The following is a 55,771-nucleotide window of genomic DNA, read 5'->3' on the forward strand; positions in this document are numbered from 1 at the left end:
ACACCGCCACCCTCCGCGACAACCGCGGCAACGTCATCGACACCGAATCCTGGGGCCGCCGCGGACACCAGCACCGCGGCTGACACCGGGCAGGCCCTGTCCACGGTGACGGCGGGGGGGCAGCCCCCGGCCGTCACCGTCGGGGTTCCGACGGGTCCGGCCGGTCGCCTCGCCCGGCATGCCCGCCTGCGGCGCTCGCCGTAGCGTTGTCCCGTGCGCCACACCACCGCGGCAGCGGCCGTGACGACCGCCTTGTGCGCGGCCGCGCTGGCCTGCTCCACGCAGGCGGCCCCGCCGCGGCTGCCCGCCGGGCCGCCCGACCCGCCGGCCCGGTTCAGCGCGCGCGTCACGACCGTGCCGCAGGAGAAGCTGGGCTCCTCCCACCGGGCGGGCTGCCCGGTCCCGCCGGAGCGGCTCCGGCTGATCCGGATGAACCACTGGGGTTTCGACGGCCGCGCCCACGCGGGCGAGATGGTCGTCCACGAGAACGCCGTCGGCCCCGTCCTCCACGTCTTCGAGCGCGCCTTCGAGGCCCGCTTCCCGATCCGCCGGATGCGCGTGATGGCCGAGTACCGCGACGACGCGCAGGCCATGGCCGACGACAACACGTCCGCCTTCAACTGCCGCCCGGTCACCGGCGACCCCCGGCGCCTGTCGCAGCACGCCTGGGGCGACGCGGTCGACATCAACCCCGTGGAGAATCCGTACGTCGACGTCAACGGGGTCGTCCACCCCCCGGACGCCCGCGTCCACCTGCGGCGGTCCCCGTCCCGGCCCGGTCAGATCCACCCGGACGACGCCGTCACCGCGGCCTTCCGCGCGGTGGGCTGGCAGTGGGGCGGCCGCTGGAGCAACCCGGACTACCAGCACTTCTCCGCGAACGGCGAGTAGACCCGCCGGCCCGCCGACCCGCCGGGCGGGTGAATGCGGCGTGTACACGGCGATTCCTCCCCCAGTGAGCCTTAAAGTCGCATTTTACGATCATTCATCCTGTTGGGGAGATCTGCGTTGCGACGACTCACCGTTGCCCTCGCCTGCGTGACCGTCCTGTCCTGCGGCGCCCTCGCGGACCCGCAGACCGTAGCGGCCCAGACCGCGGCCACGGCCGGCGGCGGCCGCGGCACGAACATCCTGGTCGTGGGCATCGACAGCCGCGCAGGGCTCTCCCGGGCCGAGAAGAACCGGCTCCACGTGGGCGGCAAGGGGTGCAACTGCACCGACGTGATGATGCTCGTACACCTGTCGGAGGACCGGCGCCGCGCCAGCGTCGTCTCCATCCCGCGCGACTCCTACGTCGAATACGCCGGCACCGCCGGGCCCGCGCGCAGCGGCAAGATCAACGGTGCGTTCGCCCTCGGCGGCGGCCCGCTCACGGTCGCCACCGTCGAGAAGGCGACCAGCCTGCACGTCGACCACTACCTGGAGACCGGCTTCGCGGGCTTCGAGCGGACCATCGACAACCTGGGCGGCGGGACCGTGTGCACGGACAGGCCGCTCAAGGACGAGAACTCCGGCCTGGACATCGGCGCCGGCCGCCACCACACCGACGGCAACACCACCCTGCGCTACGCCCGGGCCCGGCACGTCAATCTCCGGCCCGGCGACCTGGGCCGCGTCCGCCGCCAGCAGCGGGTGGTCAACGACCTGCTGACCCGCCTCACCTTCGAGGGCGCGCTGGCCAGCCCCGTACGAACGGCGCGGACCGTGCACACCCTGCTGAGGACCGTACGCACCGACTCCCGCACGGGGCCGGGCGACCTGATCCGCATCGGCTGGGCGCTCGGCCGCCTGCGTGCGGACCGGACCGAATTCGCCACGGTCCCGATCCGGCTCTTCGACCACCGCGTGCCGGGGGTCGGGTCCACCCTCGTGTGGGACGAGGCCCGGTCCGCCGCACTGTGGGAAGCCCTCGGAGCGGACCGCCCGATCACCGGCGACACCCGGATCCAGCCGGTCGCCGAGACGCCGGCGCCGACCAGTCCCGCGGCCGTCGCGGTCCGGGTGGACGACGCCTCCGTGGCCGCGGCCCTGCGCCGGGGCGGTTTCGTCGTCACCGACACCTCCCCGTCGGCACCGCCCGTACGCCCGGCCGGCCCGCCGGTCATCCGGTACGCCCCGGGCCAGGAGGAGCACGCGGCGACCCTCGCGGCGGCGCTGCCCGGCTCCCGGCTGGAAGCCGTTCCCGGCCACGACGCGCTCTTCGACGTCGCCGTCGGGACGGAACCCGTACAGGTCAAGACCGTCACCTACGACCGCAACATCGCCGACGGCGCCCCGGTGACCGGCGACCGCCTGCGCTGCGCCGAGGCGCCGGCACCGGCGCGGGTACCGGCGGCCCGGTCGTGAGGCCGGTCGCAAAGATGGGTGCCGGGCCCGATGCGCCGGGCGGGCCACGCAGGTGATGGTGGAGGCGGAGGAACACTCCTGTTGCGGGAGGGGTGCGGCGGCGGAGCGGGTGCGCCCGCGCCGCGGCCTCGCCCCCGGCGGGTCGCGCAGGTAACGGCGTTGCCCGTACGCGATGCCCTCCGAGGCGAAGAGGGCGCGCCCGGGCACGAGAGGAGCGGCGATGCCCCACCGCGAAGACGACATCCGCGCCCCGCGGGACGTGCTCGGGCGCGGCCCGGGCCGGGCCCGGCCGAACCGGCCGGGCCGGCCGGGGGCCGTTCTGCCCCTCGCCCTGACCGCCGCCCTCGCCGCGGCCGTCGCCGGCGCCGTCCTGCCCCACGGCCTGCTCCTCGCTGCCGGTCTGATCGCCGCCGCGGTGGCGGTGATCCGCTCCGGCACGGCCGGCCGGGACCGCGAACGGCTGCCGTGAGGCGGGACGTCGCGCCCTTCCTCAGCGCTCCCGGGAGGCCGGTTCCGGCAGGGCCGCGGAGGTTTCCGGCACCGGGTCGGCGGACCGTTCACCCGTGCGACGGCGCTCGGCGAACCAGGCGGCGAGGGGCTGGGTGTAGCGGGCGGTCAGCGGCCCGATGACGACGAGGATGAGGACGTAGGCGGTGGCGAGCGGCCCGAGTGCCGGTTCGATGCCGGCGGTGACGGCGAGTCCGGCGATGACGATGGAGAACTCGCCGCGGGCCACGAGCGTGCCGCCGGCCCGCCAGCGGCCCTTGACGCCGATACCGGCCCGCTTGGCCGCCCAGTAGCCGGTGGCGATCTTCGTTCCCGCGGTGACGACCGCCAGCGCGAGCGCGGGCAGCAGCACGGGCGGGATGCTCGCCGGGTCGGTGTGCAGGCCGAAGAACACGAAGAACACGGCGGCGAACAGGTCCCGCAGCGGGCTGAGCAGCGTGTGGGTGCCCTCGGCCACCTCGCCGGACAGGGCGATGCCGACCAGGAACGCGCCGACGGCCGCGGAGACCTGGAGCTGCTGGGCGATGCCCGCCACCAGCAGCGTCAGGCCGAGGACCACGAGCAGCAGCTTCTCCGGGTCGTCGCTGGAGACGAAGCGGGAGATGAGCCGGCCGTAGCGGACGGCGACGAACAGGACCGCGCCCGCGACGCCGAGGGCGATGGCGAGGGTGAGGCTGCCCGCCGCGAGGCTCACTCCGGCCAGCAGGGCGGTGATGATCGGGAGGTAGACGGCCATGGCCAGGTCTTCGAGGACCAGGATGCTGAGGATGACCGGGGTCTCGCGGTTTCCGAGCCGTCCGAGGTCTCCCATGACCTTGGCGATGACGCCGGAGGAGGAGATCCAGGTGACGCCGGCGAGGACGACGGCGGCGACCGGCCCCCACCCCAGCAGCAGGGCCGCGGCGGCGCCGGGCAGGGCGTTGAGGGTGAAGTCGACGATCCCCGCGGGGTACTGGGTCTTGAGGTTGGAGACGAGGTCGCTGGCGGTGTACTCCAGACCCAGCATCAGCAGCAGGAGGATGACGCCGATCTCGGCGCCGATGGCCACGAACTCCTCGCTCGCGCCGAGCGGCAGGAGGCCGCCGGTGCCGAAGGCCAGCCCGGCGAGCAGGTACAGGGGTATGGGCGAGAACTTCAGGCGGCCCGCGACCCGGCCCAGCAGGCCCAGTCCGAGGATGATCGCTCCGAATTCGATGAGGAAGACGGCAGAGTGCACGCGATCACTCCCTGCCGAGTATCGCCGCGGCGGCGTCCACGCCCTCGCGGGTGCCGATCAGGATGAGGGTGTCGCCGCCGGCCAGGCGGAAGTCGGGGGCCGGGGAGGGACGGGCCTCGGCCCGCCGCAGCACCGCCACGACCGAGACGCCGGTCTCGGTGCGCATCCGGGTCTCGCCCAGGACGCGGCCGTTCCAGTGCGAGTGCGCGGAGAGTTCGACGCGCTCGGCGACCAGGCCCAGGTCGGTGGTGTGCAGGAGGTTCGGGCTGTGGTGCGCCGGCATCAGCGCGTCGATCAGCGAGGCCGTCTCCGGCCCCGTCAGGTGCAGCGACTCGGCGCAGGCGTCCGGATCGTCCGCCCGGTACAGGCTGACCGTGCGGGTGCCGTCCCGGTGCGCGATGACCGACAGGTTGCGGTGTTCGCGGGTGGTGAGGTCGTACTGGACGCCGATGCCGGGCAGCGGCGTCGTACGCATCCGTGGAGCAGGCACAGCCCATCCCCCTCGTGTTGTGAGCCTTGTGACGGTGGTGCGGCACGCGGCGGATCCAGGCAGGCGGAACCGGCGCGGCGGGGTTCATGCTGCCATGTTTGCCATGTCCGGAATATGGGTGTCGGCACGGATGGACAGGGCCCGGAGCCGCTGGCGAGGATGGGGCGGGGAAGTGGGTTCCGCCGCAGGTCGGAGCGTGCCGGGACGGCCGGGGTCGGGGACCATGGACGTGCGGGACGTGTGGGCGTGATGCACGTGATCGACCTGATGCACGTGCTGCACAGGGACGGGGGGCACCGGGCCGGAAAGGAGCGTGGCGATGTCGTTGTACTGGCGGATCTTCCTGCTGAACGCCGCCGTGTTCGTCGTCGCGGTGCTGCTGCTGTTCGGTCCGGTCACCGTGTCGACGCCGGTGCTGTTCGGCGAGGCGATCGTGCTGGTCGCCGGGCTGGTCGCGATGCTCGTCCTGAACGCCGTGCTGCTGCGGATCGGGCTGGCCCCGCTGGGGCGGCTGAGCCGGGCGATGGCGACCGTCGACCTCCTCAAGCCGGGTGTCCGGCCGCAGGTCACGGGCCAGGGTGAGATCGCCGAGCTGACCGGGACCTTCAACACGATGCTGGACCGGCTCGAAGCGGAGCGGGCCACGAGCAGCGGACGGGTCCTGTCCGCGCTGGAGGACGAGCGCCAGCGCATCGCGCAGGAACTGCACGACGAGGTCGGGCAGACCCTGACGGCGGTCCTCCTGCAGATCAAGCACGCCGCCGACCGGATCCCCGAGCCGGTGCGCGCCGATCTCCACCAGGCGCAGGAGACCACCCGGGCGAGCCTCGACGAGATCCGGCGCATCGCGCGGCGGCTGCGCCCGGGGGTGCTGGAGGAACTGGGCCTGCACAGCGCGCTGCGTTCGCTGGCCGCGGAGTTCACCACGTCCCGGCTGAGCGCCGGTGCCCACATCACACCGGGGCTGCCGGCCCTGGACGCGGCCACGGAACTCGTGCTGTACCGGGTCGCGCAGGAGGGGCTGACCAACGCCGCACGCCACTCGGGGGCGACCCGCGTGGAGGTGCACCTGCGTCCCGTGCCGGGCGGCGGTACGTCGCTGCTGGTGCGCGACAACGGCCGGGGGCTCGGCGGCGCCCCGGAGGGGGCCGGGATCCGCGGGATGCGCGAACGGGTCCTGCTGATCGACGCCGAACTGCTCGTCGGGCCCGGGCCGGGCGGCGGCACCGATGTGTGCCTGAACGTCACTGCAGACCAACACGGGGGAACCAGCTCATGACCGCACCGGCCCGCATCCTGCTCGCCGACGACCACGCCCTCGTCCGCAGCGGTGTACGGCTCATCCTCGACGCCGAAGCGGACCTGACCGTCGTCGCCGAGGCCGACGACGGCGCGGACGCCGTCCTCCTCGCCCGTGAGGACCCCGGCCTGGACCTGGCCATCCTCGACATCGCGATGCCCCGCCAGACGGGCCTGCAGGCTGCCCGCGAGCTCTCCCGGCTGCGGCCGGGGCTGCGGATCCTGATGCTGACCATGTACGACAACGAGCAGTACTTCTTCGAGGCCCTCAGAGCCGGGGCCAGCGGCTACGTCCCGAAGTCGGTCGCCGACCGCGACCTCGTCGAGGCCTGCCGTGCGGCCCTGCGCGACGAGCCGTTCATCTATCCGGGCGCCGAGACCACGCTGATCCGCACCTACCTCGACCGGGCCCGCACCGGCGAGGACCTGCCGGCGCGGCCCATCACGGAGCGCGAGGAGGAGATCCTCAAGCTCGTCGCCGAGGGCCACACCTCGAAGGAGATCGGCGACCTCCTCGTGATCAGCGCCAAGACGGTCGAACGCCACCGCGCGAACCTCCTGCAGAAGCTCGGCCTGCGCGACCGCCTGGAGCTCACCCGCTACGCCATCCGCGTCGGCCTCATCGAACCCTGACTCCTCGAAACCCTGGCTCCTCGAAACCCTGACCGGCCGGCCGGGTCCACGCCTCATACGGCGCAGTCCCGGTACGGGTCCGTGGGAACGATCCCCGCCTCGTCGAGGAGCCGCTCCAGCGCCTCGTGCCCGTGGCGCCGCCGGAACGCGATCTCGGCGCTCGTCACGGGCAGGGCCCACAGCACCCGGGCATGCCCTCCGGGGAGCGGGCAGTGTTCGAGCTCGGGCCCGTACGCGTACGGCAGGCTGACGAGCAGGTGGTCGCAGGCCGAACCGGCTACCCACGGCTCGCCGATGGGCAGGCTGTGCTCCAGATCCAGGCGGTGGCCCCCGCAGTGGTAGTGGGCGACCATCCCCATGAGTTCGACGAACCGCCGGTCGCGGACGCCCGCGGTCATGACGAACTCCAGCCCCTGACCGTCCTCCTGTGCCGCGGACCAGCAGCCGGCGGTCACGTACGCCCAGCCGCCGCTGCGCGGGCCGGGTCCCACGACGAGGACCCTGAGGTCCGGCACGAGGTCGCGGTGCTCCGGTCCGAGTACCCCGTCGACGGCCTCGACCGAATGGCCCTCGAAGTAGGCCCGTACATGGGATTCCACGGCCTCGGCGGCCGACTGTGTCGCTGCGCTCACCTCATGGTCCTTCCAGACCTCGGGGAATTCCCCGAGAGGGGGTCGGGGTGGGTTCGGGGGCGGGTCGGGGGGAACCCTGTGGAGGCGGGTGGGGCGGGTGGGCAGACTCGGAGGAGTTGATCACCGACGTCCGAGTGGAGTGTTCCCTTGCGCCGATCCGCCGCCCTGTTACTGACCGCCGCCGTGACCGTCGGAGGCGTCGCCTCCGCGCACGCCGCTGTTGGCGGAGGGCTGGACCGTGCCGCCCTGCGCGATGCGATCGCCGTACGACCGGAGGACCGTACCTCCGGTGTAGTCGCCGAGGTGCACAAGGACGGGCAGGCGTGGCGCGGCACCTCCGGCGACATCGTCACCGGCAGACGGATCAGCCCCGACGCCCACTTCCGGATCGGCAGCATCACCAAGCCCATGGAGGCGGTGATCCTCCTCCAACTGTCCGCCGAGGGACGCGTCGACCTCGACCGGAGCGTCCAGCACTACCTGCCCGGGCTGCTGCCGCAGGACCGGTTCGCCGAGCCGGTCACCGTACGGCAGTTGCTCAACCACAGCAGCGGCCTGCCCCACGACTTCGAGGGGGCGCCCGGGGTCTCCCCGGACGAGGAGATCGAGCGCCGCCACGACTACCTCACCTTCGACGAGGTGATCCGGCAGACGCTCCGCCCCGAGGGCAGGCCCGCTCCCGGTCCGCACTTCAGCCCCGGCACCCGGCAGGAGTACAACTCTTTCGGATACCGCGTCGCCGGCATGCTCATCGAGGAGATCACCGGGAACTCCTACCAGGACGAGGTGACCTCCCGCGTCCTGAAGCCGCTGGGGATGCGGGAGACGAAGCCCGTCATGCCCGGCCGCAGCAGGCCCGTTCCTGGGCCCCGCCTGCCCGGCTACCTCCAGAACGGCGACGGCTCTCTCGTGGACGTCAACGTGCAGGGCGGGCTGCCTTCCAGCATGACGTCCACCACGGGCGACCTGGACCGCTTCGTCTCGGGCCTGTTCGACGGCCGGCTGCTGCGCCCGGCACAGGCCGAGGAGCTGTTCACCGTTCCGAAGGGCCCCGACGGCAAGCCCCTGCCGTACGCCGACGACTCCAACTGCAACACCGGCCCGGGCAGGGGCACCGCCTGCTACAGCGTCGGCCTCATGTCCGTGCCCCTGCCCGACGGCTCGGTCCTGTGGGGCAAGACGGGCTCCGATCCGGGCTACCGCAGCGGTGTGTTCGCCTCCCGCGACCTCACCCGCCGCGCCGTCTACGCGACGGGAACATCGGCTGCTCCCTCCGCCGGTGCCCCGGCGGTCTCCCTGCGCCTGGCCCTCGCCGCCTTCGGCAGCTGACGGCTTCGGAGCCGCCGGCAGAATGCCCGTACGTCCGCCACCAGCAGGTCGGGCGCCTCCCTCGTGGCGAAGTGCCGTCGGGCCGCTGGTCCGCATCACCCGCACTCCTGCACTCCCGCGCGACTCTCGGCCATTCAACTGGCTTGATTTCGCTGAGCGTTAACACCTCCCGACGCAACCGCCCGTCACGCAACTGCAGTACAAAGAGCACCACAACAGCACGAACGCCTCCGCCTTCTCATAAAAAAGTACCTGCCGACTGGTTTTCTTTCAGGTCACCCGATTACATTGACGGCACACCACAGCGGACACCCCACCGACAGCGACCCGACCCGGGAGGACCACCACGTGGCGAGGGCCAGACAGGAACGGGCCGAGATCACCCGTCAGGCCATCCTCGACGGCGCGGCCGTCGCGTTCGACGACTGCGGGTTCGAGGGCACCAGCCTCAGCGACGTCGTCAAGCACGCCGGAGTCACCAAGGGAGCCCTCTACTTCCACTTCCCGTCCAAGCAGGCACTCGCCCGCACGCTGATGGACGAACAGTTCCAGGTATCCGAGCACCTTGCAGCGACCGAGAACCCGGGACTGCAGACCGTCATCGACCTGACCCACCACATGGCCCACGGACTGCGCACCAACGTCCGCATCCGCGCCGGCATCCGCCTGGTCATCGAGTTCGGCTCCTTCACCCACCCCGACCCGACCCCCTACGACGCCTGGATCGACACCTGCCGCAGCTGCCTGACGCCGGCGCAGCAAGGCGGTGACATCCACCCCGCGCTGGACGTGGGGTCCCTGTCGACGCTCCTCGTCGGAGCGTTCACGGGCATCCAGGTCACCTCGCACGTCCGCACCCGCCGCCAGGACCTCCACAGCCGTGTCGCGGACCTGTGGAACTTCCTGCTCCCCACCATCGTCCCGGCGAACCGGATGGCCCGCTTCCATCCCACGGGCACACCGCAGTCGTTCGGCTCACCCACCGACTGACCGCACCGCACCGCACCGCACCGCACCAGGGCGGCCTCGCACACGCCGTGGCGAACCACGGGGGTGCTCGCCACGGCGTGGGCGAGACCGCCCTGCCCCCACGCACCCGTACCCGCGCCTCCCTACGCAGGCGTCCGAATCGCGTCTTTTCATCCCTGTCCGGCACGGGCGAGGATGTCTCCCCTGCGAGTCGACTCTCAGACATGCGATCCGGGGGGATTCATGAGAACGACGAAGACGCACGCCTGCCTCGCGACGGTGGGAAGCCTCCTCGCCGCGCTGGTCGTGGCCGCTCCCGCACAGGCCGCTCCGGCCGGTGCCGCCGCCTGCAAGCCGTCCATCCAGGTCCTGGAGACCCTGCCCCACACGGACGATCCTCATCCGAGCCCGTGGGTGCGCCGCACCCAGGTCAACGCCATCGCGCCCGGGTCCTCCCGGCTGGCCGTCGGCATGTCCGGCCGGCGGGCCGTCTACTGGATCGGCACCCGGCTGCATCAGGTGCCGGTACCCGAGGGGTCCGGCACCGGTGTGGTCACCGACGTGAACCGCTCCGGCCTGATGGTCGGGTCGGTGTCGACGCCCGACGGCAACAAGGCGTTCAGCTACCGGCACGGGGAGCCGGCCATCACCGTGCTGCCCGGCGGAAGCACGGCGACCGGCGTCAACGACCGGGGCGTCATCGTCGGCAGCGTCTGGGACCGGGAGCAGAACCGCACCATCGGCCTGGAGTGGGTCGGGCAGCGGCTGCGCCGCGAACTGCCCCCGCCCGCCGGATACCTCATCATCGGCCTGTCGGGGATCAACAACGCCGGGCAGGTCTCCGGCAGTGGTGGAGCACTGGAACCCCGTCCCGGCACGTCGGCATGGGTCACCCCGGGGCTGTACTGGCCCGCCGATCCACGCGTCGCACCCACCGTGCTGGCACCCGTGGACGACACCGGCGACAGGTACGCCACCCATGGGATCGACGACTCCGGCCGGATGGCCGGATACCAGTGGCCGCAGCCGAGCGACCGGCGCGAGGTGCCCGTCGTGTGGAACCGGCCGGACGGCCCGCCCGTGTACGCACCCCTGGCGCACGGCAGCGTGGGGGGAACCTTCGAGGCGATCAGCCCGAACACGAACGTCTCCGTCGGGCTCGCCGAATTCTCGTACGCGTCGCCGAAGCCGGAGGACAGCCCGGCGGCACGGGCGGAGTACTGGACCGGCAGCGGTCCGATGCGGGTCCTTCCCGGGCTCGCCCCGGCCCGCTTCACCGCCGCCTTCGCCGTGACGGACGACGACCGGGTCGGCGGTGCCGCGCAGGACGCGCAGGGCCTGGTCCGGCCGGTGATCTGGACGTGCGCGGCCCGACAGGCCTTCGTCCCCGCGTAGCCTCTGGGCCCCGGGGATCGCACCGGCCGCGGCGTGGTCACTCCGCCGTGGCCGGTGCGCCCTCGCCCTCGCCCTGCCGATCGGTACCGGTGCAGGTTTCGGTGCCGGTGGCGGTGGCGAACGCGAGGATGTCCTCGGCCGCTTCGCGCAGGCTCCCGAAGTGGCGGTGCACGCCGTCCACCGCCACGGGGGTGTTGACCCCCCAGACCGTCATCCCCGCGCGCAGCCCGGAACGCACCCCGGAGGGTGCGTCCTCGACGACCAGGCAGTCCTGCGGCTCGGCCCCCAGCCGGGCGGCGGCCAGCAGGTACGGCACCGGCGAGGGCTTGCCCTCCGCGACGGAGGCGGCGTCGACGACGACCTCCGGGACGGGCAGACCGGTCCGGGCGAACCGCCCGCGCACCCGGTGCTCGTAGTTCGACGTGACGAGCGCCCACGACCCGGACGGCAGCGCCTCCAGCAGCGCGGCCGCACCGTCGAACGCCGCGTACGTGCCCGAGCGCACGTCCTCGTCCTCCAGCTCGTGCAGCACGGCGAGACACTGCTCGGGATCGTGCTCCGGCGCGACCTCGGCGAAGGTCTCCACCGGCCGGGTGCGCAGTGCCACCCGGTGGACCTCTTCGGGATCCAGCCCGTGGCGCCGCGCCCATTCACCCCACATGCGGCGCTGGTTGTCCACGGCATCGACCAACGTGCCGTCGACGTCGAACAGGACGTACTTCTTCGCTCCGGGACGGGAGGGTTCGGCGATCACGTCCCGATCATGCCATCACGCGCTCGAACACCGGTTCACGGGACAACCCCGTCAGGCTCTCCGGGCGTTTCGACGTGCGCCACCCGGCCGCCATCGGCAACCGTGGACCCACTGCGGGCGCACCGCACCACAGGCTCACCGCACCGCACCCACCGACGTCCCCGAGGAGACCCCCGTGAACTGGACCATCGAAGTCGTTCCCGTCCCCGTCACCGACATGGACCGCGCGAAGGCGTTCTACGCCGAGAAGATCGGCTTCGACGTCGACCTCGACGACGAGGTCGCCCCCGGAGTGCGCGTCATCCAGCTGACCCCGCCCGGCTCCCGCTGCTCCATCGCCCTGCTCCAGGGGATGCCCACGCCGCCCGGGATGAAGGTCATGGCCCCGGGCACCCTGCACGGGCTGCAGATGTGCGTCACCGACATCGACGCCGCCCGCGCGACCCTGGCGGACCGCGGGGTGGAGGTCTCCCCCGTCCGCCACGTCGGCGAGGCGGGCTGGGAGGACGGCAAGGGCAGCACCTGGAACTCCTTCCTCTCCTTCAGCGACCCGGACGGCAACGGCTGGGTCGTCCAGGAGGCCCCCTCGGACCTCAGCCAGCGCTGACCGCCCGGGGCCTACGCGTTGCGGGAGTCGACGTCCTCCATGAAGGCCAGCATCCGGGCGTTGACCAGGTCGGGGTGGTCGATCTGCGGTCCGTGGCCGGTGGCGGCGACGATCTCGGCGCGGGCGCCCGGGATGACGCGCGGCACGCGCTCCAGCTGCCGCTTCGGGTGCACGAGCAGGCTGCGCTTGCCCATGATCAGGTAGAACGGCGTCCGGATGGAGCCCAGTTCGGCGTCCGACAGCGGCAGCGGAGCGGGGCGGCGGATCCGGAAGGCGCGCACGCCGGCCTGGATCATCGCGCGGAGTTCGGGAACGATGATCACCGGCTGCTCCAGCCACTTGGCGAGGCGGGGGCGCCACGCCTTGGGGGCGTAGGTGGCGAAGAGGCTGGCGAAGATCCAGACGAAGAAGCGCAGGCCGACCTTCTCCAGGCCGCCCGGGTCGAGGGCGGTGACCGAGGCGAGCCGTCCGGGCCGGAGGTGGGCCTGGTTGATGACCAGCCAGCCGCCGTACGAGGAGCCGACCAGGTGCACCTTGTCCAGGCCGAGCGCGTCGAGGGCCTCGTCCATCCACCGGGCCGCCCGCTCGGGCTGCCACATGGGCTCGCGCTGGACGCTGCGGCCGGGGTCCCCGGGTGTGTCGAGGGCGTAGACGGGACGGTCTGCGGCCAGGGCGCGGGTGTTGGGGTACCACTGGGCGGAGCAGCCGCCCGAACCGTGGATCAGGACCACGGGCGTACGGGACTCGGCCGCCGGGTCCGTGGGGCCGTAGCGGTAGACGTGCGTGGTGCCGAAGCTCGTCTCCACGTCCGTCTCGGAGCGGGCGGGCGCGCCCAACGCGTAGAGGACGTCGCAGGCGGCGAAGTACTTGTCCCGCAGGGTGTCGTTCACGTAGCGGCCGATGTCGCGGCTCACGCGGGGTCGGGTCGCGTTCTGGGTCACGGGGCACCTCCGGGAAGATCCGTTCTTCGTAATACGAACGTACCATAAAAATGGTACGGCGGTATCATCAAAAAGAGCCGGGGCGACCGCCCCCGACCCACCACCGACGGGCGGAGACAGGACACATGCCGAAGCGCGTGGACCACGAGGAGCGGCGGACGCAGATCGCCGAGGCGCTCGTCCGGGTCGCCGGACGGCGCGGGCTGCACGCCGTCGGCATGCGGGACGTGGCGGCGGAGGCCGGCGTGTCACTCCGGCTCGTGCAGTACTACTTCCAGACCAAGGAGAAGCTGCTCTTCTACGGTCTGCAGCACCTCACCGACCGCTTCACGGCCCGCGTGGGGGCCCGCCTGAGCGCCGTCGGCCCGGATCCCGGCCCGCGGGCGACGATCGAGGCGATCCTCCTGGCCTCCCTGCCCACCGACGAGGAGAGCCGCACCTTCCACCTGCTCTACAGCTCCTACTCGATCCTGTCCGTGACGGACGACGCCCTCGCCGCCCAGCCGTTCATCGACAATCCCGATGCCGCCGAGAACGCGCTGACCGGGTTGATCCGGAAGGCCCAGGAGTCCGGGCTGGCCGATCCGGACGCCGACGCGCGGACGGAGGCCATCAGCCTGCTCGCGATGACGGCGACCATGGGCACCAGCATCCTCGTGGGCCAGCGGCAGCCCGAGTCGGCCGTCGCGGTGCTCGACCACCACCTGGACCGGATCTTCAGCACTGCGCGCGCACGGCCCTGAACGCCGCACTGGCCCCCTTGCCGATCGGCAAGGGGGCCAGTGCGGCGCGGGGCAGCCGCCGCCGGTCAGTCGGTCAGTCGGTCAGTCGGTCAGTCGGTGCCGAACTCCATCGCGGCGCGGTCGAGCATCTGCTCGTCGTCGCCCTCGGACCGGCCGCGGGAGGCGATGGCCTCGGCGCCGCCCTCCGGCATCGCACCGATCAGGCCCGTCGAGGCGGCCTGGGCGGCCCCGATGAGCGTCTCGTGCGTGTTGCCGACGATGCCGAGCGCGGCGTACTGCTCCAGCTTGGCGCGCGAGTCGGCGATGTCGAGGTTGCGCATGGTGAGCTGGCCGATCCGGTCCACCGGGCCGAAGGCCGAGTCCTCGGTGCGCTCCATGGAGAGCTTGTCCGGGTGGTAGCTGAACGCCGGGCCGGTGGTGTCCATGACCGAGTAGTCCTCGCCGCGCCGCAGCCGCAGCGTGACCTCGCCGGTGACGGCGGCGCCGACCCAGCGCTGGAGGGACTCGCGGATCATCAGCGCCTGCGGGTCCAGCCAGCGGCCCTCGTACATGAGGCGGCCCAGACGCCGGCCCTCGTTGTGGTACTGCGCGAGGGTGTCCTCGTTGTGGATCGCGTTGACGAGGCGCTCGTACGCCGCGTGCAGCAGCGCCATGCCGGGGGCCTCGTAGATGCCGCGGCTCTTGGCCTCGATGATCCGGTTCTCGATCTGGTCGGACATGCCCAGGCCGTGCCGGCCGCCGATGGCGTTGGCCTCCATCACCAGATCCACGGCGGAGGCGAACTCCTTGCCGTTGATCGTCACCGGGCGGCCCTGGTCGAAGCCGATGGTGACGTCCTCGGCGGCGATCTCCACCGAGGGGTCCCAGAAGCGCACGCCCATGATCGGCTCGACGGTCTCGACACCGGTGTCGAGGTGTTCCAGGGTCTTGGCCTCGTGGGTGGCGCCCCAGATGTTGGCGTCGGTGGAGTAGGCCTTCTCGGTGCTGTCGCGGTAGGGGAGGCCGTGGGCGAGCAGCCACTCCGACATCTCCTTGCGGCCGCCGAGCTCGGTGACGAAGTCCGCGTCGAGCCAGGGCTTGTAGATGCGCAGGTGCGGGTTGGCCAGCAGGCCGTAGCGGTAGAACCGCTCGATGTCGTTGCCCTTGAAGGTCGAGCCGTCGCCCCAGATCTGGACGTCGTCCTCGAGCATCGCGCGGACCAGCAGGGTGCCGGTGACCGCGCGGCCGAGCGGCGTGGTGTTGAAGTACGCCCGGCCGCCGGAGCGGATGTGGAAGGCGCCGCAGGTGAGCGCGGCCAGGCCCTCCTCGACCAGCGCGGCACGGCAGTCGACCAGGCGGGCGATCTCGGCGCCGTACGCCGAGGCGCGCGCGGGCACCGACGCGATGTCGGGCTCGTCGTACTGGCCGATGTCGGCGGTGTAGGTGCACGGGACGGCACCCTTGTCGCGCATCCACGCGACCGCGACGGAGGTGTCGAGTCCGCCGGAGAAGGCGATGCCGACGCGCTCGCCGGTGGGAAGGGAGGTGAGGACCTTAGACATAGGAAGAGTATGCAGCCTCACGCATGTTCATGCAATCCGGTGGGCGTGTCGGCTTGTCCTTCCAGGCGCAGGACGACCAGGACCGTGTCGTCGGTGACGCCGACGGGCGGCACGAGCTCGGCCAGGAGGGCGTCGGCGATCGCCGCGGGATCGGCGGCCCGATGGCGGGCCAGGGCGTCGGCGAGCCGGCCCAGGCCCGTGTCGATGTCCTCGTGCCGGCGCTCGACGAGCCCGTCGGTGTACAGGACCAGGACCGAGCCCTCGGTGTAGTCCGTACGGGCCTGGGGGCGCGGCGCGTGTTCGGGGCGGGCGCCGAGCGGCGGATCGGTGGCCCGGTCGAGGAAGACGACGGTGCCGTCGGGGTCGCAGAGCGCGGGCGGGAGGTGGCCGGCACTGCTGTACGTGAGGGTGCGGCTGCTGCGGTCGATGAAGACCGAGACGGCGGTGGTGGACTCGGCGCCCGCAACGGAGCGGGCATAGAGGCCGAGGACCTCCAGGGCCTGCGCGGGGCCCTCGGCGACGAGCGAGGCGGCGGACAGGGCACTGCGCAGCTGTCCCATGACCCCGGCCGCGCCCAGTCCGTGGCCGACGACGTCACCGACTGCGACGGCGGTCCGGCCGGGGGCCTCGACGAGGTCGTACCAGTCCCCGCACACGTTCAGGGCGGCGGCGGCCGGACGGTAGCGCACGGCCGCCCGGTGGCGGGCGAGCTGGCTCGGCTCGGGGAGCATCGACTCCTGGAGGTGCAGGGCCACCTCACGTTCCCGGGCATGGGCCTGGCGCAGCCGCTCGTTGAGTTCCTGGAGCTCCCGCGCGCGGCTGTAGAGCTCGGACTCCAGCACCTGGGTGGCGTCCTCGCCGCTGCGGGCCCCTCTGGCCATGATCAGCTCGGTGACCTCCTCCACCCGGTGCAGCAGCAGGGCCACGCTGCCGTCGGGCGCGAGGACGGGGACGTTGACCGGGCTCCAGTACCGCTCCTGCCACACCCCGGGGTGTTCGGGGTCTTCCACGTCGTAGCGCTGCAGGGCCATCGCATCGCGCTCACCGGTGGCCACGACCCGCTCCAGCGAGGCGCGCATGTTGCGCGTGCCGCTCGCGGCCGGGTCGTTGGGGTTGTCGGGGAAGGCTTCGAAGATGTAGCGGCCGATGATCTGCTCGCGCGTGCGGCCGGCCACGGACAGGTACGCCGCGTTGACGTCCAGGTAGACGAGACCAGGGGTCAGCAGCGCGGCTGCGCCGGGCAGTGCGTGGAACACCGCCCGGTAGTCGATCCCGGATCCGTTCACGATCCACCTGTCCGTGTGCTTCCGCCCCGGTCGTGAGGTTCCTCCCACGATAGGCGCGGTCGGGCACGGCGGCCCCGGCACGAGGGCCAGCCTTGGGCCGTTCGGGCCGGGGCCCGGGCCCCGGCGGGGCCGCACCGGTGCGGGCCGGGCCCTGCCGGGCGGGGACAGCGGCCGTTCGAATGATTTGTCGTACAGGTCGCGCGCTGCGAAAAGGCACTGATCGGCCGGTCCGTCAGGATGCGGAACGTCCTCACTCCCGTGGGGCACGTCATCGGACTGAATGAGGTGACCGGTCGACATGAAATGGACTGCGCGGAGCACACTCCGAGCCCGTCTGACCAAGGCCTGGGGGCTCTTCGGTGCTGCTCTGATCGGTTCCCTGGTCGCGGGGAACACACTGGCCGCCGCGTCGGAGACGTCTGCCGGGCCCGGCTCCGCGGCAACGGACCGGACCTCGTGGACCCAGGACGCCAAGCCCTGCCACAAGAAGCCCTGCCCCGACAGACCGGGACATCCGGGGGCCACGGGACCGGCCGGTCCGGAGGGCCCGGAAGGCCCGGTCGGCGCTACGGGACCCACGGGACCGACGGGTGCGGACGGCGCCACGGGCGCGACGGGCGCGACCGGCACCCCCGGACAGGACGGCGCGACGGGCGCGACCGGAACCCCTGGGCAGGACGGCGCCACCGGCGCGACGGGCGCCACGGGCACCCCCGGACAGGACGGCGCCACCGGCGCGACCGGCACCCCCGGACAGGACGGCGCGACCGGCGCCACCGGCACCCCGGGCCAGGACGGTGCCCCCGGTGCGACCGGTGCGACGGGCCCGGACGGTGCGATGGGGCCGACCGGTGCCACCGGAGCCACGGGCTCCGACGGCGCCCCCGGAGCGACGGGCCCGCGCGGCCCGATCGACACGTTCATCGTGCAGGGCCCCACCGTCACCACGCCCGGGTGAGGGCCGCCGCCGGCGGCACGGGCGCACCCTCCCCGGTGCGCCCCGTTCTCCGGCACCACAAGCAGATCAGTTCCGCAGTTCCAGTCAGCGCCGCACGGGGCTGACTCACTCAAGGAGTAGGTCATGGGAACCCTCGGCGGTATCAGGTCCCGCACCGGGCACGGAGCAGGGCGGATCGGAAGAATGCTGCTGACCGGGGCGGGTGCTGCCGCTCTCGCGCTCGTTCCGGCCACCGCGCACGCGGACCCGATCAGCTCATCGGGTCCGCTCAGTGAGATCAACATCAGCAGACAGCTCAACTGCTCCGTACGGCATGCGCTGGACACGGAGTCGGAGTGGTACGGGGGAACCGCCTGCGGCACGTTCGTCGCGCTCAACGGCACCCTCTTCGGACCGGCCTCGGTGCCGGCCGGCGGCTCCGCCGGCCCCCGGACCGCGTACAGCGAGGTCAGCCAGACGGGCCCCACCGGCACCGGCACCCCGGCCGATCCGTTCAAGGTGGTGACGGTCGTGAACGCGGGCGCCGGCGTGACGCTGACACAGACCGACACCTACGTCGTCGGACAGGAGCGCTACGACACCGAGGTGACCGTCCAGAACGCCTCCGGAACCGCGCAGGCGGGCAACATCTACACCGGCGGGGACTGCTACCTGCAGAACTCGGACGAGGGGTACGGCCGGGTCGTCGGCCAGTCGGTGCTGTGCAGTTCGACCGCCGAGCCGGGTGGGCGTGTGGAGGGGCTGCTCCCCCGTTCCGCGGGCAGCAGCTACTTCGAGGGCGTCTACAACGACGTGTGGGCGAGGATCGGGTCCCAGCAGCCCCTGCCGAACACGTGTGACTGCAGCACGTTCATCGACAACGGCATCGCGCTGAGCTGGCCGGTCAGCGTCGCCGACGGCGCCAGTACCACCTACCGGTGGACCACGGTGTTCTCGCCCAGCGGCACGATTCCCCTCGTCATCACCGACCCCGCCACCGGATCCACCCTCACCGACAACACACCCACCTTCTCGGGCACCGCGGCGCCCGGCAGCACGGTGACCCTGACCGACGGCGGAACCGTGATCTGCACGGCCGTGGCCGACGACAACGGCGCGTGGGAGTGCACGCCGGTCGCACCGCTGAAGAACGGCGAGCACGTGGTGACCCCCACGGCGACCGACGGGCAGGGCAACACCACCACGGGCGACCCCGTCACCATCACCATCGACCACACCGCCACGGCCGTGGCGGCCTGTCCCCCGGACAGCGTCCTCACCGGCGGCGGGCTCGAGCTGACCGGTCCCGCTCCCGACGACCTCAGCAGCAAGCCCGTCGGCGACACCTGGGTGGTGAGCCTGAAGAACAACTCCGGAAAGCCCGTGTCCGCGACCCCGTTCGCGGTCTGCGCGCTGACGTCACCGTGAGGGGGGCGCGGCCGTGCCGCGCCCTGCGAGCGACAGACCGGGCCGTCCCCCGAGTACGGGGGACGGCCCTCACGGGCTGCGGTGCCCGGCCCGGCCGGCTGGTCCGTCAGTGCGTGACCGGAGCGGCCGCCGGCACCGCACGGAGCAGTGCGACCAGGTCGACGAGTTTCGAGGGGATCGAGACGGCCAGGGCGAGCACCTCGTCGGTGACCGTCGGCACGGCCGCGAGCAGCTCGCCGATGCTCTCCTGCGCCCGGGCGATCTCGTCGACCTTGGCGGTGATCTCCGCGGTGATCCCGGTGCAGGACGCCTCGGCCTCGACGACCTGTTGGCCCAGCAGGACGTTGGACGCGCTGGTTGCCGCGGCATCGCGGGCCCGGGCATCGGCGCGTACGGCCTTGGCCAGGTCCTGCATGTCCCGGGTGTCGGCCATGCACTCCGCGGGGCCTGCCGCGAAGGACGCCGGCCCCTGGGACGGAGCCGCCGCTGCCGAAGCGGCCGAGGTACCGCCGGCGAGCAGGGCGGCGGCGGAGAGGCACAGGGCGATCGAGGTTCGGGCAGAACTCACGTGTTCCTCCGGTGGGGGTGGGGTCCAGAACAACCGGAGCTATAACCACACCGGGCTCCTCCTCAATCGTCCGTGGTTTCGATTGCCTTGAAGGGAGTAACTCGGCGCGGGCATCGGCACGGGCACCGGAATCCGCTTCGGTGGACGTCAGTTGGCACGGCCTACCATCTGGGGTCATGGCGAGAAGCGGGGAGAGCGGCGGGGCGGACGGCCCGGCGAACGACGCGTCGGGCGGCGGGTGGCGCGTCTCCGTCGTGAAGTACCGGCGCAAGGCCGGGCCGCCCGGGTACGACGAAGGGCGCACGGCCGGACAGCCCCTGGCCCGGCGGAACGGGCTGCGCGTACGGGGCGGGCCCGGGGAGGTCCGCTGCGTCGACGCCGACGGCCGCGCGCTGTGGACCGCCGCCTGCTCCGGCGTCCCGAACGCCGCCCACATCGGAGCGGGCCGGGTCCTGGTCACCACGGACTCCTTCGACTACACCCCCTGGGGGCACCTCGGCCCGGCCCTGCTGCTGGACCTGGCGGACGGCACGCCGATCGCCGAACTGCGCGGTGCGAGCGGCGCGGTGCTGCGGGGCGGCCGGTTCTTCCTCGGCCTGGAGGGCTATGACGTCTTCGACACCTGGGAGCACGACCGGGACGGCGTCCTCGTGGACTCCTGGCGCAGCTACGGCCACTACGTCACCGGCAGCGGCATCCGCGTCGTCGAGACCGACCGCAGCCGGCCCACCCGCAGCAGGGTGGTGCGGCTGCTGCCCGGGGGCACGGTCGAACGCGGCCCGGCACTCACCGACCCGCTGTGTCCCGAGCCCCTGGTGCTCGCGGACGGCACGATCCTGGTCCTCGACGCCGGGGTGCTCCGCGCCGTCGACCGCCGGCTGGGGGACGCCGTCCTCGCCGAGCTGCTTGCCGTGGACCCGGACCGGAGCTGGTGCTACCGCGGCAGGTTGCACCGTACCGGCGACCGGCTCACCGTGACCGTCGCGGAGGAGCCCGAGGAGCGGCCCGGCAAGCAGGTCGTGCACACCTGGACCCTCGCCCTCCGGCCCGGGCCGGCCGTCGTGTGATCATGTGCGTCGGCACAACCAGCACCTCATGGGGGGACCATGCGCACCCGCACCACCACCGCCACGACCGGCCTCGTCACCGCCCTCGCGCTGGTGTTCGCCCTCGCGGGCTGCAGCACCGCCCCGGACAAGGGCCGGACCGCGACGGCGGGTCCCACCGCGTCCGCCCCGGCCGCGCCGGGCGGCGGCTCCGGATTCGAGGGGCCGCGGCCGCAGGACCAGAACCTGCTGGCCTGGACCGGCGACCCGAACGACGCGGGCCACGTCACCGCCCAGTCGTCGGCGGGGGTCGGCGGCCGCATCACGCTGGTGCGGATCGTCCTGCGCGAGCAGATCACCTGGTCGAACATCTGGCTGGGGCTGGCCGGGCTGGACACGAACGCCCAGCTGGCCAACTGCTACCTGGGCGTGTACGACGCCAAGGGCACGCTGGTCGGGTCCACCGCCGACATCTCGCCCCAGCTGATGACCGACGCCATCGCCAAGCCGCTGCCGCTCGCCAAGCCCTTCACGGCCGCCCCCGGCACGTACTTCATCGCCCTGCTGCTCAACGGCAACTGGGCCACCAACGCCCTCACCCTGAAGTCCACGGGCGCCGGCATCTCCGTCAACGCCGGGCTGACGCCGCCGAACCTGCGGTACAGCAGCATCCTGACCGGTCAGACCTCTCTGCCCGCCACCGTGAACCTCGGTGAGCAGTCCACGGCCACCATCAACACCGGCTGGGCCAGCCAGTGGTACGCCGTCTCCTGAGCCCCCGCGCCCCCGCGAGAAGGCTCCCTCGGGCGACATATGCCGGTGGGTGACTTACCATGCGGGCATGAGTGATCGCGCCATGCAGGAACCGACCCTCCTCCTCCTGACCGCGCTCGCGGACGAGCCACGCCACGGGTACGCGATCGCCCGGGAGGTCGAGCTGATCTCGGGCGGGCGCGTCAAGATGCGCACGGGCACCCTCTACGGGGCGCTGGAGCGGCTGCTGGGGCAGGGGCTGATCGAGGTCCACGAGGAGCAGGTCGTCGACAGCCGGCTGCGCCGCACCTACGGTCTGACCGCCGCGGGCCGGGAGGTCCTGGCCGCCGAGGCGGCGCGGATGGCCGCGACCGCCCGCGAGGCGTCCCGCCGGCTGGGCGTCTCCGGCGAGACGGCCACGGCGTGATCCTCCGCCTGCTGCGCCTGTACCCGGAGCGGTTCCGCCGGGACTTCGGCGACGAGATAGCCGAGGCCTACCGGGAGGCGACCGAGGGCGCCGGCCGGCTCGCCCGCCTGCGGGAGGGCTGCGACATCGCGGCGCACGCGCTGCGCCTGCGTCTGCGCGTCGGCTCCGCGCACCGCGGTGGGCGCCTGCTCGCGGCCGCGGCGCCGTTCGTGCTGGCCGCGATGGGTGCGCGTGCCGCGTTCCTGCTCGCCTCGACGCTCAACCGCGCCCACGTCACCGGCCGCTCCGACATCGGGGGGCCGGCCGGCCACTTCCTCATCGCCTGCGACCTGTTGACCCTCGTCGGCGTCGTGGTGGCGCTCAGCGGCCGATACGCCCTCGGCGCGCGGTCCGCGTTCGCCGGCGTTGCGGGTACCTCGGCCTGCCTGCTCGCCGTCTCCCTGCCGGGGGCCCTGGAGATGCCGCTGGAGCACGCGGCCTACCTGGCGCCGCCGCTGCTGATCGCGACGCTGCCACTGCTGTGCCCCGCGGACCTGCGGCCCTCGCACCGGATCGGCAGCACCGCGGGGCTCGTGGCGCTGCTGATCTGGGCCCCCCTCTGCGTGGCGGCCCTCGCCCTGCTCGACGCGGACGGCATCGCCATGTTCCCGCTCTGGCGGTTCGCCGTGCCCGTCGCCGCCCTGCTGGTCCTGGCGGGCCGGCCGGCGCTGTCCGGTGTCCGCACGGCCGGCCGGTTCGCCCTGGCCGTGGCGCCCTTCCTCGTCCTCGGCCACTTCTGCGGGGTGGTGGGCGAGGCGAACGCCGTACCCTGCCTGGTACTGCTCGCGGCGACGGGCCTGGCCGTGCGCCTGTGGCACCGCGGGAACTCCGGTACGGCCGGCCGCGCCTGAGGGGTCAGGCGTCGGGCATCAGCGCGCCCGCACCGGCGGCGGTCACCCGGATCTTGGACTGGCCGTGGCCGAGTTCCTCCCAGTCCTCCATGAAGCGGGCGGCCAGCCCGTGCCGGGCGGCGAGGTCGACGAGGGTCTGCGTGCGGTAGTAGAAGTCCTCGCGCAGCACCTGGTGTTCGGCGCCCGTGGTGCGGTCGAAGGTGAAGTCGAAGTGGCCGCCCGGGGCCAGGACGCGGCCCACGTGGGCGAGGCATTCGTCGATCACCTCGATCGGCGAATGCGAGAACACGCTGTGGGCGTGGACCACGTCGAAGTAGCCGTCGGGCAGGAAGTCCAGCGTCAGGTTCTTCGTGATCGTCAGGTGCGGGACCTTGGCCTGCAGGCCGCGGTCGGTCAGCGTCCGCTTGGCGGCGATGAGGATGTCCGGCGAGATGTCGATGCCGTAGTAGTGGCCGGCGTCGAGGTAGTCGATGAAGCGCCAGCCGGCGCGCAGGTTGCCGCAGCCGATGTCCAGCATCCGCGCCCCGGGCCGCAGTCCGTGGCCGAGCAGGTAGTCGAACTGCATCTTGCCGAGGGCGAGCCAGCGCTCGTGGGTCTGGCTGCCGACGGCGGCCTCGGGGTTGCGGCGCGTGTCCGAGGCCATCACCGCCCGGTAGTAGCTCACGTGGTCGGGGTGCTTGAAGGCCAGCCACCGGTCGCGCGCCGCCCGCTTGAGGTACGGGGCGATGCGGTTCGGGCGGCTCGCCGCGTAGCGGACCTTGTGGACGAGGGATTCCCGGTTGGCGGTGAGGTTCTTCCTGGTGGCCATGAGCACTCCGTCTCCGTCGCAAGGCGAAATCCCGGGTGCGGCAGGCGGGATCCGCTGCGCCCCGGAAGGATCTTCAGGACCCACCATACGTCGGTCACCGACATATACAAACCACTGGAGTGTGATGAGCGGACGAGGCCGCTCCGGGCACGCGACGGGACGAGCGACGCACTGGATCTCAGATTTATGGCGTTATGCCCCAGATTGCCACGGGACCGCCCCGGACCCGCGCAACGCGCCCCAAGAACCGGCCGCGCGGGCGAGCGCCCGTCGGTCGCCTTCAGCGGGATCCACACCTCCCTGCCTTCGTGGGGCGGCGCCCGCCCCGGCGACGACGTGTACGCGCTGCAGGTCAACCAGTGCGCCGTGTACGTGGTGAGCCGGATGCGGGTCGTCGACAAGGAGCGGCGCGACTGCTGCGACGGCGGCTCGCCGGGCCGGCGGGAGCAGGGCTTCCCCGGGCATTCCGCTTGGTCGATGCTGGGCGCCGGGGGCTGCGGGGCCTCGGCCGTCCACGTGGACTCCACGCCCGTGCGCTTCGACGTACCGGTCCCCGGCGACCTCCTGGCCCGGCTCACCTGGCGCAACGCCCGGGGCCGGACGCGGAATCTGAAGTACGTGGTGGACGGCCGGCTCGAACGGGCGGTCGGCCTCCAGGGGTTCTACCGGCTGGCCCCGGAATCCGCCGACGCCCTGGCGGAACTGGCGGAACTCACGCAGGAGGCCGCGTAGCCGGCGGGCCGCGGCGTCAGGTCGCGGTGGCGGGGCGGTCCTCGGGCAGGAGCCGGGCGCGGAAGAGATCGAGGACCGCATCGAGGGCCTCGCGGGTGGGCTGCCCCGGCTCGTCGACGAGGTGCTCCGTGAGGACGGAGTGCGGCGGCAGGGCGCTCTCGGGGTTCGCGTCGGCGGCGTCCAGTTCGACGGCCACGAAGGCGTCGCCGAGTTCGCGCCGCAGGAACGCGAACCGGTCGGCCGGGACCAGCCGGTCGCCCCGGAAGCGCAGTCCGAGCACCTGCAGCCCCTCGCGCTCGCAGCGTCCGCGGACCACGGCGAGGTCCTCCGGGCTGATGTCGAGGGTGGCGGCGCGGCCCGGTGTGCAGGCCAGCGGCAGCGACGGCTGGGAGAGGACCGGGGCGATCAGGCGTTCGTCGGTGGCCATGGCCAGGGCGAACCCTCCGGTCAGGCACATGCCGACGGCTCCCACGCCGGGACCGCCGCACCGCTCGTGCTCGGCGGCGGCCAGGGCGCGCAGCCACCGTACGACGCGGGAGCTGCGGCCGGTGGCCAGCAGGGTGAACTCCCGGCTGACGCACACCCGCCACATGGTCGACGCCATGTAGCGGCCGCTGTTCACCCGGCCGACGGCTCGCGGGTCCGGGTCGCGCCCGGGCTCGCCGAAGAGCACCGGGAGCACGGCGGTGCAGCCCGCGGCGGCCACCCGTCCGGCGAACTCCAGGACCTTCGGGGTGATGCCCGGGATCTCCGCGATGACGATCACGGCGGGGCCCGTGCCCGCGCGCAGGACGCGGCGGGTCGCGCCGTCGTGCGTGAAGGAACCCTCGGTGAAACCGGTCAGGTCGTGGTGCGGCACGTGCCCGCTCCTTCCGTCGGCGCTTCTGGACCGCGCTCAAGTTACCGGCAGGTAGAGCCGCGTGGTCAACCCTGCGCGGGCAAAGAGCCGCCGGGTCCGGCGGACCGTCCTCAGCCCACCTGGATGCCGATCACGCAGGTGTCGTCGTCCGTGTCCGACCTGCTGCCGGCGAGGAGGCGGTCCAGCCGCGCGTCCAGGTCCCCGGATCCGGCCGCGGCCGCGTTCACGAGGTGGCCCAGCGAGTCCTGCACGGAGGAGTCCCGCCGTTCCACCAGCCCGTCGGTGAACATCAGCAGCGTGTCGTCCGGTTCCAGCTGGACCTCCCGCTCGCGGTAGGTGACATCGGGCAGGGCGCCGAGGAGCAGTCCCTCGATGAGCGGGAAGGCCTCGGCCCGGCCGCCGCGGACGAGTACGGGCGGCAGGTGGCCCGCGCGCGCCCAGCGCAGCACCCGCGTGCTCGGGTCGAACAGGCCGCACACGGCGGTGGCGGTCACGTGCTTGGCCAGGTGGTGGGTGACCGTGTTGAGCCAGGACAGCAGCTGGCCCGGGCCCGCGCCCGTGACGGCCAGCCCGCGCAGGGCGTTGCGCAGCACGACCATGCCGGTGGCGGCCTCGATGCCGTGGCCGGCGACGTCACCCACCGACAGCATGATCAGACCGGAGGGCAGGACCACCGTGTCGTACCAGTCGCCGCCGACCAGCGACTCGGTCTCGGCCGGCCGGTAGCGGACGGCGACCCGCATGCCCGGGGCTTCGACGGCCGGTGGGGTGGGAGGCATGATGGCGTGCTGGAGCTGGAGCGCCAGCCGGTTGCGTTCCGCGGACTCGGCCTCGGTGTGGGCGAGCTGGTCCCTGGTCGCGGCCAGTGCCACCTCGGTCCAGTGCTGGGCCGAGATGTCCTGGTAGGCGCCGCGCACGGCGTGCAGTCGCTGGTTCGCGTCGAGGACCGGCTCGGCGACCACCCGGATGTGGCGGGTGATCCCGTCGGGCCGCTGGAGGCGGAAGTTGACGGAGGACGGGCGGCGGTGGCGCAGCAGGGCCCGCAGGAACCGGCCGAGGGCGGCGGAGTCGTCCGGATGGGCGTGGCCCGGCAGTTCCCGCAGCCGTACGGGATGCGCGGTGGCCGGGAGTCCGTGAAGAGCGTAGAGCTGGGCGTTCCAGGTGGTCTCCCCCGTGGCGAGGTTCTCCTCGAAACCGCCGATGCGGCCCAGGCGCTGGGCGTGCTGGAGGAGGTTGGCCAGGCGGGCCGTCTCGTCCTCGATCCGCCAGATGAGCAGGACGGCGGCGCCGTGGCGGCTGACGCTGATGTCGGCGACCGAGGTGAGCGGGATCTGGTCGACCAGCGCGGTCAGGCTCATGCGTTCGGCGCGGAACGGCTCGCCCGTCGCGTGGACGCGCTCGATGATGTCGAACAGGCCGTTCTCGGCGGCGGCCATCGGGTAGGCCTCCAGCAGCAGCGCGCCGTTGACGTCGCCGCGCGGCCGTCCCACCGGGTCGACGAACCGGCTGCCGGCGTGCCGGATCCTGAAGTCGGTGAGGCGGCCCGCGGGGTCGAGGACCGGGGTGAGCACCACGGCGGGGTCCTGGAGTCCCTCGGCGAGGTCGATGAGTTCCGCGACGTCCGGGAGCACGGCGTCGCCGGTCGCCGGGTCGCCGGGCGCCGAGGCGTCCATGGTGCGGGCGCACAGCTCGGCGAGGGCCTCGACCTGGCGCTCGATCTGTGGCGGCTGCGGGGCCAGGGGCTGCGGCCAGCAGATTTCGAGGACGCCGTGGATCCGTCCGCCGGTCCCGGTCGGTACGGCCATCCGTCCGCCCTCGGGCCACTGGAGGTGGCCGATCGAGGGCAGTCCGGCGCGTTCGACGCGGGACAGGGTCACCAGTCGGCGTTCGCGCAGTGCGAGGCCGGCGACGGTGGAGACGCCCGGGGGTACGTGGCGCCAGCGGACGGCCTCCCGGGGCGGGAACCCGGCGTGGCCGGCGAGGGCCAGCGAGCCGTCGGGCACGGCCGTCCAGATGGCGACGGCGACGGCCCCCAGCGGACCCAGGGCGTTGGTCAGGAGGGACTCGGCGACGGCCTGGGTGTCGGAGGCCGCGGCCAGCATGCCGCTCTCGGCGGTGCGCAGCCGGACCGAGACCGTGGAGTGTTCGGCGGGTTCGTCGCCGCTGCCGGCGCGCTCGACGAACGCGGCGGCGATCTCGCTCACGTGGTCGCGGGACGCCTGGTTGACGATGTCGGCGGCGAGTTCGAGGCGGGAGGTGCCGCTCTCCCGGCACAGCAGGTCGAGCTGGCGTGCCGCCGCGGCCGGGGTGCAGTTCAGCTGGCCGATGAGGATGCCCTTGGCCAGTTCGACGAGCGCCCGGCCGTCGGCGGCGGCCTGGGCCTCCAGGACCTCCCGGCGCAGCCGTTCGACGGTGGCGACGAGCCGCCCGAGCGGGGTCGGGGACTGGTGCGGGACGGTGCGGGCGCTCTGGCCCGCGACCGGTGCCGGCGCCGGGTGGACGGCTCCGCCGCGCGTGGTGTCCCCCGTCATCGGGTGAGCCAGTGCCGGACACGGGCGATGAGGTCGTCGGCGTCGACCGGCTTGGTCACGTAGTCGCTGGCGCCGGCGGCGAGGCTCTTCTCCCGGTCCCCGGGCATCGCCTTGGCGGTGACGGCGATGATGGGCAGGGCCGCGTAGGCCGGCATCCGCCGGATCTCGGCGGTGGCGGCGTAGCCGTCCAGTTCCGGCATCATCACGTCCATCAGGATCAGGTCGACGTCGGCGTTGCCGGTGAGGGCGTCGATGCCCTTGCGGCCGTCCTCGGCGTGGAGCACGCGCATGCCGTGCAGTTCCAGGACCCCGCTGAGGGCGAAGAGGTTGCGCGCGTCGTCGTCGACGACGAGGACGGTGCGCCCGGCCAGGTCGCCGTCGGGCACGTGGGTGTCCTGCTGCCGGGTGTCCGCGTGCACGAGGGGCAGTACGTCCCCGGGCTGTTCGGCGGACAGGTGGAGCGCGATGCGTTCGCGCAGCTCGTCCAGGCTGGAGAGCAGTTCCACCCGGCGTGAGGCGGCCCGCTCCCGCAGGGCCTCCTCCCGTCCGGTCCGCACCCGGGGGTTGTTGTGGGCGAGGACGGGCAGCGAGGAGAGGGCCGGGTCGCCGTCGAGCGCGTCGAGGAAGCGCAGCGCTTCGCCGTCGGGCATGTCCAGTTCGAGGACGACGCAGTGGAAGGCGTCGGAGGCCAGTGCCGCGGCCGCCTCGCGCGAGCTGGTGGCTCCCACGACCTGGATGGCGCCGCGCTCCCCGGCCGCGTGCGGGTGCGGGGCGAAGTCGCGGTCGGCGCTCTCGGCGACGAGCGAGAGCAGGCCGTTCGGCCGCTCCTCGATCACCAGCAGGCGGCGGGTGCGCCGCTGCGCCGGGAGCGCGGGGGCGTCACGGCGGCCCGGGTCGCCCGCCGCCCCGGGCACGCCCTCGGGCGCGGGCGTCACGGCGGAGTCGGCGAAGGGAGCGTCCTCGAAGTCGGCGCGGCTGACGGGCAGGAAGAGGGTGAAGGTGCTGCCCTGGCCGGGCGTGCTCTCCGCGGTGACGGCCCCGCCGAGGAGCTGGGCGATCTCGCGGCTGATGGAGAGGCCGAGGCCGGTGCCGCCGTACTTGCGGCTGGTGGTGCCGTCGGCCTGCTGGAAGGCTCCGAAGACGGACTCCAGCTGCGGTTCGGGGATGCCGATGCCGGTGTCCCGCACCCGGAAGGCGAGCATGGGGCCGCGGCGCGAGATCCCGGCGGGGATCTCGGGGGCCGCCGCCGGCTCGATGCGCAGCTCGACGCCGCCGCGCTCGGTGAACTTCACGGCGTTGGAGAGCAGGTTGCGCAGGATCTGGCGCAGGCGCGAGTCGTCGGTGAGCAGGTCGTCGGGCGCGTCGGGGGCGGTGGTGACGGTGAAGTCGAGGCTCTTCTGCGTGGTCATCGGCCGGAAGGTGGCGTCGACGTACTCCAGCAGCTGGGGCAGGTCCACCCGCTCGGGGTTGATGTCCATCTTGCCCGCCTCGACCTTGGACAGGTCGAGGATGTCGTTGATCAGCTGGAGCAGGTCCGAACCGGCCGAGTGGATGATGCCCGCGTACTCGACCTGCTTGGGGGTGAGGTTGCGGGTGGGGTTCTGCGCGAGCAGCTGGGCCAGGATGAGCAGGCTGTTGAGCGGGGTGCGCAGTTCGTGGCTCATGTTGGCGAGGAACTCGGACTTGTAGGTGGAGGCCAGCGACAGCTGCTGGGCGCGCGCCTCCAGCTCCTGCCGGGCCTGTTCGATCTCCAGGTTCTTGGCCTCGATGTCGCTGTTCTGGCTGGCGAGGAGCGCGGCCTTCTCCTCCAGTTCGGCGTTGGAGCGCTGGAGTTCCTCCTGCTGGACCTGGAGTTCCTCCGAGCGGGCCTGGAGTTCGCCGGTGAGCCGCTGGGACTCGTCGAGGAGCTCGTCCGTGCGGGCGTTGGCGACGATCGTGTTGACGTTGGTGCCGATGGTCTCCATCAGTTGGGCGAGGAAGTCCCGGTGCACGGGGGTGAACGCGCTGAAGGAGGCGAGTTCGATCACGCCGAGGACCTGGTCGTCGACGACGATCGGCAGGATGATCAGGCTGCCCGGGGTGGTGTGGCCGAGGCCGGAGGAGATGATGTAGTCGCCGGGGACCCGGTCGGTGGCGATGATGCGATGGCTGCGGGCCGCCTGGCCGACGAGCGACTCCCCGAGGGCGAACCGCGTGCCCTCCACGGCGTCCGCGGGGCGGCCGTAGGAGCCGACGAGGGTGAGGACGGTCCCGCGGGGGCCGTCCTCGGCGAGGTAGAAGGCGCCGTACTGGGCGGCGACGAGCGGCGTCAGTTCGTCCATGACGAGTTCGGCGACGGCGGCGAGGTCGCGGTGGCCCTGCATCAGGCCGGAGATGCGGGCCAGGTTGGACTTGAGCCAGTCCTGCTCCTGGTTGGCCCGGGTGCTCTCGCGCAGCGAGCCGACCATGGAGTTGATGTTGTCCTTGAGTTCGGCGACCTCGCCGGAGGCGTCGACCGTGATGGAGCGGGTCAGGTCGCCCTCGGCGACCGCGCTGGCGACCTCGGCGATGGCCCGCACCTGGCGGGTCAGGTTCCCGGCCAGCTCGTTGACGTTCTCGGTCAGGCGCTTCCAGGTGCCGGAGACCCCTTCGACCTCGGCCTGGCCGCCGAGCCGGCCCTCGCTGCCGACCTCGCGGGCGACGCGGGTGACCTCGGCGGCGAAGGAGGAGAGCTGGTCGACCATCGTGTTGATGGTGGTCTTGAGCTCCAGGATCTCGCCGCGGGCGTCCACGTCGATCTTCTTGGACAGGTCGCCGTTGGCGACGGCGGTCGTGACGAGGGCGATGTTGCGGACCTGGCCGGTGAGGTTGTTGGCCATGGAGTTGACGTTGTCGGTGAGGTCCTTCCAGGTGCCCGCCACGTTGGGGACGCGGGCCTGGCCGCCGAGCCGGCCCTCGGTGCCCACCTCGCGGGCCACGCGGGTCACCTCGTCGGCGAACGCGGACAGCGTGTCGACCATGGTGTTGATGACGCCGGCGAGGGCGGCGACCTCGCCCTTCGCCTCGACCGTGATCTTCTGCGACAGGTCGCCGCGCGCGACGGCGGTGGCCACCTGGGCGATCGATCTGACCTGTCCGGTGAGGTTGGACGCCATGACGTTGACGTTGTCGGTGAGGTCCTCCCAGGTACCGGAGACCCCCCGGACGGTGGCCTGGCCGCCGAGGTTGCCCTCGGTGCCGACCTCGCGGGCGACGCGCGTGACCTCGTCGGCGAAGGCGGAGAGCTGGTCGACCATCGTGTTGATGGTCTCCTTCAGCTCCAGGATCTCCCCGCGGGCGTCCACCCGGATCTTCTGGGTCAGGTCGCCCTGGGCGACGGCGGTGGTGACCTCGGCGATCGAACGGACCTGGGCGGTCAGGTTGTCGGCCATGACGTTGACCGATTCCGTCAGGTCCTTCCAGGTGCCGGAGACGCCCTTGACGTCCGCCTGGCCGCCGAGCCGGCCCTCGGTGCCGACCTCGCGGGCCACCCGGGTGACCTCCCCGGCGAATCCGGACAGCTGGTCGACCATCGTGTTGATGGTCTCCTTCAGCTCCAGGATCTCCCCGCGCGCCGTGACGGTGATCTTCTGGGAGAGGTCGCCCTTGGCCACGGCCGTCGCGACCTGGGCGATGGAGCGCACCTGGGCCGTGAGGTTTCCGGCCATGAAGTTGACCGAATCCGTGAGGTCCAGCCAGGCTCCCCCCACCCCCGGTACGTCGGCCTGGCCGCCCAGGGTGCCCTCGGTACCCACCTCCCGGGCGACGCGCGTCACCTCGGACGTGAACAGCGACAGCTGGTTGACCATCCCGTTGAAGACGGTCGCGATCTCCCCGAGCAGCCCGTCCGCCCCGTCGGGGAGCCTGGTGCGGAAGTCCCCGTCCCGGACGGCGGTCAGTCCGGCCAGCAACTGGCGCAGCTCCGACTCGCCGATGCCGCCCTCGCCCGGCAACGCCGGTACGCCGCCCCGTGGATCCGTGCCCACCCGCTCGGCCATCCGTCACCCTCACTCTCGCTACCAACCGCGCCGACACGCGTACTGGACAGGCACCCCGGTACCAGGGCATGCCGGAGCGCCCGGCTCCGGCGGGGACCCGTCCTCGCCGCAGCACCGGTCGGTGAAGGCTAACGCCGTCGGAGGTGCGGTGGAGCACGGTCGATCACTCCGGCGCGCGGCGCATCCGGGATCCGGGGAAGGGGCCCGCCCCGGATCCCGGGCGGGATGCGGGGCGGGTCGGGCCCGAACTCACGTTTCCCCAGGGCTCTTCGGGAATCCCCGGATGCCGCCGCCGGCTCCGGGTAGACGAACCGTTGTCGGACGGCACAAGGATGGAAAAGGGGTGAGGACATTGGCGGTCAGGGCGGTCGGCTGGGCACGCTCGTTCCCGATTTCGGAGGGAGTCCGGGCGGCGCGGCAGTGGACCGCGGCGCACCTGGCGACCCTGCCGTGGAACACTTCGGCGGCCGACACGGTGCACTCCGTGCTGCTCTGCGTCTCCGAACTGGTCACCAACGCCCACCTGCACGCCGTCGGCACCGCACACCTGGTGCTGACCTGGGACGGCAGCTGCCTCCACGTGAGCGTCGCCGACGCCGATCCGCGGCTGCCCCGCGCCCGCGACACGGGGGCCGACGCACAGGCCACCTCCGGTCGCGGGCTGGGCATCGTCACCGCGCTGGCCGACTCCCTGGACGTCCACGCGTGCCACGGGGGCAAGGCGATCACCGCCTGTTTCCGGCCCGCCGGCGGCCCGGACCCGCACGGGGCCGAACCGTGCGCCGACTGACCGTCCGCAGGCTGACCCGTCCGCAGGCGGCCCTCCCGGCAGGCGGGTTCACGCCGCGAGGGCGTCCTCCACGCTCGCGTGCAGGGAGAGGACGGTGTCCGCACCGGTCACGGCGAAGAGCCGGCGCAGCTGCTCGCCCGGGGCGGCGATGCGCAGCCCGGTGAGATGGTGCAGCCGCAGGAGCAGGTTCAGGAACGAGGAGTCCCCGAAGGTGATGGAGCCGGCGTCCAGGACCACCAGGGTGTGCCGGCCCGCGGCCTCGGTGAGGGCTTCCTCCAACGGGTTCAGCGTGTCCTGGTCCAGCTCCCCGTGGGCCGCCACCACCCAGCCGTCCCCGGCCGGGTAGCCCTCCCCCACCACGCCCGGCTGGTACGCGTCCCCGAATCCGCTCATGTCCGCCTCCACGGATCGCCGTCTGTACGTCGTCGTCAAGGGAGTATGCCTGCTCACCGCGCCGGTGCCGCTCCCCCGGGTCGGCCGGACGCCCGCGCGGCGGTCCGGTGCGGACGCGCGGAAAAATTCCCTGCGATCGAGGTGTGTGGAACCGCGATGCCGGGGCAGAAGCGCGACGGCAGCCGCAGTCAATCGGGAGGGAGCGGCCAACCATGTCTCGCTCGGCCACCGTTGTAGGCCCCATTCGCGCAACCGACGTGCACGTCCCCGTACGTGACCGGGAGGACCCGGGAGCACCGGCGCGGGGCGAAGACCTGACACGGGACGAGGCCGTGACGCGGGTGGAGAACGCCCGCGAGATGGCGCCCTCCGACGCGCGTGAGCTGTCGCGGCAGTTCTTCCGGCGGCTGCAGTCCCTGGAGGAGGGCACGCGGGAGTACCAGTACACCCGCAACACCCTCATCGAGATGAACCTCTCGCTGGTGCAGTTCGCCGCGCGGCGCTTCCGGGCCCGCGTGATGGGCGGCGGCCTGGACATGGAGGACATCATCCAGGTGGGGACCATCGGGCTGATCAAGGCCATCGACCGCTACGACCTCGAACGCGAGGTCGAGTTCTCCACGCTCGCCCTGCCGTACATCACCGGCGAGATCAAGCGGTACTTCCGCGACACCACCTGGGCCGTGCACGTGCCCCGCCGGCTGCAGGAGCTCCGTACGGAGCTGGCCAAGGCGCAGGAGGCGCTGACCGACGTCCTGGGCCGGGCGCCGACGGTCAAGGAGGTCGCCCAGCACCTGGAGCTGTCCGAGGACGAGGTCATCGACGGGCTGGTGGCCGCGAACGGCTACACGAGCGGCTCCCTCGACGCCGCGGGTGCGGACGACGACGCGCAGTCCACCGTGAACCGGGCGGCCCGGCCGCTGGCGGAGCGTCTCGGCGACGTCGACCCCGCGATGGAGCTCTTCGAGGAGTTCCACACCCTCGCGCCCCTGCTGGAGGAGCTCGACGAACGCGACCGGCGCATCCTGGCCATGCGCTTCGGCCAGGACAAGACGCAGGCCGAGATCGGCGCCGAACTGGGCATCTCGCAGATGCAGGTCTCCCGCCTGCTGTCCCGGACCCTGGCACGGCTGCGCGCCGGCATGCTCACGGCGTAGGCCCGCGCACCATGACGCCGAGTACGGGCGCGACGGCGCCGCTGACCGCCCTGCCGCTGCGGGGCCGCCCCGGCGCACGCCTGAGCGGCAGCTGCGACCTCGACACCCGGCAGGCGCTGGCCGGCGCCCTCGGCGTCGTGGCCGGGATCCCCGGCACCGTCGTGCACCTGGACCTCTCCGCCGTGGCCTTCCTCGACCCGGCCGCGGTCGCCGCACTCGTACGGGCATCGGTGGACTTCAGCGGGCAGGGGCGGCGCCTGCTGCTCCACGACCCGCCATACTCGCTCCGCAAGGTAGTGGAGATGTTCCCGGACGAGTGCGCCGCGCTGGAGGTCGCAGCATGATCACTGTTCCTGCGCCCGCCGGGGCGGGGGCCTTCGTCCACCCTGCCCTCTTCTACCGGGGCCTCGGCGAGTACGTCGCGGAGGTGGGCGGCTTCGTACGCCGTGCCCTGGCGGCCGAGGAGCCGGTGCTCGTCGCCGTGCCCGGGCAGCGGCTGGACGCCCTGCGCGAGAGCCTCGGCGCGGACGGCGGATCCGGGATCACCTGGACGGACATGGCGGAGCTCGGCCGCAATCCCGGGCGGATCCTGGCCTCCCTCCAGGAGTTCGCCGACCGGCACGCGGGCCGGGCGGCCCGGATCGTCGGCGAACCCGTCTGGCCCGGCCGCTCCCCCGCCGAGGCGCGGGAGGCCACCCGCCACGAGGCACTGATCAACACGGCCTTCGCGGGCCGGTCCGCCACCGTCCTGTGCCCGTACGACGTGGCTGGACTGGCGCCCGACGTGGTGAGCGACGCCCGGCGCACCCACCCCGTGATCGTCGAGCAGGGCCGTAGCCTGCCCAGTCCCGCCTACACCGACCCCGCGCGGGTCACGGCGGACCTGGACGACCCGCTGCCCGAGCCCGAGGGCCCGGTGGCCCTGCTCGCGTACGCGCACGGCGGGCTGGCCGGGGTACGCGAGTACGCGGAGGGCTGGGCGCGCGGCACCGCACTGACCCCGGCCCGGCGCAGCGACCTGATCATGGCGATCAGCGAGGCCGCGGCGAACTCCCTCGCCCACGGTGGCGGGAAGGGCACGCTGCGCCTGTGGACCGTCGACGGGCCCGCGGCGGGGGCCGCCGGGGTCGTCGCCGAGATCCACGACGACGGCCGGCTGGCGGATCCGCTGGCGGGGCGGCGGCGCCCGTCGCTGGCCTCGGCCCACGGTGGCCGGGGTCTGTGGATGATCCACCAGCTCTGCGACCTGGTGGAGGTCCGGGCCACGGAGAGCGGCTTCACGCTGCGGCTGCACGCGGCCACGCCCTGAGACCGGTCGTCGCCTACAATGTCCTGCGCCTGCCCGGATGGCCACCGGCCGCCCGCGGTGCGTGGACGGTCCCGTACATCGATCGTGCCGCGCCGGGCATACGCCTGTGACAGAGACCAGTGTCAACGCGGGGGTGAGAGAGCGTAGTGGAGACCGTCGGACCGGAAACGGGTGATCCTGTGAGTGTCGGCCTACCTGCCGCGGGCCAGCGCCGCCGGCTCGCCCTGACGGGCGTCCGCGGCTCCGTGGCCAAGGGGCGTGACTTCACGCGCCAGGCCCTGCGGGACTGGGGCTGGGACGGAACCGAGACCGCCGAGGACACCCTGCTCCTCGTCTCCGAGCTGCTGACGAACGCGTCACTGCACGCGGACGGCTGCCACGAGCTCGTGCTCACGGCCGGGAAGGTGCTGCGCATCGAGGTGTGCGACGGCACGACGGCCCTTCCCCGGCGCGATCCGGCGCCGCGGCGCGGCGTCCCGGGCGGGCACGGCCTGCACATAGTGGAGCGGCTGTCGGACCGCTGGGGCGCGGACGCGCACGCGGGCGGGAAGGCCGTCTGGGCCGAGATCGAAGCCTCCCGTCTGGTGTCCGGCAGGCCCACCGGGCAGTAGCCGGCTCGCCCTCCGCGTACTGGAGCCGCCCCCACGGGGTATCCGCGGGACATGGAAACCTCTTCGGATCGGCCGGGCGGCACGCGGCGCCCGATGTGGGGGCGGATCGCCGCCGGCGTGGCGGTGGTCGTGGTGCTGCTCGTGCTCGTGGAGCGCTTCAGCCTGGTTCCGGGGTTCGGCGGCCTCTTCGGCGGGGAGACTCGGGACCGCTCGGGTCCGGCGCTGCTGAAGTCGGTGCAGGACATGGACCGTTACGAGGCCGCGGTCGGCAACTTCCAGGTGGTCGTGGACCTGGAGAAGGACGCGGCCTTCCTGCCTGACGCGATCCGCGGCACCCGCACCCTGTACGTGGGCGCGGGTACGGTCAGCGGCTACGTCGACATGGGCGGGCTGGACGAGCGCAGCGTCACCGTGAACGAGGACCGCACCGCGGCCTCGATCCGGCTGCCGCACGCGGAACTCGGCACGGCGGCCCTGGACCCGAACCGCTCCTACGCGGTGTCGAAGCAGCGCGGCCTGCTGGACCGGATCGGCGACCTGTTCTCCGACAACCCGGCCGGCGAGCAGGCCGTGCAGAAGCTCGCGGCGCAGCACATCGGCGAGGCCGCCCGCACCAGCGGCCTCGCCGAACGCGCCGAGAAGAACACGACGTCGATGCTGGAGGGCCTGCTCCGCTCCCTGGGTTTCCGCGAGGTGACGATCACCTACGGCTGACCGGACAGACCGCTGTCTGCCATCGGTGAACACCAACCCGGTGGGGGACAGAGGTCATTACCGTTGCATCGCATGACAACGGTCACCACACGCACGGTCACCACACGCACGGTCGCCTACCCGGCCGACGACCTGACGATGATCGGACACCTCGCGCTGCCGGCCGGCGCCGGGCGTCGGCCCGCGGTCCTGCTCGGGCCCGAGGGGATGGGGCTCAGCGATGTCGAGCGCCGCCGGGCCGAGGCTCTGGCCGAGCTGGGGTACGTGGCGCTGGCCTTCGACCTCCACGGCGGACGCTATCTCGACGACCCGCAGGACATGCTGGCCCGCTGCCTGCCGCTGCTCGCCGACCCCGACCGGATGCGGGAGATCGGTCACGCGGCGCTCGACGTGCTGCGGGCCGAACCGCGGGCGGACCTCGCCCGGACCGCCGCCATCGGCTACGGCACCGGGGGCGCGGTCGCACTCGAACTCGGCCGCGACGGCGTCGACCTGCGCGCGATCGGGACGGTCAACGGACTGATCACGGGCCGGCCGGGCGAGGCGGCACGCATTCGCTGCCCGGTATGGGCCGGGGTCGGGTCGGAAGACCCGATCATGCCGCCCGCGCAACGGATCGCCTTCACCGAGGAGATGCAGGCCGCGGGCGTCGACTGGCGCCTCGTGGTCTACGGAGGGGCCCTGCACGCGTTCCACCACCCGCCGGTCGACCACGCCGCGCCTCCCGGCGTCGGCCACCATCCCCGGCACGCGGAGCGGGCCTGGCGTGACATCGTCGCCCTGCTCGCCGAGTGCCTGCCCGTCATGGACTGATCCGATCGGCTCCTGGTCCCGGGCGGTTCCCGGACCGGCCGTCAGCCGTCAGCGGGCGAGCGGACGGCGGCGAGGACGAACGCGTGGCCCGCCGGGTCCGCGTAGCGGCGCAGGGTCGTGCGGTTGTCCGGGCGGGTGCCGTCCTCCTCCGCCGCCACCGGGCGCGCTCCGAGGGCGACGGCCTCGCGCTCGGCCTCGTCGAGCAAGTCCTCCGCCACCAGGATCCGCAGGTGGACCTGCTGGGAGCCCTCCGGCAGCGGCCAGCTCGGCGGGGTGCGCTGCGGATCGCGGCGGATGCCGAGCAGCGGGCCGGCGCCGCCGGTGACGAGGAACAGCTCGCCGTCGTCGGGGGCCGGGCCCGCCGTCGCGCCGAGCAGTTCCGCGTAGAAGCGTGCCAGGGACTCGGGTTCGGCGCAGTCCAGGACGAGGACGCTGGTCTTGAGTACGGTCATGCCCCGCGTGTGCCCTGCGTCGCCGGCCGTACACGGGCGGTGCGGGCGCATGGTGCCCGGGGCGCCGGGTAGCCGCGCCACGAGACGTCCCGAGGGACGCCCGACGACGCGGAAGGGGTGCGCATGTCGCACGTCGAGGAGTACGTAGAGGTCAACGTCCCGGTACGCACGGCGTACAACCAGTGGACGCAGTTCGAGGACTTCCCCTCCTTCATGGAGGGGGTCGAGCGCATCGACCAGCGCGGTGACACGCTCACCCACTGGGTGACGAACGTGAACGGGGTCCGGCGCGAGTTCGACGCGCAGATCACCGAGCAGCTCCCGGACCGGCGCGTCGCGTGGATGACGGTCGACGGTGAGCCCCGCCAGGCCGGGCTCGTCACCTTCCAGCCGGTCGACGCGACCACCACCAAGGTGGTCCTGCACATGAACTGGGTGCCCGACGGCATCGCCGAGTCCGCCGCCGACACGCTCGGCTTCGTCAAACGGCAGGTCAGCGGCGACCTGAAGCGGTTCAAGCTGTTCATCGAGTCCCGTGGGACCGAAACGGGCGCCTGGCGCGGCGAGGTCTGAGCGGGATGGCTGGGGTGAGTGGAATGAGCGGCGTGGGCAGAGTGACCGCGCGCAAAGGTGCCCGGAGCGCGTCGCGCGGTGGCACGCTCCGGGAAGTCACGGCACGCAGCGGGCTGGTGGCGCGCGGAGTGCTGTACGTGCTGATCGGGATCCTTGCCGTCCGCGTCGCCTTCGGTGGGGGCGGCGGCCGGGAGGCCGACCGGCAGGGTGCCCTCTACGAGCTCGCGGACAAGCCCTTCGGCTCCGTCCTCATCTGGGCCGTCGGCATCGGTCTCGTGTGCATGGTGCTGTGGCGGCTCTCGGAAGCGGTGTTCGGCGCGGCCGGGCCGGACGGCGACAAGCCTTCCAAGCGGCTCGTCTCGGCGGGGCGGTGCGTGTTCTACGCGACGGCCGCCTTCTCCGTGCTCGCGTTCGCCGCGGGCGGCGGCGGGCACTCGGGGGACGAGCAGTCGCGTGACATGACCGCGAAGGCGCTCGGCCTGCCCGCAGGCCAGTGGCTGGTGGGCGCCGCCGGGATCGGGATCGCCGTCGCGGGTGTGGTCATCGCGGTGCAGGCGGCACGGTGCCGCTTCCGCAAGCACCTCGCCATGGGCGGGGCCTCGAAGGGCTCGCGCAAGGCGGTCGACTTCCTGGGCGTCAGCGGCGGCCTGGCCCGCGGGGCCGTGTTCGCGACGGCCGGCGGCTTCGTCGTGTACGCGGCGCTGCGCTACGACCCCGGGCAGGCGAAGGGGCTGGACGACACCCTGAGGGCGTTCGCCGGGACTCCGGCCGGTCCGTGGCTGCTGGTCGCGGTCGCGGTCGGGCTGGTGCTCTTCGGCGCGTTCTCCTGGGCGATGGCCCGGTGGCGCGAGGTGTGAGCGCGCGAGGTGTGGGGGCGCCGGCCGGGTGGGCGCGAGGGGTGAGTTCAAGGGGGTATCCCGCCTAAGCGGGGCGGGATCCCCGGGCATCTCGGCCAAGTTGTCCGTGCGCCCCTGCACGCCCCCCGCAGTGACGTTCCATCTCCCCCGTACGGGGGCAGCCGCGTGGTGCTGATGGTTCGTTCACCGAGGAGAGCTCACGATGACGAAAGTCCTGGTCCTGCACAGTGTCAGCCTGGTCCGGTCCGCACTGGCCGCCCTGCTGAGATCGGAAGGGCCGTTCGAGGTCACGTCCGCGGGCTGGCCGAGCGCGGCCCGCCGTGCGGAGTCCTTATGCCCGGACGTGACGGTCGTCGACCTCGACTGTCCGGGCACGACGGCCGTGCTGGCCGACAACGGGCGCGCGGCCCACCGCCAGGTCCTCGCGTCCCCCTCCCCCGTACTGGTGCTCGCGTCGACCGGCGCGCCCGGTTCGCTGCACCGGGCCTTCCGCGCCGAGGCCCGCGGCTACGTCGACAAGGACGGATCGCCGGGCCGCCTGGTACGGGCGGTACGCCGGGTCGCCGCGGGCGAACGCTTCATAGACGCCTCCCTCGCCTCCGCCTTCATGGAGGCGGACCCCGTGCCGCTGAGCCCGCGCGAGCTGAGCGTGCTGGCCCGCGCCGCGGAGGGCGACTCCATCGCAGAGATCGCGCGGACGCTGCACCTGGCGAGCGGGACGGTACGCAACTACATGGCCGCGGCGACCCGCAAGACCGGCGCCCGCAACCTCATCGACGCGATCCGGATATCCCGGCGGGAGGGCTGGGTCTGATCCAGGGCCGCCACGTGCGGGCGGCACGGCCGGGTCATCCGTCGGCGGTGCCGTTCCACTGCCCCACCAGATCGCGGTACAGCGGCGATCGGGCCGGGAGTTCCGCAGGGGTGCCGCACACGGCCCGGGTCCCGTCAAGGACGAGGACCCGGTCGGCGCGGGCCGCGGACGAGAGGCGGTGGGCCACGACGACGAGGGTGCCGGGCCTGGCCGCGAGGGCCCGTTCGGCACGCTCCTCCGTACGCGGGTCCAGGTGGCAGGTGGCTTCGTCGAGGAGCAGGAGCGGCGCCGGTGAGAGGTAGGCGGCGGCGAGCGCGAGGTGCTGGCTCTCACCGCGGGACAGCAGCCGGGGCAGCACCTCGGCGTCCAGCCCGCCCAGCCGCTCCACCAGGCCGTCGAGCCCGAGGGCGGCGACGGCGCGCCGGACCCGGGCGTCCCCGGACCGGGGGTCGCCCGGGTCCGGGGCGAGGGCGGAAAGGTGGGTGAGGTTCTCCCGTACGGTGCCGGTGAACACGTAGGCCTGCTGGGGCAGGAGGGTCCGCCGCGGGTCCGGCGCCCCGGCGCCCGCCGCGCGGCGGGCCGCCGCCGAGCCCGCGACGAGCACGGTGCCGGCGTCGGGTGCGAGCAGGCCGGCGAGCAGGGCGGTGAGCGTGGACTTGCCGATGCCGCTCGGACCGACGACGGCGAGGTGCTCCCCCGGCCGGACGACCAGGTCGAGGGCGTCGAGCACGGGTGCCGCGCCGCGGCCGTAGGCGAAGGTGACGCCCCGGAGTTCTGCCGCCGCGGCGGTCGGTGGGACGGCGTGGCCGGCCGACCGCGGCTCCGCGGCCTCTGCGGCGGCCGTGGTGGTGTCCGCCGGGTCTGGGCTCTTCGGCGGCGCGGGGTCGCAGAAGCGCTCCAGGACCACCAGCAGGCGGGTGCCGGCCGAACCGAGTGCCGTCATGGCCGCGTGGAGGGCCGGCAGCAGGGCCTGCACCAGGTACGTGAGGCCGCCGGCCAGCGTTCCGGCGGTGACTCCGTGCGCGAGCAGCCAGGGCGCCGCGACGAGCAGCGCGACCACGGGCAGCCGGCCGGCCGCGCCCAGCGCCAGGATCCGCAGGGCCGCCCAGCGCGCGAGCCCGCGGGCCAGCCGCTCCTGGGCCGCGATCAACGGCTCGACCCGGGCCCGCGCCGCCTCCTGTCCGCCGCAGGCGGCGATGTCGCGCAGCCCCTCCCCCAGCTCCCCCAGGCGGTCCGCGAGCGCTTCGTCGGTGTCGAGGGAGCGGCGTTGCACGGCTGCCATGGGGCGCAGCGTCGCCAGGAAGGCCGCGACGCCGAGCAGCAGGGGCGGCAGCACGACCAGCAGCAGCACCGGGGCCAGGGCCGCCATGCCCGCGAAGGCGCCCACGGCGGTGAACACGAGCGACCGCACCGTCAGCACCAGCCCGGCGAAGGAGTCCCGGGCCATCTCCGTCTGCTGGGTCAGGCGGGACACGGCGCCCGCCTCGGGCGCCCGTACCGGGTCGGCGACCGCGCGGTCCAGCGCCTGCCGCACCGCCCGCCGGACCAGGCCGTCCCGCAGCGGCTCGACGAGGTCGGCGAGGCCGGCGAACACGCCCCGCAGGGCGAATCCGCCGAGGAGCGCCCCGGCCGCGGCGGCGGCCAGCCAGGCCAGGCCGGTTCCGGTGCGGCCGGCGAGGAAGCCGTCGTCCAGGGCGCGGGCGACTCCGTAGCCGCCGAGGAAGGTGTGCGCGGACTCCATGAGCGACCATGCGGCCAGGCGCGCCAGCGCGCTCCTGCGGCCGCGCAGGAACCGCCGGCCCTCGGGGGCCACCCGGCGCCAGGCCTCCCCCTCGGTGCCGGTGCCGGTACGGGTGTCGGCACGGGTCCCCGTTGCGGTCATCGTCCCGCCTCCTGCTTCCGCGAGGGCGCCGGGCTCTCGTCCGACTGCGCCTCATCGGCGGCGAACACGGCGCGGTAGGCGGGCTCGCCCGCCCACAGTTCGGCGTGGGTGCCGGCGGCCCGCATCCGCCCGTCCTCCAGCCAGACGACGAGGTCGGCGCGGACCGCGGACGAGAGCCGGTGGGCGATCACGATCCGGGTCCCGGGCCGGATCTCGCGGGCCAGCGCCCGCTCGACCTCGCGGGCGGTGACGGTGTCGAGGCTGGAGGTGGCATCGTCCAGTACGAGGAGCCGCCCCGCGTGGCAGAACGCCCGGGCCAGCCCGAGGCGTTGGACCTCACCGCCGGACAGGGGCGCGTCGGCGAGGCGCGTCGCGTACCCGTCGGGCAGGCGCCGTACGAACGGGTCGGCGCCCGCGGCGCGGGCCGCGGCCCGGACGGCTTGCGGCCCGGGGTCGGGCCCCGCACCGAACCCGATCGCTCCGCCGACCGTGTCGCCGAGCAGCACCGGCCTGTCGAAGGCATGGCCGACCTCGCGGCGCAGGGCTTCGGCGGTCAACTCCCGCAGCGGCACGCCGTCCAGCAGCACCTGGCCGGCGTCCGGGTCGGCGAGCCGGCCGGCCACGGCGGCGAACACGGTCTTGCCGGCGCCGGACCGGCCCACCACCGCCACGGTGCTGCCCCCGGGGATCACCAGGCTGATGTCGTCCAGGACGGCCGATCCGCCGCGCACGACACGGACGCCGCGCAGCTCCAGGGTGCCGGGGCCGCCTTCCGGCAGCTCGGCCCGGCCGTGGCCGAGCGGGGGCAGGGCGACAAGGGCCGCGGTCCGCCGGGCGGCGGCCCGGCCGCGGGCCACGGCCGCCAGGGCTCCGGTCACCGCGCCGACCCCGGCCGCCAGCCCCGCGTAGCGCAGGGCGGCGAGGAGTTCGCCGACGCCGATGGCCCCGGCCGCCAGGCGGATGCCGCCGACGGCGAGGACCGCGTAGAGGAGCATGGGCATCAGGGCCGTGGACCGGGCCGTCGTAGCGCCGTAGACCTGCCACATGCGCCGGCCCTCGGTGCCGAGTTCGGGCAACCGCGCCAGGATCCGGGCGCGTTCGCGGTCGGCGGTACCGGCGGCCGCGATCGTGCGGGCCCCGGCCAGCGCCTCGACGAGGCGTCCGGCGGTGGCGAGCTGCACCTGCTGGTAGCGGGCGACGCTGGTGAGGGTGTCGCGGGTGAAGGCCCGCAGCAGCAGCACCAGCAACGGCAGGCCCAGCAGGAAGGCGAGGGCCGTCCACAGGTCGATGAGGAAGAGCGCGGCCACCGCGCCCAGCGGCGGCAGCAGGGCGGCGAGGGCCTGCGCGACGGCCGCCGGGACCTTGCCGGCCTCGGTGGCGTGCGCGGTCAGCCGCGCGGCGGTCTCGCCGGGCGCGTGGCGGGCGGCGTGGTGCGGGGCGGTGCCCAGCAGACCGGCGAGGCCGAGCCTGCGCAGCCGGGCGGTGGAGCGGCCGTCGACCTCGCCGGTCAGCCGCACGGCGACGGCGTCCAGGGCCACCTCCGCCCCGATGACGGCGGCGCACAGCAGGGTCCATGCGGGGCCGGACGGGTCGCGGCGCAGCAGCAGGTCCAGGGTGTGGCCGAGGACGGCCGGTTCGGCGAGGGCGGCCACGGCGGCCGCCACGCTGCATCCGAGGACGGCGGCGGTGCGCCCGCCGCTGTGCCGGGCCGCCGCGACGAGCGCCCGGTCCGCGCGGCGCGCCAGGTCGGGCTCCGGCTCCTGCGCCGGGCCGGCGCCCGCGTCGGGGGGGCTCATCGGCGGATGCCTCCAGTGATGTGGTGCGGGCCCGGGCGGTGAACCGCCCGGGCCCGAGCTGACCTGGGTCAGTTACAGGTCGTGATGCTGAGGCTGCTGTCGCCGCAGAGGAGCAGGCTGGCGCGGCTGCCGCCACCGGTCATCGCGACCTCGGTGGTCTCTTCCTTCGGGGTCTCCATCGACTGCAGGTCAAGAAGCGTCATGTCTGATTCCTCTTCTCTCGGGTGGTGCGATGGGTCACGGCCCCGGGCGGGGCCGGCTGGTGGGCCGCGGCGCCTCGGCGCAGCGGCGGGAGGAACGGCAGGTGCGCGCGCCCGCCGGGCGCCGCGCTGCCGAGGGCGAGGAGAGCGCCGGCCGTGCCCGTGGTGAGGTCCATGGACAGCCGCATCATCTGCTCGCCGGGGAAGGCCAGATGTCCCTGGTACGGCACGGCGTGCCGGGCCAGTGCCTCGATCTGGCGGGCGATGGCGCCGGGCCCGGTGCCGGGCCCGGGCGTGGTGGTCCGGGCCAGGTGCAGGATCATTCCCGCGGCGCCGCGCATCAGCCCGGGCTGGGCGTAGAAGGTGGCCTGCGCCGCCCGTACGATCTCCGGCCGGGCCTGTTCGAAGCGCTCGTCGGGGCCGTGCTCCAGCCAGTCGTCGAGGACCATGCCGATGCCGACGCTGCCCTCTCCGAGGTACGGCATGGTGCGCCAGCCCTCGTTGACCTGGAGGGTGCCGAAGGCGCTGGTGACGCAGCGGTCGAGGTCGCGGTGGAGTGCGTGGGCGGCCTGGATCAGCAGTTCCTTGTCGCCGGTGCGCTCGTAGAGGCGTACGAGGAGCAGGGCGGGTCCGGAGTCGCCGTACAGGAGGCCCGCACGGCCGGGCCGCCGGGACGGGTCGGTGACGAGTTCGGCGCAGCGCAGTGCCGCGGTGTGCAGTTCGCTCTCGCCGCTCGCGGTGCCGAGTGCGTCCAGGGCGAGTCCGATGCCGGCGAGGCCGCCGTACAGGTCGGGGCCCGCGCTCTGCCAGGGCTGGTGCAGCAGCCGGTCGGCGAGGGCGAGGGCGCGCTCGCGGTGTCCGAGCCGGTCCAGCGTCCAGGCCGTGCCGGCGAGGCCGTCGTAGAAGCCGAGCGGGGTGCCGGAGGCCGGATCCGCGGTCCGGTCGAGCAGCCACTCCTCGGCCTCGGGCCAGGGGCCGGCGCCGGTTTCGGCGAGGGCGTGCAGCACCCCGGCGATCCCGTGGCCGAAGCCGATGCCTCCGTGGGCGTGCGCGAACTGGGCGATGTCCCCGGGGACGAAGCGGTCCTCGCGGTGCGGGGTGGCGCTCGCCCGCAGTGCGGCGGTCATCGACGTACGGGCGGCGGGCCACTGACCGGGCTCGACGGGCAGGTACGGTCCGGCCGGTGCGGGCAGGCGGTCGCCCGGCATGCCCTCCGGTGCTCCGGAGAGGATCTCCTCGACGGCCTCGTCCAGGAAGCGGCGCGGTACGGGGAACTGCTCGGCGGCGACGGCGGCCAGGTGTGCGGCCTTGGTGCGGTCCAGGACGAGCAGGCTGGTCAGCGGGAGGAAGAGGGCGAGCCGCAGGCAGGCGAGGGCGTAGCGGTCGACGGCGAATCCGCGCCGCTCGGCCGGGGCGACGAAGGCCGGGTTGGCCACGGTCTGCCGCAGGCCCTCGTCGATGTGCGCGGCGGCCTCGAAGTCCAGGAGTGCGACGGAGGGTTCACCGGTGTCGTCGTCCTCGGCGACCATGATGTTGAAGAGGTGGAGGTCGTTGAAGACGACCCCGCGGGCGTGGACGGCGTCGACGGCCTCGGTCACCCGCTGGTGGATCTTCAGCGCCCATGCGGTGTAGGAGGCGAGCTCGGCCGGGTCGGGGTCCGCCTCGATCAGGGGGTGGCGGCGGGCGAAGTAGGTGTTGAGCGGCTTGCCGTCGAGGTGCTGCAGGACCAGGAAGTGGTGGTCGCCGACGGTGAAGGTGCTGCGGACGGCCGGTACGCAGTCCAGCCCGGCCAGTCGTTCCAGGGCGGTCCGTTCGCGGTGCAGCCGGGTGACGGCGTCGGCGCCGTCGGCGGCCAGTCCGGCGTACGGCCGGGCCTCCTTGAGGACGACGGCCTCGCCGGTGCGGCTGTCCTTGCCGAGGTAGACGCCGCCGCCGTTGGAGAAGTGCAGGGCCCGTTCCACCGTGAAGGGGACGCCGGCCAGGGTGACGGCGGAGCGCGCCCTGAGGTGGGGTTCGAGGAAGTCGGGCAGTTCGAGCCACTCGGGCGGCTGGAACGCGGGTCCGCGCCGGTCCGGTACGAGCCGGCCGTCGGGGGTCTCGACGGCCGGGACCAGTTCGCCGTGCTCGCCGTAGCAGTGGCGCAGGGTGAAGCTGCCGTACCGCAGGTGGACCGGTCCGGCGCCCCAGCGCAGATCGCTGAGGATGTACGGTCCGGCCGCGCCGCCGAGCGCGGCGTCGAGGTCCTCCGCGATCCGCCGGCACTGCCCGTCGTCGGCGGGGTACACGGTGATGAACTTCCCGCTCGCCGCGCGGTCGGCGTACTTGGCGTTGCGCAGGTGGAGCAGGTAGCGGCTCGGGATGAACTTGAAGGCGATGTTCCGCTCGGTGCAGTAGGCGTACACCGTGGTGAGCACCGACTCGGCGTTGTCGAGCGTGGCCGAGACGTGGATCTTCCAGCCCTGCGCGGGCAGTTCGGCGCCGGCGGGGCGCAGGGCGAGCCAGTCGCCACTGCGGTGCGAGCGCCAGCCCGACGGGACGGGGGCGAGGGCGGACGGGTAGCTCTCGCCGGCCCGCCGGTACGGCGCGTCGTAGAACCAGCGGTCGGCGTCGCAGTAGGCGGCGTACCCCTTGTTCACACCTGCTCCCTCGGTCGGTGGCAGACCCGACCGTGTCACGCCGGGCGCGGGCGCCGACAGTCACCGCTGTCACCGATGGGGTGTGCAGTACTCACGAGTCACGAAGGACGGCGGTGCCACCAGTGCCTGCGGCGCGGGTGCACGGCGCGACCGAGGCGCAGGCCGATGAAGAGGTAACCGAGCAGCGCGCCGGACGTGTTGAGGATGACGTCGTCGATGTCGAAGACGCGGCCGGTGACGAGGGCTCCCTGGATCAGTTCCACCAGCGTCATCAGGCACACGGTCACCGCGGCGACGCGCAGCAGTCCCCGGGCGGGCGGCAGCAGGACGGGCAGGAGCACGCCGAACGGCACGCCCAGCAGGAGGTTGCCGCCCAGTTGGCGGGCCGCTTCGAGGGTCGACGCGTGCTCCAGGTAGGCCTCGATCGAGCTGCCCGGCCGGAGGTTGCTGTGCACGAGGGCCGCCGAGGCGGCGGACGGCTCCAGTGTCAGGCGGGCCAGGACCACGCTGAACAGGACGGTCCCGACGAAGGCGGCCAGCATGGCCAGGGCCCGTACGGCCGGGTGGGCCGGGGGCTTCCCGCGGGTCCGGGGGTTCTTGTCCGTCGTGGGCTGCCTGTCGGCCGGGGGGTTCTCGGCGGCCGGAAGGTTCTCGCCCGTCGCAGGGTTCTTGTCGGCCGGAAGGTTCTTGTCGGCCGGGGGGTTCTTCGTCGCGGACACCGTGGCCGGCAGCGCCGCTTCCCGCGGCTCTTCGTCACGCCTTCGCGCGTGGCTCCATGTCATGGCAGGCCGTGTACCCGGCGGACGGGCCGGTACGCAGATCCCCCGCGGGCGCATGGGCGCGGGCTCGGAGGGGCACGCGCACGGAGTGACCGACATCCCCCGCACCGCTTCACCCCGAGGCGGTCCACCCGCCCCCGCCGGCACGTCCGGCACCGCCACCGCCGGCCCGTCCGGCACCGCCACCGCCCTCGCGATGCGCACCCGCGCCGAGTTGCGGCGTACGGCCGTCCGTCTCTGGACGGACAACCTGGCCGACCACGCGGCCGCCCTCACCTATTACGCCCTGCTCGCGCTGCTGCCCGCGCTCGTCATCGCGGTGTCCGTCGTGGGGCTGCTGGGCGGGGCGCGGCGCGACGCCCTGATCGCGGACCTGACCGCGTACGCGCCCCCGCAGTCGGCGCAGGTGCTCCGCGACGCGCTGGGCGGCCTCCCGGAGGCGCAGTCGTCGATGTGGGCCCTGCTGCTCGGCGGGGTGGTGAGCGCGCTGTGGTCGGCCTGCAGCTACCTGGCGGTGTTCCGCCGCGCCCTGCACACCATGCACCGGGTGCCGGACACGCGGCGCCCGCTGCGTGCCGCGCACACGCTGGTCGTCCACGCGGGGCTGCTGCTGGTGCTGCTCGTCGTCGGCGCGGTCGGGCTGGTCGTGTCCGGGCCGCCGGCCCGCTGGGCCGCACGGGCCGTCGGATGGAGCGGCCCCGAGGCCGTCGCGCTGCTGCGCTGGCCCGTGCTCCTGGGGGTCGTGACCCTCCTGGTGCTGGTCCTCTTCCGGACCGGCCCGGTCCAGAGCCGGGGCACCCGGCGCGGCCTGCCGGGCGGGGTACTGGCGGCCCTGCTCTGGCTGGCCGCCTCCGGGCTCTTCACGCTCTACACGCAACTGGACACGTACGGCCGTCTGTACGGTTCGCTGGCCGGGATCGTGGTCTTCGTGATCTGGCTCTGGTTCGCCAACCTGGCCCTGCTCACGGGTGCGCAGTTCAACGCCGAGCGGGCACGCCGGCCGGCGGCCGGGCCGCCGGCCGGCTGAGCGGCCCGGCACGGCCCGGGCGGCCTGGGCTGCCCGCGCCGTGCCGTGCCGTGCCGGCCTCGGGCTCACCGCTTCGCGGGCCGTGCCCGCCGGGAGCGCCGTGCGATCACGGCGGCCGTCAGCACGCCGGCGGCCGTGGCCAGCGCGGTGCGGTGGGACCGTGCCAGCTTGGCGGCCCGGCCGGCCCTCGCCCGTGCGGAGTCGAGGTTCCCGCGGCCGGTGAGCCGCCCGGCCCGGGCGGCGGTGTCCCGGACGCGCGTCGCCGTCCGGAACGCCCCCGCGCGGACGGGGTCGGGCGTCTTGTCCTCGACGAGCCGTCCGACGTGCGCGGCGGTGTCCCGCAGCCGGCCGGTCGCGCGGGCGACCTGTCGGCGCAGCTCCTTCGGGGCGGGGACGGACTTGTCGTTCGCGTGCGGTATCAGCGTCATGGGGCTTGCCTCTCCTGGGAGTTGTCCGCGGCGTGGTCTCTGCTGCGCGGGTACCCGGCCACGGCCCGATCACGCGCGCGGACCCGGGGTGTCGGCTCCGTACGGCGCCGCTCCTCGCCGGGCCCCGGCACGGCCGTGGGCCCGAACTCGGGGAGTTCGGGCCCACGGCCTCGCAGCGGTCGGACTCGGGCCGGTCAGAGCGGCGGGAGGCCGAACCGGGTGGCGGCGTAGTAGGCGCCCAGTTCCTGGTGGTAGTCCCGGTCGCCGAGGTGGCTGTCCCGGTGGAACTCGGGGGCGTCCTTGATCTGGCCCTTGGTGCGGTCGACGTAGAGGGTCCGCGCCTCCGGGTCGATGCTGACGACGGTGCTCGCCGGCAGCAGGACCTCCTTGCCGAAGATCCAGACCCCGGTGTCCACGACCAGGTAGGCGTCACCGACCTCGTCGGAGTGCTTGTCCACCTTGCCGATGCCGCCGTCGGTCGCCTCGACCTTGTAGCCGGTCAGATCGGTGCCGGCCAGGTGGCCCGAGGTCGACTTGTAACTCCACACATGCTCAGTCACGCGGAAACAACTCCTCCGATGAACGGGGGACGGCGGGGGTGCCCCGGCCGTCCGTCCTTCTTCGTCTGTCGTGCGGGGGTGTTCGTGCTCCCCGTGGACTCGCCTGCCCCGCCTCCGGGACCTCATGCACGCCGCCGGACTCTATGCTGCGGACATGATCAAGCCGATTGAACTCGTCATATTCGACTGCGACGGCGTGCTCGTCGACACCGAACGCATCGCGACGCGCGTCCAGGTCGCGCTGGGGGCGGAGCTGGGGTGGCCCCTCACCGAGGGCGACGTGATCGAGCTGTTCATCGGGCGGTCCAACGCCTCCGTGCGGGAGCAGGTCGCGGCCCGGCTCGGCGAGGGGACGGCCGACGTCTGGCTGAAGCGGTTCGAGCAGCTCCACCGCGAGGCGGTCGACGCCGGCCTGACCCCCGTCGACGGACTCCCCGAGGCGCTCGACGCGATCACCCTGCCGACCTGCGTCGCCTCCAGCGGCCCGCACGAGAAGATGCGCCACACCCTGGGCCGCACCGGGCTCTACGACCGCTTCGCGGGCCGCATCCACAGCGCCACGGAGGTCGCCCGCGGCAAGCCGGCCCCGGACCTGTTCCTGTACGCGGCGCAGCGGATGGGCGTCGATCCCGCGGCCTGCGTGGTGGTCGAGGACAGCCGGCCGGGTGTCGAGGCGGCCCGCGCCGCCGGGATGCGCTCCTTCGGCTACGCGGGCGGGATGACCCCGGCCGAACGGCTCGAAGGCCCGGGGACGCACGTGTTCCACGACATGCGCGACCTGCCCGGTCTCCTCGCGGCGGGATGACGCGGGAGCCACCGCCGACCCGCGGTCCGTCCTTGCGCCCCGTCCAGCCCGGTCCAACCCGCTCCAGCCCGGTCCCGCCCGTTCCCGGCCGCACCGCTGTCACCGCCCTCGGGCAGGGCTCCGCGACCTTTCCTCTAGAGTGCTTTCCGGCCCCCTCTTCGCGCCCGCGGCCCGCCCCGCGGCACGAGCCGACCTGTCCGCGGGGCCCGACCGAGGAGCAATCGTGACCGACCAGGCGTCCATATCGCTGCAGCAGGAGATCGCCCGGGACCTCCAGGTGAGCGCGTCCTTCGACGCCCGGCAGGAGATCGAGCGCCGCGTGGCCTTCCTCGCCGACCGGCTGCTCTCCACGGGCCTGCGCTCGCTGGTGCTGGGCATCAGCGGCGGTGTGGACTCCACGACGGCGGGCCGGCTGTGCCAGCTCGCCGTCGAGCGGGTGCGCGCCGCGGGTCAGGAGGCGACCTTCTTCGCGATGCGGCTGCCGTACGGCGTGCAGGCGGATGAGTCGGACGCGCAGCTGGCACTGGAGTTCATCCGGCCCGACCAGGTCCTGACCGTCGACGTGAAGGCGTCGAGCGACGCCGCGCTGGAGGCGGTGCTGGCGGGCGGCACGGTCTTCCGTGACGCGCACCAGCAGGACTTCGTGCACGGCAACATCAAGGCCCGCCAGCGCATGATCGCCCAGTACGCGGTCGCGGGCGCGCAGGCCGGCCTCGTGGTGGGTACGGACCACGCCGCCGAGGCCGTGTCCGGCTTCTTCACCAAGTTCGGCGACGGCGCGGCCGACGTGGTTCCGCTGACGGGCCTGACCAAGCGGCGGGTCCGCGCCACGGCGGAGGCGCTGGGTGCCCCCTCCTCGCTGATCTGGAAGACGCCGACCGCGGACCTGGAGACGCTGAAGCCGGGCCTGGCCGACGAGGAGGCGCTCGGCGTCACCTACGACGACATCGACGACGTGCTGGAGGGCAAGCCGGTGGACGCGGCGGCCCTCGACATCATCGTCAACCGCTACCGGGCCACCGAGCACAAGCGGCAGCTGCCGATCGCCCCCTGAGCCGTCCCGGCCCCTCCGACCGGTGGGGCCCGGGACCCGGGCGGAGTCCCGGCCGGGCCCCGGGCGGCCGATCCCTGCCTAGGCGGAGGTGGACAGGATGGTGTCCTCCGGCCTGCGGGCCGCGGGGCGGGTGCTGCCGGCCACGATCAGCGCGAGTAAGACCGCGGCCGCCTCGCTCTGCAGGATCCGGGCGGCCTGCTTCAGCCGGCCCGGGTCGGGGACGGGGATGGACAGGGCCACGCATTCCGGGTTGGGGCCGGCGGTGATCGGCACCGCCGCGCACACCGTGCCGAGGGCGTACTCCTGGAGGTCGAGGAGGGGCGTGTTGGGCGGGCGGTCGTCGAGTTGCCGGAAGAGGACCTGCCAGCTGGTGAGGGTGCGGGTGGTGAAGGGGGTGAGCGGGTGTCGGGCCAGGTGGTCCCGCCGTTCGTCGTCGTCCAGTTGGGCCAGCAGGGCCTTGCCCACCGAGGAAGCGTGGGCGGCGGCGCGGAAGTCGACCCACTCCTCGACGGCGGGTGCGGCCGGACCGTCCGCGTACTGGGTGATGGCGACCTCTCCGTCGGTGTAGCGGGCCACGTAGACGGCGGCGCCGACCGCGTCCCGCACCCAGGCCAGGGTCTCGCGCAGGTGCCCGCGGCCCTCCCCGCCGTCCGGCTCGCCCAGCAGGAGGGCGTGGCCGGCCACGTAGGCGTCCGGTCCGACCGGCGTGACCAGGCCGGCGCGGATCAGCTGCTCCACGGCCCGGGCGAGGACCAGTTGGGGGAGCCTGCTCTCACGCGCGATCTGTGTCAGGTTCACCCCGCCCGAGTGGCGGTTGACGACTTCCAGGACGCGCAGCGCCCGGTGTACCGATTCCAGCGCCGCCGGGGCCGTCCGTCCCTCGGGGGACGGCCGGGCCGCGGGGGCCGGTTGCGGCTGCTTCAGCGCTTCGAGTGTCCACCCGTTCGCCTGCTCCGTGAGGTGCCGGGGGTTGAGCCGGGCGTTCTGCGCGACGGCCACGGCGACCTGCGGCCCGGGGGTGAAGACCTCCCCCAGGTCGGGGTGCTCCCTGCGAGGGCGCGCCGTCAGCGCCTGCCGCAGTCGTGCCGGGAGTCGCAGCGGAGGCCTGGCGGATCCTCCCGGCCCGCCGCTCAGGGAGGTGAGGTCCTGGGTGGTGAGGGGCGGGGACGTCCAGATGACGGAGGCCCCGAGGGCCCCTTCGAGGTCGTGCGGGATCTGCGGCAGGGGCGGCAGGTGGTCGTCCGGCGGCAGGACGTGGGACTGGCGCTTCCAGTACCGGGCGGTCGCCACCTCGGCACGCGACAGGTGGTGGAGGTAGAGGCAGCGGGCCGCGGTCTGCGAGCCCGCCCCCGCCGCGTACTGGAACCAGAACTGCGCGCCCTCCGTCCGGTCGGCGAGGTGGAGCAGGCAGCCGAAGAGCAGCGCCGAGTCCATGCCGTGGGGCCAGGAGTCGGCGGCCAGGGCGGCTTCGGCGAAGTCACGGCTCTCCACGAGGCACCAGGTGAGGTCGTCCAGGCCGCGGGCGGCCCGCACGTGGCAGGCCGCGTCGAGGACGAGCTCGTCGTTCTCGGCCGGGGCGGCCCGTCCGCGCGCGGCCGCGGCCCCGCCGGACGCCGCGGTCGCGCTCGCCGCGCGGGCGCGGTCCGCGGCGATCCGGCGGGCGATGCGGCGCCGCGCCGCGCCCTCGTCGTATCCGGCGTACTCCTCCGCGAGCACCGTCGCGTCCGCCAGGGACGCGTCCAGTGCACACGGCGGCGTGTCGCGGTGGCGTGGCATGTCGCTCACTGGGCCTTCTCCTCTCCGGGGATCCAGTCCACCCCGAGTTTGCGGGACAGGGTTCGGCGTGCGCCGCGAATGTGGGATCGGACGGTGGCGGGGGAGATCCCCATCATCCGGGCGACCGTGTCGCAGTCGTTGCCCAGTAGGAAGGCGAGCAGCACGACGTCGTACTGCCGCTCGGACAGGCCCGCGATCGCCGCGTACAGCCCGAGTTTCGACTCCAGCAGCTCCAGCCGTTCCCGGGAGGAACGGCGCAGTGCGGCGAACCAGGCCGTTTCGACCATGGCCACCTGCCGGCCCAGGACGGTCAGCCGCCGCTCGACGTGCTCGCGCAGCACGGCCCAGGCGAATCCGTGCAGGCTCGCCTCCTTCAGCGCCTGGCGCCACACCTTCAGCAGGAAGGTGAACACGTCGTCGACGACTTCCTCGGCGTCCTTGGGGTTCCCCAGCTGCAGGTGGGCGTAGCGCAGATAGGCGCGGTGCTGCTGGGAGTGGAAGGCCGTGAACTCCACCGGCAGCACGCCGGCCAGTTCGCTGGAGACCGCTCGGTCTCCCGACGGGTCGAATTCCCCTTCGTTCATGCGCTCCCCCGCAGCTGTTCGCCGCCGCCCGTCGGGGTCGCGGTGAAGGGACGGTGGCGGGCCGCTGGGCGGGTTGGTGGGCAGCCGGCGGATGGTTCGCCGGTACCTCTTTCCGCTCCGGGGCCCGGCAGGCGCATGCGCGTCCGGGACACATCGATCACGACAACGCCGGAAACGGTGGCGACGACCGGCGCGAGGGCGGGCGTCTCGGCGACATTCACGTGGGTGCGGACCTTTCAGGTGGCGTGTGCGTGGCCGGCCGCCTGCCCCCGCACCAGCGGCCGCGGAGCGCCGGGCGCTCCCAATCACCACCCCATCGGAAAACGAACCCGATCGTGCAAGCCGGTCTCCGGAAATCCCGGAAACGAAGCGCATTCGCTTCCGCGCGCGCCCCTGGCCCCCCGCGCACGCCCCCGATCGGATGGCGCCGTGACCCGATCCGGTGGAACACGGACGGACTCTCCCCGCACCGGGGCCGGTTGCCTGCATGGTGGGTCCGGCATCCGGCGCCGGGCACGCTCCGCCCGCGCGCCCGTCGAGGAGGAAGGGCCCGCATCCGTATGGCGTTCGCGAGGACCGTACTGCCCGCCCTGCTCGCCCTGGCCCTCACCGGTGCTCCGGCCGTGCCGCCCGACGTCGCGCCCGTGGCCGTCGTGCCGTACGACGGCCAAGTGCTCCACGAGCGGGCTCTCCTCGACGTGCGGGCCACGGGCAACGCGGCCGCCCAGGAGTTCACCGTGGACGACGGCCGGCTGTCCCGGGTGAGCGTCTGGCTGGGCAGCCGGGCGGCGACGGGGACGGTGACGGCAGAGGTCCGCCGGGTGCGTTCGGACGCGGGTTCGGCGGTCGCCTCGGCCACTGTGGACCTCGCCGCCCTCGGCGGCGCGGGGGCCGGCTGGGTGGAGTTCCCGCTCCTGGACGCCGACGTCACCGCGGGCGCAACCTACTACCTCTTCGTCCAGGCCACGACCGCCGAGGACAAGGCGGTCGCCTGGTACGGCACGCGGCAGGACGTGCCCGGCTCGCTCACCAGCTGGAACTACGACCGGGCCCACTGGGGCGGCTGGCACGCCCACGACACCGGCCGGCTGGCCTTCCACGTCAACCCCGTCGGCGGCGAGCGGTGCGGGGAGACCGAGCCGTGCTACGTGCCCGCCTCCGCGCTCGCGGCCCGTACCGCGGGCCTGCTGACCAACGGGACGGCCACCGAGGCGGTCCTGCCGTCCTTCGCCGTCGGAGCCTCGTACGTGGACGGGAGCAACGTGCTCCGGCTGCCCTCCGGCCGCTGGCGGTACCTGCCCGACGGGGCCTCGCAGTCGGCCGTGGTCGAGGCGGAGGACCCGGGCGCGCTGGCGCAGATCGAGGAGAGCCGCGCGTGGCTGGCCAGGGGCCGCGTCCCCCGGGCCGGCGCCGGGCAGCGGGCGGCCGTGCAGCGCGCCCTGCTGTCGATGCGGGCGCTGCTGAAACCGGGCGGCGCCTTCGCCGCGGGGTGGTCGCCGCCCTGGGCGTACTCGTGGCCCCGCGACGGCGCGTTCGCAGCCGCCGCGTTCGCGGTGACCGGGCACGACGGGGAGGCCTACCGGGTCCTGGAGTTCGACGCGCGCACCCAGCGGGCGGACGGGACCTGGGAGGCCCGGACCACGCTGGACGGCAGCGGACCTCCGGACGCGCGGAAGTGGCAGCTGGACGGCAACGGCTGGGTGCCGTGGGCCACGTGGCAGTGGTACCGGGCGGCGCCCGCCGCCGGGCGGCACGAACGGCTGCGCGCGCTCTACCCGATGGTCCGGGCGGCGGCCGACTTCGCCGCCCGCTCGCTCGGCCCGGACGGGCTGCCCCCGGCGTCCCCGGACTACTGGGAGCTGGACACGGCGACCGCGAACATCGGCACCGCCGCTCCCCTGCTCGCCGGGCTGAACGCCTCGGCGGACCTCGCCGCCCGGCTGGGCGAGGGCGCGGACGCGGAGCGCTGGGCGGCCGCGTCCCGGCGGCTGTCCGCCGGGATCGCCGCCTCCTTCGCCCCGTTGGGCTACCAGCGCACCGTCGACGGCAAGCACGGCCGGGACAGCGCGGTGGCGTTC

The 55,771-nt window shown here is 73.6% G+C and carries 54 protein-coding genes (1 of these 54 cut by a window edge); 31 read left to right on the top strand and 23 right to left on the bottom strand.

Annotated elements, in window-relative coordinates:
* The first annotated feature begins 213 nt into the window (after positions 1-213).
* The 3 genes from AB0O53_RS21860 (at position 214) to AB0O53_RS21870 (ending at position 2,815) form a co-directional block, all read left to right on the top strand.
* Positions 214-891, top strand: a complete 678-nt coding sequence (locus tag AB0O53_RS21860; protein ID WP_350998019.1) for a M15 family metallopeptidase — start codon at positions 214-216, stop codon at positions 889-891.
* 117 nt (positions 892-1,008) lie between these two features.
* Complete coding sequence (locus tag AB0O53_RS21865; protein ID WP_365197567.1) at positions 1,009-2,346, top strand: LCP family protein; 1,338 nt, start codon at positions 1,009-1,011, stop codon at positions 2,344-2,346.
* Positions 2,347-2,566: 220 nt separating this feature from the next.
* Positions 2,567-2,815: a hypothetical protein gene (locus AB0O53_RS21870; protein WP_350998015.1), complete on the top strand. Its 249-nt coding sequence runs from the start codon at positions 2,567-2,569 to the stop codon at positions 2,813-2,815.
* Between the two features lie 21 nt (positions 2,816-2,836).
* Here AB0O53_RS21870 and AB0O53_RS21875 read toward each other — a convergent pair whose 3' ends face one another.
* Positions 2,837-4,069 carry a cation:proton antiporter gene (locus tag AB0O53_RS21875; RefSeq protein WP_350998012.1) on the bottom strand — a complete coding sequence of 411 codons (1,233 nt, stop codon included), beginning with the start codon at positions 4,067-4,069 and terminating at the stop codon, positions 2,837-2,839.
* 4 nt (positions 4,070-4,073) lie between these two features.
* Entirely contained in the window at positions 4,074-4,559 is a 486-nt protein-coding gene (locus tag AB0O53_RS21880; protein WP_199838191.1) for a cation:proton antiporter regulatory subunit, read from the bottom strand.
* A gap of 319 nt (positions 4,560-4,878) precedes the next feature.
* Between AB0O53_RS21880 and AB0O53_RS21885 the strand changes: the two genes are divergently transcribed.
* Both AB0O53_RS21885 and AB0O53_RS21890 read left to right on the top strand, forming a co-directional pair.
* Positions 4,879-5,838 (top strand): HAMP domain-containing sensor histidine kinase, encoded by a 960-nt coding sequence (locus AB0O53_RS21885; RefSeq protein ID WP_350998008.1) that lies wholly within the window; start codon positions 4,879-4,881, stop codon positions 5,836-5,838.
* Positions 5,835-6,491, top strand: coding sequence for a response regulator (locus AB0O53_RS21890; protein ID WP_136234687.1), 657 nt, complete (start codon positions 5,835-5,837; stop codon positions 6,489-6,491). The genes AB0O53_RS21885 and AB0O53_RS21890 overlap by 4 nt, the downstream gene beginning before the upstream one ends.
* Positions 6,492-6,544: 53 nt before the next feature.
* Here AB0O53_RS21890 and AB0O53_RS21895 read toward each other — a convergent pair whose 3' ends face one another.
* A complete protein-coding gene (locus AB0O53_RS21895; RefSeq protein ID WP_350998005.1) occupies positions 6,545-7,123 on the bottom strand; it encodes a suppressor of fused domain protein in 579 nt (192 codons plus the stop codon).
* A 147-nt stretch (positions 7,124-7,270) separates the two neighbouring features.
* Between AB0O53_RS21895 and AB0O53_RS21900 the strand changes: the two genes are divergently transcribed.
* The 3 genes from AB0O53_RS21900 (at position 7,271) to AB0O53_RS21910 (ending at position 10,816) form a co-directional block, all read left to right on the top strand.
* On the top strand, positions 7,271-8,452 hold the full coding sequence (locus AB0O53_RS21900; protein WP_365197573.1) for a serine hydrolase domain-containing protein: 1,182 nt from the start codon (positions 7,271-7,273) through the stop codon (positions 8,450-8,452).
* 348 nt (positions 8,453-8,800) lie between these two features.
* Positions 8,801-9,442, top strand: a complete 642-nt coding sequence (locus AB0O53_RS21905; protein ID WP_350998001.1) for a ScbR family autoregulator-binding transcription factor — start codon at positions 8,801-8,803, stop codon at positions 9,440-9,442.
* 222 nt (positions 9,443-9,664) lie between these two features.
* Complete coding sequence (locus AB0O53_RS21910) at positions 9,665-10,816, top strand: hypothetical protein (protein WP_350997999.1); 1,152 nt, start codon at positions 9,665-9,667, stop codon at positions 10,814-10,816.
* A gap of 37 nt (positions 10,817-10,853) precedes the next feature.
* On the opposite strand, the gene AB0O53_RS21915 is transcribed toward AB0O53_RS21910, so the two are convergent.
* Entirely contained in the window at positions 10,854-11,570 is a 717-nt protein-coding gene (locus AB0O53_RS21915) for an HAD family hydrolase (protein ID WP_350997996.1), read from the bottom strand.
* A gap of 175 nt (positions 11,571-11,745) precedes the next feature.
* On the opposite strand from AB0O53_RS21915, the gene AB0O53_RS21920 reads away from it, so the two are divergent.
* Positions 11,746-12,177: a VOC family protein gene (locus AB0O53_RS21920; RefSeq protein WP_350997993.1), complete on the top strand. Its 432-nt coding sequence runs from the start codon at positions 11,746-11,748 to the stop codon at positions 12,175-12,177.
* A gap of 11 nt (positions 12,178-12,188) precedes the next feature.
* Here the strand turns inward: AB0O53_RS21920 and AB0O53_RS21925 are convergent, their stop codons facing one another.
* Positions 12,189-13,118 (bottom strand): alpha/beta fold hydrolase, encoded by a 930-nt coding sequence (locus AB0O53_RS21925; protein ID WP_350997990.1) that lies wholly within the window; start codon positions 13,116-13,118, stop codon positions 12,189-12,191.
* Positions 13,119-13,243: 125 nt separating this feature from the next.
* On the opposite strand from AB0O53_RS21925, the gene AB0O53_RS21930 reads away from it, so the two are divergent.
* Entirely contained in the window at positions 13,244-13,861 is a 618-nt protein-coding gene (locus tag AB0O53_RS21930; protein WP_350997987.1) for a TetR/AcrR family transcriptional regulator, read from the top strand.
* 89 nt (positions 13,862-13,950) lie between these two features.
* On the opposite strand, the gene argG is transcribed toward AB0O53_RS21930, so the two are convergent.
* Together argG and AB0O53_RS21940 are read right to left on the bottom strand one after the other, a co-directional pair.
* On the bottom strand, positions 13,951-15,402 hold the full coding sequence (argG, locus tag AB0O53_RS21935; RefSeq protein WP_350997985.1) for an argininosuccinate synthase: 1,452 nt from the start codon (positions 15,400-15,402) through the stop codon (positions 13,951-13,953).
* A 17-nt stretch (positions 15,403-15,419) separates the two neighbouring features.
* Positions 15,420-16,688, bottom strand: coding sequence for a PP2C family protein-serine/threonine phosphatase (locus AB0O53_RS21940; protein ID WP_365197580.1), 1,269 nt, complete (start codon positions 16,686-16,688; stop codon positions 15,420-15,422).
* Between the two features lie 298 nt (positions 16,689-16,986).
* Here AB0O53_RS21940 and AB0O53_RS21945 point away from each other — a divergent pair, with 298 nt between their 5' ends.
* Together AB0O53_RS21945 and AB0O53_RS21950 are read left to right on the top strand one after the other, a co-directional pair.
* Positions 16,987-17,646 (top strand): collagen-like domain-containing protein, encoded by a 660-nt coding sequence (locus tag AB0O53_RS21945; protein ID WP_365197583.1) that lies wholly within the window; start codon positions 16,987-16,989, stop codon positions 17,644-17,646.
* Positions 17,647-17,769: 123 nt separating this feature from the next.
* Positions 17,770-19,053 carry an Ig-like domain-containing protein gene (locus tag AB0O53_RS21950; protein WP_365197586.1) on the top strand — a complete coding sequence of 428 codons (1,284 nt, stop codon included), beginning with the start codon at positions 17,770-17,772 and terminating at the stop codon, positions 19,051-19,053.
* Between the two features lie 106 nt (positions 19,054-19,159).
* Here AB0O53_RS21950 and AB0O53_RS21955 read toward each other — a convergent pair whose 3' ends face one another.
* A complete protein-coding gene (locus tag AB0O53_RS21955) occupies positions 19,160-19,621 on the bottom strand; it encodes a hypothetical protein (RefSeq protein WP_365197589.1) in 462 nt (153 codons plus the stop codon).
* A gap of 176 nt (positions 19,622-19,797) precedes the next feature.
* Here AB0O53_RS21955 and AB0O53_RS21960 point away from each other — a divergent pair, with 176 nt between their 5' ends.
* The 4 genes from AB0O53_RS21960 to AB0O53_RS21975 all read left to right on the top strand — a co-directional run bounded on the left by AB0O53_RS21960 (position 19,798) and on the right by AB0O53_RS21975 (position 22,737).
* Positions 19,798-20,688 carry a hypothetical protein gene (locus AB0O53_RS21960; protein ID WP_365197592.1) on the top strand — a complete coding sequence of 297 codons (891 nt, stop codon included), beginning with the start codon at positions 19,798-19,800 and terminating at the stop codon, positions 20,686-20,688.
* 39 nt (positions 20,689-20,727) lie between these two features.
* Positions 20,728-21,441: a hypothetical protein gene (locus AB0O53_RS21965; RefSeq protein ID WP_350997967.1), complete on the top strand. Its 714-nt coding sequence runs from the start codon at positions 20,728-20,730 to the stop codon at positions 21,439-21,441.
* Between the two features lie 67 nt (positions 21,442-21,508).
* Positions 21,509-21,847 carry a PadR family transcriptional regulator gene (locus AB0O53_RS21970; RefSeq protein WP_350997964.1) on the top strand — a complete coding sequence of 113 codons (339 nt, stop codon included), beginning with the start codon at positions 21,509-21,511 and terminating at the stop codon, positions 21,845-21,847.
* On the top strand, positions 21,844-22,737 hold the full coding sequence (locus AB0O53_RS21975) for a hypothetical protein (RefSeq protein WP_365197597.1): 894 nt from the start codon (positions 21,844-21,846) through the stop codon (positions 22,735-22,737). The genes AB0O53_RS21970 and AB0O53_RS21975 overlap by 4 nt, the downstream gene beginning before the upstream one ends.
* 4 nt (positions 22,738-22,741) lie before the next feature.
* Here AB0O53_RS21975 and AB0O53_RS21980 read toward each other — a convergent pair whose 3' ends face one another.
* On the bottom strand, positions 22,742-23,545 hold the full coding sequence (locus AB0O53_RS21980) for a class I SAM-dependent methyltransferase (protein WP_350997959.1): 804 nt from the start codon (positions 23,543-23,545) through the stop codon (positions 22,742-22,744).
* A 204-nt stretch (positions 23,546-23,749) separates the two neighbouring features.
* Between AB0O53_RS21980 and AB0O53_RS21985 the strand changes: the two genes are divergently transcribed.
* Complete coding sequence (locus AB0O53_RS21985) at positions 23,750-24,277, top strand: hypothetical protein (RefSeq protein WP_365197600.1); 528 nt, start codon at positions 23,750-23,752, stop codon at positions 24,275-24,277.
* 16 nt (positions 24,278-24,293) lie between these two features.
* Here the strand turns inward: AB0O53_RS21985 and AB0O53_RS21990 are convergent, their stop codons facing one another.
* The 3 genes from AB0O53_RS21990 to AB0O53_RS22000 all read right to left on the bottom strand — a co-directional run bounded on the left by AB0O53_RS21990 (position 24,294) and on the right by AB0O53_RS22000 (position 31,683).
* A complete protein-coding gene (locus AB0O53_RS21990; RefSeq protein WP_350997955.1) occupies positions 24,294-25,136 on the bottom strand; it encodes a dienelactone hydrolase family protein in 843 nt (280 codons plus the stop codon).
* 110 nt (positions 25,137-25,246) lie between these two features.
* Positions 25,247-27,667, bottom strand: coding sequence for a SpoIIE family protein phosphatase (locus tag AB0O53_RS21995; protein WP_350997952.1), 2,421 nt, complete (start codon positions 27,665-27,667; stop codon positions 25,247-25,249).
* Positions 27,664-31,683: a HAMP domain-containing protein gene (locus AB0O53_RS22000; RefSeq protein ID WP_350997950.1), complete on the bottom strand. Its 4,020-nt coding sequence runs from the start codon at positions 31,681-31,683 to the stop codon at positions 27,664-27,666. The genes AB0O53_RS21995 and AB0O53_RS22000 overlap by 4 nt, the downstream gene beginning before the upstream one ends.
* 343 nt (positions 31,684-32,026) lie before the next feature.
* Between AB0O53_RS22000 and AB0O53_RS22005 the strand changes: the two genes are divergently transcribed.
* The gene (locus AB0O53_RS22005; protein ID WP_434094452.1) at positions 32,027-32,473 is read left to right on the top strand and encodes an ATP-binding protein; all 447 of its coding nucleotides are present in this window, start codon (positions 32,027-32,029) and stop codon (positions 32,471-32,473) included.
* A gap of 48 nt (positions 32,474-32,521) precedes the next feature.
* Here AB0O53_RS22005 and AB0O53_RS22010 read toward each other — a convergent pair whose 3' ends face one another.
* Positions 32,522-32,866 (bottom strand): STAS domain-containing protein, encoded by a 345-nt coding sequence (locus tag AB0O53_RS22010; protein ID WP_350997947.1) that lies wholly within the window; start codon positions 32,864-32,866, stop codon positions 32,522-32,524.
* A 212-nt stretch (positions 32,867-33,078) separates the two neighbouring features.
* Between AB0O53_RS22010 and AB0O53_RS22015 the strand changes: the two genes are divergently transcribed.
* From AB0O53_RS22015 to AB0O53_RS22040, 6 genes are all read left to right on the top strand, one after another.
* Positions 33,079-34,023 (top strand): SigB/SigF/SigG family RNA polymerase sigma factor, encoded by a 945-nt coding sequence (locus tag AB0O53_RS22015; RefSeq protein ID WP_403142256.1) that lies wholly within the window; start codon positions 33,079-33,081, stop codon positions 34,021-34,023.
* Positions 34,024-34,034: 11 nt separating this feature from the next.
* On the top strand, positions 34,035-34,367 hold the full coding sequence (locus AB0O53_RS22020) for an STAS domain-containing protein (RefSeq protein ID WP_350997944.1): 333 nt from the start codon (positions 34,035-34,037) through the stop codon (positions 34,365-34,367).
* Positions 34,364-35,332, top strand: coding sequence for an anti-sigma factor RsbA family regulatory protein (locus tag AB0O53_RS22025; RefSeq protein ID WP_365197605.1), 969 nt, complete (start codon positions 34,364-34,366; stop codon positions 35,330-35,332). The genes AB0O53_RS22020 and AB0O53_RS22025 overlap by 4 nt, the downstream gene beginning before the upstream one ends.
* Before the next feature lie 179 nt (positions 35,333-35,511).
* Positions 35,512-35,943, top strand: a complete 432-nt coding sequence (locus AB0O53_RS22030) for an ATP-binding protein (protein WP_350997938.1) — start codon at positions 35,512-35,514, stop codon at positions 35,941-35,943.
* A 51-nt stretch (positions 35,944-35,994) separates the two neighbouring features.
* Complete coding sequence (locus AB0O53_RS22035) at positions 35,995-36,657, top strand: DUF4230 domain-containing protein (RefSeq protein WP_403142262.1); 663 nt, start codon at positions 35,995-35,997, stop codon at positions 36,655-36,657.
* A gap of 72 nt (positions 36,658-36,729) precedes the next feature.
* On the top strand, positions 36,730-37,470 hold the full coding sequence (locus AB0O53_RS22040; RefSeq protein WP_365197608.1) for a dienelactone hydrolase family protein: 741 nt from the start codon (positions 36,730-36,732) through the stop codon (positions 37,468-37,470).
* 41 nt (positions 37,471-37,511) lie between these two features.
* Here the strand turns inward: AB0O53_RS22040 and AB0O53_RS22045 are convergent, their stop codons facing one another.
* Positions 37,512-37,922 carry a VOC family protein gene (locus AB0O53_RS22045; RefSeq protein WP_365197611.1) on the bottom strand — a complete coding sequence of 137 codons (411 nt, stop codon included), beginning with the start codon at positions 37,920-37,922 and terminating at the stop codon, positions 37,512-37,514.
* A 123-nt stretch (positions 37,923-38,045) separates the two neighbouring features.
* Between AB0O53_RS22045 and AB0O53_RS22050 the strand changes: the two genes are divergently transcribed.
* From AB0O53_RS22050 to AB0O53_RS22060, 3 genes are all read left to right on the top strand, one after another.
* A complete protein-coding gene (locus tag AB0O53_RS22050) occupies positions 38,046-38,495 on the top strand; it encodes an SRPBCC family protein (protein ID WP_350997931.1) in 450 nt (149 codons plus the stop codon).
* 5 nt (positions 38,496-38,500) lie between these two features.
* On the top strand, positions 38,501-39,352 hold the full coding sequence (locus AB0O53_RS22055) for a DUF1206 domain-containing protein (RefSeq protein WP_435886664.1): 852 nt from the start codon (positions 38,501-38,503) through the stop codon (positions 39,350-39,352).
* Positions 39,353-39,554: 202 nt separating this feature from the next.
* A complete protein-coding gene (locus AB0O53_RS22060) occupies positions 39,555-40,166 on the top strand; it encodes a response regulator transcription factor (protein WP_350997928.1) in 612 nt (203 codons plus the stop codon).
* 34 nt (positions 40,167-40,200) lie between these two features.
* On the opposite strand, the gene AB0O53_RS22065 is transcribed toward AB0O53_RS22060, so the two are convergent.
* The 5 genes from AB0O53_RS22065 to AB0O53_RS22085 form a co-directional block, all read right to left on the bottom strand.
* Positions 40,201-42,048 carry an ATP-binding cassette domain-containing protein gene (locus AB0O53_RS22065; RefSeq protein WP_365197616.1) on the bottom strand — a complete coding sequence of 616 codons (1,848 nt, stop codon included), beginning with the start codon at positions 42,046-42,048 and terminating at the stop codon, positions 40,201-40,203.
* Positions 42,045-43,844, bottom strand: coding sequence for an ATP-binding cassette domain-containing protein (locus tag AB0O53_RS22070; protein WP_365197619.1), 1,800 nt, complete (start codon positions 43,842-43,844; stop codon positions 42,045-42,047). The genes AB0O53_RS22065 and AB0O53_RS22070 overlap by 4 nt, the downstream gene beginning before the upstream one ends.
* A gap of 68 nt (positions 43,845-43,912) precedes the next feature.
* Complete coding sequence (locus AB0O53_RS22075) at positions 43,913-44,047, bottom strand: SapB/AmfS family lanthipeptide (RefSeq protein WP_030655136.1); 135 nt, start codon at positions 44,045-44,047, stop codon at positions 43,913-43,915.
* Positions 44,044-46,680 (bottom strand): class III lanthionine synthetase LanKC, encoded by a 2,637-nt coding sequence (gene lanKC, locus AB0O53_RS22080; protein WP_350997918.1) that lies wholly within the window; start codon positions 46,678-46,680, stop codon positions 44,044-44,046. Before lanKC ends, AB0O53_RS22075 begins: the two co-directional genes overlap by 4 nt.
* A 98-nt stretch (positions 46,681-46,778) precedes the next feature.
* A complete protein-coding gene (locus AB0O53_RS22085) occupies positions 46,779-47,462 on the bottom strand; it encodes a VanZ family protein (protein ID WP_350997915.1) in 684 nt (227 codons plus the stop codon).
* Between AB0O53_RS22085 and AB0O53_RS22090 the strand changes: the two genes are divergently transcribed.
* Complete coding sequence (locus AB0O53_RS22090) at positions 47,461-48,486, top strand: YihY/virulence factor BrkB family protein (protein ID WP_403142277.1); 1,026 nt, start codon at positions 47,461-47,463, stop codon at positions 48,484-48,486. The two genes, AB0O53_RS22085 and AB0O53_RS22090, sit on opposite strands and share 2 nt — an antisense overlap.
* Positions 48,487-48,551: 65 nt before the next feature.
* On the opposite strand, the gene AB0O53_RS22095 is transcribed toward AB0O53_RS22090, so the two are convergent.
* On the bottom strand, positions 48,552-48,914 hold the full coding sequence (locus AB0O53_RS22095; RefSeq protein WP_350997909.1) for a hypothetical protein: 363 nt from the start codon (positions 48,912-48,914) through the stop codon (positions 48,552-48,554).
* Between the two features lie 194 nt (positions 48,915-49,108).
* Complete coding sequence (locus tag AB0O53_RS22100; RefSeq protein ID WP_350997906.1) at positions 49,109-49,474, bottom strand: PRC-barrel domain-containing protein; 366 nt, start codon at positions 49,472-49,474, stop codon at positions 49,109-49,111.
* 154 nt (positions 49,475-49,628) lie between these two features.
* On the opposite strand from AB0O53_RS22100, the gene AB0O53_RS22105 reads away from it, so the two are divergent.
* A complete protein-coding gene (locus tag AB0O53_RS22105) occupies positions 49,629-50,279 on the top strand; it encodes an HAD family hydrolase (protein WP_350997903.1) in 651 nt (216 codons plus the stop codon).
* Positions 50,280-50,502: 223 nt separating this feature from the next.
* A complete protein-coding gene (gene nadE / locus AB0O53_RS22110; protein ID WP_350997900.1) occupies positions 50,503-51,333 on the top strand; it encodes an NAD(+) synthase in 831 nt (276 codons plus the stop codon).
* 78 nt (positions 51,334-51,411) lie between these two features.
* Here the strand turns inward: nadE and AB0O53_RS22115 are convergent, their stop codons facing one another.
* A complete protein-coding gene (locus AB0O53_RS22115; protein ID WP_434094453.1) occupies positions 51,412-52,257 on the bottom strand; it encodes an IclR family transcriptional regulator in 846 nt (281 codons plus the stop codon).
* A gap of 857 nt (positions 52,258-53,114) precedes the next feature.
* Positions 53,115-53,693, bottom strand: a complete 579-nt coding sequence (locus AB0O53_RS22120; protein WP_350997897.1) for an RNA polymerase sigma factor — start codon at positions 53,691-53,693, stop codon at positions 53,115-53,117.
* 560 nt (positions 53,694-54,253) lie between these two features.
* On the opposite strand from AB0O53_RS22120, the gene AB0O53_RS22125 reads away from it, so the two are divergent.
* Positions 54,254-55,771, top strand: partial view of a glycoside hydrolase family 15 protein gene (locus AB0O53_RS22125; RefSeq protein ID WP_365197627.1) — the 5' portion only. Its footprint extends 381 nt past the window's final position; 1,518 of the gene's 1,899 nt are visible here — the first part of the coding sequence; its start codon is at positions 54,254-54,256; its stop codon lies off the right edge, out of view.

The sequence above is a fragment of the Streptomyces erythrochromogenes genome, assembly GCF_040684695.1.
GTDB classification, from domain to species: Bacteria; Actinomycetota; Actinomycetes; order Streptomycetales; family Streptomycetaceae; genus Streptomyces; species Streptomyces erythrochromogenes_C.

Excerpts from the sequence above, each read along its gene's own strand:
- AB0O53_RS21870 (WP_350998015.1), top strand. The coding sequence starts at position 2,567 with ATGCCCCACCGCGAAGACGACATCCGCGCCCCGCGGGACGTGCTCGGG.
- AB0O53_RS21885 (WP_350998008.1), top strand. The coding sequence starts at position 4,879 with ATGTCGTTGTACTGGCGGATCTTCCTGCTGAACGCCGCCGTGTTCGTC.
- AB0O53_RS21890 (WP_136234687.1), top strand. The coding sequence starts at position 5,835 with ATGACCGCACCGGCCCGCATCCTGCTCGCCGACGACCACGCCCTCGTC.
- AB0O53_RS21910 (WP_350997999.1), top strand. The coding sequence starts at position 9,665 with ATGAGAACGACGAAGACGCACGCCTGCCTCGCGACGGTGGGAAGCCTC.
- AB0O53_RS21930 (WP_350997987.1), top strand. The coding sequence starts at position 13,244 with ATGCCGAAGCGCGTGGACCACGAGGAGCGGCGGACGCAGATCGCCGAG.
- argG (WP_350997985.1), bottom strand. The coding sequence starts at position 15,402 with ATGTCTAAGGTCCTCACCTCCCTTCCCACCGGCGAGCGCGTCGGCATC.
- AB0O53_RS21945 (WP_365197583.1), top strand. The coding sequence starts at position 16,987 with ATGAAATGGACTGCGCGGAGCACACTCCGAGCCCGTCTGACCAAGGCC.
- AB0O53_RS21950 (WP_365197586.1), top strand. The coding sequence starts at position 17,770 with ATGGGAACCCTCGGCGGTATCAGGTCCCGCACCGGGCACGGAGCAGGG.
- AB0O53_RS21960 (WP_365197592.1), top strand. The coding sequence starts at position 19,798 with ATGGCGAGAAGCGGGGAGAGCGGCGGGGCGGACGGCCCGGCGAACGAC.
- AB0O53_RS21965 (WP_350997967.1), top strand. The coding sequence starts at position 20,728 with ATGCGCACCCGCACCACCACCGCCACGACCGGCCTCGTCACCGCCCTC.
- AB0O53_RS21970 (WP_350997964.1), top strand. The coding sequence starts at position 21,509 with ATGAGTGATCGCGCCATGCAGGAACCGACCCTCCTCCTCCTGACCGCG.
- AB0O53_RS21980 (WP_350997959.1), bottom strand. The coding sequence starts at position 23,545 with ATGGCCACCAGGAAGAACCTCACCGCCAACCGGGAATCCCTCGTCCAC.
- AB0O53_RS21995 (WP_350997952.1), bottom strand. The coding sequence starts at position 27,667 with ATGACGGGGGACACCACGCGCGGCGGAGCCGTCCACCCGGCGCCGGCA.
- AB0O53_RS22000 (WP_350997950.1), bottom strand. The coding sequence starts at position 31,683 with ATGGCCGAGCGGGTGGGCACGGATCCACGGGGCGGCGTACCGGCGTTG.
- AB0O53_RS22010 (WP_350997947.1), bottom strand. The coding sequence starts at position 32,866 with ATGAGCGGATTCGGGGACGCGTACCAGCCGGGCGTGGTGGGGGAGGGC.
- AB0O53_RS22015 (WP_403142256.1), top strand. The coding sequence starts at position 33,079 with ATGTCTCGCTCGGCCACCGTTGTAGGCCCCATTCGCGCAACCGACGTG.
- AB0O53_RS22020 (WP_350997944.1), top strand. The coding sequence starts at position 34,035 with ATGACGCCGAGTACGGGCGCGACGGCGCCGCTGACCGCCCTGCCGCTG.
- AB0O53_RS22025 (WP_365197605.1), top strand. The coding sequence starts at position 34,364 with ATGATCACTGTTCCTGCGCCCGCCGGGGCGGGGGCCTTCGTCCACCCT.
- AB0O53_RS22035 (WP_403142262.1), top strand. The coding sequence starts at position 35,995 with ATGGAAACCTCTTCGGATCGGCCGGGCGGCACGCGGCGCCCGATGTGG.
- AB0O53_RS22040 (WP_365197608.1), top strand. The coding sequence starts at position 36,730 with ATGACAACGGTCACCACACGCACGGTCACCACACGCACGGTCGCCTAC.
- AB0O53_RS22045 (WP_365197611.1), bottom strand. The coding sequence starts at position 37,922 with ATGACCGTACTCAAGACCAGCGTCCTCGTCCTGGACTGCGCCGAACCC.
- AB0O53_RS22050 (WP_350997931.1), top strand. The coding sequence starts at position 38,046 with ATGTCGCACGTCGAGGAGTACGTAGAGGTCAACGTCCCGGTACGCACG.
- AB0O53_RS22055 (WP_435886664.1), top strand. The coding sequence starts at position 38,501 with ATGGCTGGGGTGAGTGGAATGAGCGGCGTGGGCAGAGTGACCGCGCGC.
- AB0O53_RS22060 (WP_350997928.1), top strand. The coding sequence starts at position 39,555 with ATGACGAAAGTCCTGGTCCTGCACAGTGTCAGCCTGGTCCGGTCCGCA.
- AB0O53_RS22065 (WP_365197616.1), bottom strand. The coding sequence starts at position 42,048 with ATGACCGCAACGGGGACCCGTGCCGACACCCGTACCGGCACCGGCACC.
- AB0O53_RS22070 (WP_365197619.1), bottom strand. The coding sequence starts at position 43,844 with ATGAGCCCCCCCGACGCGGGCGCCGGCCCGGCGCAGGAGCCGGAGCCC.
- AB0O53_RS22075 (WP_030655136.1), bottom strand. The coding sequence starts at position 44,047 with ATGACGCTTCTTGACCTGCAGTCGATGGAGACCCCGAAGGAAGAGACC.
- AB0O53_RS22090 (WP_403142277.1), top strand. The coding sequence starts at position 47,461 with ATGGCAGGCCGTGTACCCGGCGGACGGGCCGGTACGCAGATCCCCCGC.
- AB0O53_RS22085 (WP_350997915.1), bottom strand. The coding sequence starts at position 47,462 with ATGACATGGAGCCACGCGCGAAGGCGTGACGAAGAGCCGCGGGAAGCG.
- AB0O53_RS22095 (WP_350997909.1), bottom strand. The coding sequence starts at position 48,914 with ATGACGCTGATACCGCACGCGAACGACAAGTCCGTCCCCGCCCCGAAG.
- AB0O53_RS22105 (WP_350997903.1), top strand. The coding sequence starts at position 49,629 with ATGATCAAGCCGATTGAACTCGTCATATTCGACTGCGACGGCGTGCTC.
- AB0O53_RS22120 (WP_350997897.1), bottom strand. The coding sequence starts at position 53,693 with ATGAACGAAGGGGAATTCGACCCGTCGGGAGACCGAGCGGTCTCCAGC.